This is a genomic window from Mycobacterium sp. 1164985.4, from assembly GCF_001668575.1.
In the GTDB taxonomy this organism is placed as follows: Bacteria; Actinomycetota; Actinomycetes; order Mycobacteriales; family Mycobacteriaceae; genus Mycobacterium.
The window spans coordinates 1-57,114 of record NZ_LZMD01000079.1; the positions used below are offsets into that span (position 1 = coordinate 1).

Annotated in this window: 57 protein-coding genes (1 of these 57 only partly in view); 14 read left to right on the plus strand and 43 right to left on the minus strand. The window is 67.5% G+C overall.

Going from position 1 to position 57,114, the window contains the following annotated elements; translation table 11 throughout:
- Window positions 1–25: 25 nt before the first annotated feature.
- From A5650_RS16415 to rplS, 8 genes are all read right to left on the minus strand, one after another.
- Window positions 26–1,453, minus strand: coding sequence for an MCE family protein (locus A5650_RS16415; RefSeq protein WP_067293928.1), 1,428 nt, complete (start codon window positions 1,451–1,453; stop codon window positions 26–28).
- Window positions 1,450–2,550 (minus strand): MCE family protein, encoded by a 1,101-nt coding sequence (locus A5650_RS16420; RefSeq protein WP_067293572.1) that lies wholly within the window; start codon window positions 2,548–2,550, stop codon window positions 1,450–1,452. The genes A5650_RS16415 and A5650_RS16420 overlap by 4 nt, the downstream gene beginning before the upstream one ends.
- Window positions 2,550–3,575, minus strand: coding sequence for an MCE family protein (locus A5650_RS16425; protein WP_067293575.1), 1,026 nt, complete (start codon window positions 3,573–3,575; stop codon window positions 2,550–2,552). Before A5650_RS16425 ends, A5650_RS16420 begins: the two co-directional genes overlap by 1 nt.
- On the minus strand, window positions 3,572–4,765 hold the full coding sequence (locus A5650_RS16430) for an MCE family protein (protein ID WP_067293578.1): 1,194 nt from the start codon (window positions 4,763–4,765) through the stop codon (window positions 3,572–3,574). Before A5650_RS16430 ends, A5650_RS16425 begins: the two co-directional genes overlap by 4 nt.
- A gap of 570 nt (window positions 4,766–5,335) precedes the next feature.
- Window positions 5,336–5,641 carry a DUF2469 domain-containing protein gene (locus A5650_RS16435; protein WP_064398671.1) on the minus strand — a complete coding sequence of 102 codons (306 nt, stop codon included), beginning with the start codon at window positions 5,639–5,641 and terminating at the stop codon, window positions 5,336–5,338.
- 56 nt (window positions 5,642–5,697) lie between these two features.
- Window positions 5,698–6,429: a ribonuclease HII gene (locus A5650_RS16440; protein WP_067293931.1), complete on the minus strand. Its 732-nt coding sequence runs from the start codon at window positions 6,427–6,429 to the stop codon at window positions 5,698–5,700.
- Window positions 6,430–6,468: 39 nt separating this feature from the next.
- On the minus strand, window positions 6,469–7,284 hold the full coding sequence (lepB, locus tag A5650_RS16445) for a signal peptidase I (protein ID WP_067293937.1): 816 nt from the start codon (window positions 7,282–7,284) through the stop codon (window positions 6,469–6,471).
- 86 nt (window positions 7,285–7,370) lie between these two features.
- On the minus strand, window positions 7,371–7,712 hold the full coding sequence (gene rplS, locus A5650_RS16450; protein WP_064351209.1) for a 50S ribosomal protein L19: 342 nt from the start codon (window positions 7,710–7,712) through the stop codon (window positions 7,371–7,373).
- A gap of 304 nt (window positions 7,713–8,016) precedes the next feature.
- Here rplS and A5650_RS16455 point away from each other — a divergent pair, with 304 nt between their 5' ends.
- Window positions 8,017–8,961 carry a serine hydrolase gene (locus A5650_RS16455; protein ID WP_067293581.1) on the plus strand — a complete coding sequence of 315 codons (945 nt, stop codon included), beginning with the start codon at window positions 8,017–8,019 and terminating at the stop codon, window positions 8,959–8,961.
- A 29-nt stretch (window positions 8,962–8,990) separates the two neighbouring features.
- Here the strand turns inward: A5650_RS16455 and trmD are convergent, their stop codons facing one another.
- The 5 genes from trmD to A5650_RS16480 form a co-directional block, all read right to left on the minus strand.
- Window positions 8,991–9,668: a tRNA (guanosine(37)-N1)-methyltransferase TrmD gene (trmD, locus tag A5650_RS26855; RefSeq protein WP_067293586.1), complete on the minus strand. Its 678-nt coding sequence runs from the start codon at window positions 9,666–9,668 to the stop codon at window positions 8,991–8,993.
- A 3-nt stretch (window positions 9,669–9,671) separates the two neighbouring features.
- On the minus strand, window positions 9,672–10,187 hold the full coding sequence (gene rimM, locus A5650_RS26860; RefSeq protein ID WP_067293591.1) for a ribosome maturation factor RimM: 516 nt from the start codon (window positions 10,185–10,187) through the stop codon (window positions 9,672–9,674).
- A gap of 8 nt (window positions 10,188–10,195) precedes the next feature.
- Window positions 10,196–10,438: an RNA-binding protein gene (locus tag A5650_RS16470; RefSeq protein ID WP_003881089.1), complete on the minus strand. Its 243-nt coding sequence runs from the start codon at window positions 10,436–10,438 to the stop codon at window positions 10,196–10,198.
- 8 nt (window positions 10,439–10,446) lie between these two features.
- Complete coding sequence (gene rpsP / locus A5650_RS16475) at window positions 10,447–10,950, minus strand: 30S ribosomal protein S16 (RefSeq protein WP_067293596.1); 504 nt, start codon at window positions 10,948–10,950, stop codon at window positions 10,447–10,449.
- Between the two features lie 229 nt (window positions 10,951–11,179).
- Entirely contained in the window at window positions 11,180–11,608 is a 429-nt protein-coding gene (locus A5650_RS16480) for a nuclear transport factor 2 family protein (RefSeq protein WP_067293600.1), read from the minus strand.
- Window positions 11,609–11,640: 32 nt separating this feature from the next.
- On the opposite strand from A5650_RS16480, the gene A5650_RS16485 reads away from it, so the two are divergent.
- Both A5650_RS16485 and A5650_RS16490 read left to right on the plus strand, forming a co-directional pair.
- On the plus strand, window positions 11,641–12,519 hold the full coding sequence (locus A5650_RS16485) for a D-alanyl-D-alanine carboxypeptidase family protein (protein WP_067293604.1): 879 nt from the start codon (window positions 11,641–11,643) through the stop codon (window positions 12,517–12,519).
- Window positions 12,520–12,592: 73 nt separating this feature from the next.
- Window positions 12,593–13,438: a D-alanyl-D-alanine carboxypeptidase family protein gene (locus A5650_RS16490; protein ID WP_067293607.1), complete on the plus strand. Its 846-nt coding sequence runs from the start codon at window positions 12,593–12,595 to the stop codon at window positions 13,436–13,438.
- A 69-nt stretch (window positions 13,439–13,507) separates the two neighbouring features.
- Here the strand turns inward: A5650_RS16490 and A5650_RS16495 are convergent, their stop codons facing one another.
- From A5650_RS16495 to A5650_RS16590, 20 genes are all read right to left on the minus strand, one after another.
- Complete coding sequence (locus tag A5650_RS16495) at window positions 13,508–14,590, minus strand: amidohydrolase family protein (protein ID WP_067293609.1); 1,083 nt, start codon at window positions 14,588–14,590, stop codon at window positions 13,508–13,510.
- Between the two features lies 1 nt (window position 14,591).
- The gene (gene ffh / locus A5650_RS16500) at window positions 14,592–16,160 is read right to left on the minus strand and encodes a signal recognition particle protein (RefSeq protein WP_067293612.1); all 1,569 of its coding nucleotides are present in this window, start codon (window positions 16,158–16,160) and stop codon (window positions 14,592–14,594) included.
- Window positions 16,161–16,229: 69 nt separating this feature from the next.
- Window positions 16,230–18,773, minus strand: coding sequence for a [protein-PII] uridylyltransferase (locus A5650_RS16505; protein WP_082950795.1), 2,544 nt, complete (start codon window positions 18,771–18,773; stop codon window positions 16,230–16,232).
- A 77-nt stretch (window positions 18,774–18,850) separates the two neighbouring features.
- Window positions 18,851–19,189, minus strand: coding sequence for a P-II family nitrogen regulator (locus A5650_RS16510; RefSeq protein WP_018600748.1), 339 nt, complete (start codon window positions 19,187–19,189; stop codon window positions 18,851–18,853).
- A gap of 33 nt (window positions 19,190–19,222) precedes the next feature.
- Complete coding sequence (locus tag A5650_RS16515; RefSeq protein WP_067293615.1) at window positions 19,223–20,587, minus strand: ammonium transporter; 1,365 nt, start codon at window positions 20,585–20,587, stop codon at window positions 19,223–19,225.
- A gap of 150 nt (window positions 20,588–20,737) precedes the next feature.
- On the minus strand, window positions 20,738–22,084 hold the full coding sequence (gene ftsY, locus A5650_RS16520; RefSeq protein ID WP_197501900.1) for a signal recognition particle-docking protein FtsY: 1,347 nt from the start codon (window positions 22,082–22,084) through the stop codon (window positions 20,738–20,740).
- Between the two features lie 128 nt (window positions 22,085–22,212).
- Entirely contained in the window at window positions 22,213–25,800 is a 3,588-nt protein-coding gene (smc, locus tag A5650_RS16525; RefSeq protein ID WP_197501896.1) for a chromosome segregation protein SMC, read from the minus strand.
- Between the two features lie 26 nt (window positions 25,801–25,826).
- Complete coding sequence (locus A5650_RS16530; RefSeq protein WP_067293628.1) at window positions 25,827–26,111, minus strand: acylphosphatase; 285 nt, start codon at window positions 26,109–26,111, stop codon at window positions 25,827–25,829.
- Window positions 26,095–26,511, minus strand: coding sequence for an OsmC family protein (locus A5650_RS16535; RefSeq protein WP_067293631.1), 417 nt, complete (start codon window positions 26,509–26,511; stop codon window positions 26,095–26,097). The genes A5650_RS16530 and A5650_RS16535 overlap by 17 nt, the downstream gene beginning before the upstream one ends.
- A gap of 237 nt (window positions 26,512–26,748) precedes the next feature.
- Window positions 26,749–27,606 (minus strand): DNA-formamidopyrimidine glycosylase, encoded by an 858-nt coding sequence (mutM, locus tag A5650_RS16540; RefSeq protein WP_067293633.1) that lies wholly within the window; start codon window positions 27,604–27,606, stop codon window positions 26,749–26,751.
- A complete protein-coding gene (gene rnc, locus A5650_RS16545; RefSeq protein ID WP_067293636.1) occupies window positions 27,599–28,300 on the minus strand; it encodes a ribonuclease III in 702 nt (233 codons plus the stop codon). Before rnc ends, mutM begins: the two co-directional genes overlap by 8 nt.
- Complete coding sequence (locus A5650_RS16550) at window positions 28,293–28,895, minus strand: YceD family protein (protein WP_067293640.1); 603 nt, start codon at window positions 28,893–28,895, stop codon at window positions 28,293–28,295. The genes rnc and A5650_RS16550 overlap by 8 nt, the downstream gene beginning before the upstream one ends.
- Before the next feature lie 43 nt (window positions 28,896–28,938).
- Window positions 28,939–29,676, minus strand: a complete 738-nt coding sequence (gene sepIVA / locus A5650_RS16555) for a cell division protein SepIVA (protein WP_067092150.1) — start codon at window positions 29,674–29,676, stop codon at window positions 28,939–28,941.
- Window positions 29,677–29,951: 275 nt separating this feature from the next.
- The gene (locus A5650_RS16560; protein WP_067293643.1) at window positions 29,952–30,518 is read right to left on the minus strand and encodes a hemerythrin domain-containing protein; all 567 of its coding nucleotides are present in this window, start codon (window positions 30,516–30,518) and stop codon (window positions 29,952–29,954) included.
- Between the two features lie 84 nt (window positions 30,519–30,602).
- Complete coding sequence (gene coaD / locus A5650_RS16565; RefSeq protein ID WP_067293644.1) at window positions 30,603–31,082, minus strand: pantetheine-phosphate adenylyltransferase; 480 nt, start codon at window positions 31,080–31,082, stop codon at window positions 30,603–30,605.
- Window positions 31,083–31,093: 11 nt separating this feature from the next.
- Window positions 31,094–31,684, minus strand: coding sequence for a 16S rRNA (guanine(966)-N(2))-methyltransferase RsmD (rsmD, locus tag A5650_RS16570; RefSeq protein WP_067293647.1), 591 nt, complete (start codon window positions 31,682–31,684; stop codon window positions 31,094–31,096).
- Window positions 31,681–35,067, minus strand: a complete 3,387-nt coding sequence (locus A5650_RS16575) for a pyruvate carboxylase (protein ID WP_067293649.1) — start codon at window positions 35,065–35,067, stop codon at window positions 31,681–31,683. Before A5650_RS16575 ends, rsmD begins: the two co-directional genes overlap by 4 nt.
- A gap of 25 nt (window positions 35,068–35,092) precedes the next feature.
- Entirely contained in the window at window positions 35,093–35,725 is a 633-nt protein-coding gene (locus A5650_RS16580; protein WP_067293652.1) for a vitamin K epoxide reductase family protein, read from the minus strand.
- Entirely contained in the window at window positions 35,722–36,498 is a 777-nt protein-coding gene (locus A5650_RS16585; RefSeq protein WP_067293655.1) for a DsbA family protein, read from the minus strand. Before A5650_RS16585 ends, A5650_RS16580 begins: the two co-directional genes overlap by 4 nt.
- 35 nt (window positions 36,499–36,533) lie before the next feature.
- A complete protein-coding gene (locus tag A5650_RS16590; protein WP_082950796.1) occupies window positions 36,534–37,631 on the minus strand; it encodes an alpha/beta hydrolase in 1,098 nt (365 codons plus the stop codon).
- Between A5650_RS16590 and A5650_RS16595 the strand changes: the two genes are divergently transcribed.
- The 4 genes from A5650_RS16595 (at window position 37,630) to A5650_RS16610 (ending at window position 41,362) form a co-directional block, all read left to right on the plus strand.
- On the plus strand, window positions 37,630–38,460 hold the full coding sequence (locus A5650_RS16595; RefSeq protein ID WP_067293658.1) for an aldo/keto reductase: 831 nt from the start codon (window positions 37,630–37,632) through the stop codon (window positions 38,458–38,460). The two genes, A5650_RS16590 and A5650_RS16595, sit on opposite strands and share 2 nt — an antisense overlap.
- A 5-nt stretch (window positions 38,461–38,465) precedes the next feature.
- Window positions 38,466–39,305, plus strand: a complete 840-nt coding sequence (locus tag A5650_RS16600; RefSeq protein WP_067293661.1) for an aldo/keto reductase — start codon at window positions 38,466–38,468, stop codon at window positions 39,303–39,305.
- A 78-nt stretch (window positions 39,306–39,383) separates the two neighbouring features.
- Window positions 39,384–40,445 carry an NAD-dependent epimerase/dehydratase family protein gene (locus A5650_RS16605; protein WP_067293664.1) on the plus strand — a complete coding sequence of 354 codons (1,062 nt, stop codon included), beginning with the start codon at window positions 39,384–39,386 and terminating at the stop codon, window positions 40,443–40,445.
- Window positions 40,442–41,362 (plus strand): TIGR03619 family F420-dependent LLM class oxidoreductase, encoded by a 921-nt coding sequence (locus tag A5650_RS16610; RefSeq protein ID WP_067293667.1) that lies wholly within the window; start codon window positions 40,442–40,444, stop codon window positions 41,360–41,362. Before A5650_RS16605 ends, A5650_RS16610 begins: the two co-directional genes overlap by 4 nt.
- 11 nt (window positions 41,363–41,373) lie before the next feature.
- On the opposite strand, the gene A5650_RS16615 is transcribed toward A5650_RS16610, so the two are convergent.
- The 3 genes from A5650_RS16615 to A5650_RS16625 are packed head-to-tail and all read right to left on the minus strand — an operon-like array spanning window position 41,374 to window position 45,931.
- Complete coding sequence (locus A5650_RS16615; protein ID WP_067293671.1) at window positions 41,374–42,081, minus strand: HNH endonuclease family protein; 708 nt, start codon at window positions 42,079–42,081, stop codon at window positions 41,374–41,376.
- The gene (gene recG, locus A5650_RS16620) at window positions 42,078–44,288 is read right to left on the minus strand and encodes an ATP-dependent DNA helicase RecG (protein WP_067293674.1); all 2,211 of its coding nucleotides are present in this window, start codon (window positions 44,286–44,288) and stop codon (window positions 42,078–42,080) included. Before recG ends, A5650_RS16615 begins: the two co-directional genes overlap by 4 nt.
- Window positions 44,289–44,290: 2 nt before the next feature.
- Window positions 44,291–45,931 carry a DAK2 domain-containing protein gene (locus A5650_RS16625; protein ID WP_067293677.1) on the minus strand — a complete coding sequence of 547 codons (1,641 nt, stop codon included), beginning with the start codon at window positions 45,929–45,931 and terminating at the stop codon, window positions 44,291–44,293.
- A gap of 238 nt (window positions 45,932–46,169) precedes the next feature.
- Between A5650_RS16625 and rpmB the strand changes: the two genes are divergently transcribed.
- Entirely contained in the window at window positions 46,170–46,364 is a 195-nt protein-coding gene (gene rpmB, locus A5650_RS16630; protein WP_067293680.1) for a 50S ribosomal protein L28, read from the plus strand.
- A 45-nt stretch (window positions 46,365–46,409) separates the two neighbouring features.
- Window positions 46,410–46,748 carry a hypothetical protein gene (locus A5650_RS16635; RefSeq protein ID WP_156744164.1) on the plus strand — a complete coding sequence of 113 codons (339 nt, stop codon included), beginning with the start codon at window positions 46,410–46,412 and terminating at the stop codon, window positions 46,746–46,748.
- Window positions 46,749–46,752: 4 nt separating this feature from the next.
- Here the strand turns inward: A5650_RS16635 and A5650_RS16640 are convergent, their stop codons facing one another.
- Genes A5650_RS16640 through A5650_RS16650 form a run of 3 tightly spaced genes read right to left on the minus strand, consistent with a single transcriptional unit; the run spans window position 46,753 to window position 48,692 of the window.
- On the minus strand, window positions 46,753–47,436 hold the full coding sequence (locus tag A5650_RS16640) for a uracil-DNA glycosylase (RefSeq protein ID WP_067293685.1): 684 nt from the start codon (window positions 47,434–47,436) through the stop codon (window positions 46,753–46,755).
- Window positions 47,433–47,723: a DUF1330 domain-containing protein gene (locus A5650_RS16645; protein WP_067293688.1), complete on the minus strand. Its 291-nt coding sequence runs from the start codon at window positions 47,721–47,723 to the stop codon at window positions 47,433–47,435. Before A5650_RS16645 ends, A5650_RS16640 begins: the two co-directional genes overlap by 4 nt.
- 15 nt (window positions 47,724–47,738) lie before the next feature.
- A complete protein-coding gene (locus tag A5650_RS16650; RefSeq protein WP_067293691.1) occupies window positions 47,739–48,692 on the minus strand; it encodes a thiamine-phosphate kinase in 954 nt (317 codons plus the stop codon).
- 114 nt (window positions 48,693–48,806) lie between these two features.
- Here A5650_RS16650 and A5650_RS16655 point away from each other — a divergent pair, with 114 nt between their 5' ends.
- Window positions 48,807–49,049: an Lrp/AsnC ligand binding domain-containing protein gene (locus A5650_RS16655; protein ID WP_067293948.1), complete on the plus strand. Its 243-nt coding sequence runs from the start codon at window positions 48,807–48,809 to the stop codon at window positions 49,047–49,049.
- A gap of 9 nt (window positions 49,050–49,058) precedes the next feature.
- A complete protein-coding gene (locus A5650_RS16660) occupies window positions 49,059–49,625 on the plus strand; it encodes a DUF3515 domain-containing protein (RefSeq protein ID WP_067293694.1) in 567 nt (188 codons plus the stop codon).
- A 72-nt stretch (window positions 49,626–49,697) separates the two neighbouring features.
- Here the strand turns inward: A5650_RS16660 and A5650_RS16665 are convergent, their stop codons facing one another.
- The 3 genes from A5650_RS16665 to A5650_RS16675 all read right to left on the minus strand — a co-directional run bounded on the left by A5650_RS16665 (window position 49,698) and on the right by A5650_RS16675 (window position 52,971).
- A complete protein-coding gene (locus A5650_RS16665; RefSeq protein ID WP_067293696.1) occupies window positions 49,698–50,822 on the minus strand; it encodes a D-alanine--D-alanine ligase family protein in 1,125 nt (374 codons plus the stop codon).
- Between the two features lie 61 nt (window positions 50,823–50,883).
- On the minus strand, window positions 50,884–51,987 hold the full coding sequence (locus A5650_RS16670; RefSeq protein WP_067293700.1) for a cystathionine gamma-lyase: 1,104 nt from the start codon (window positions 51,985–51,987) through the stop codon (window positions 50,884–50,886).
- A 3-nt stretch (window positions 51,988–51,990) separates the two neighbouring features.
- Window positions 51,991–52,971, minus strand: coding sequence for an NAD(P)H-dependent glycerol-3-phosphate dehydrogenase (locus tag A5650_RS16675; protein ID WP_156744176.1), 981 nt, complete (start codon window positions 52,969–52,971; stop codon window positions 51,991–51,993).
- A gap of 62 nt (window positions 52,972–53,033) precedes the next feature.
- Here A5650_RS16675 and cofC point away from each other — a divergent pair, with 62 nt between their 5' ends.
- From cofC to mutT1, 3 genes are all read left to right on the plus strand, one after another.
- A complete protein-coding gene (gene cofC / locus A5650_RS16680; RefSeq protein WP_067293706.1) occupies window positions 53,034–53,678 on the plus strand; it encodes a 2-phospho-L-lactate guanylyltransferase in 645 nt (214 codons plus the stop codon).
- Window positions 53,679–53,731: 53 nt separating this feature from the next.
- On the plus strand, window positions 53,732–55,921 hold the full coding sequence (locus A5650_RS16685; protein WP_067293709.1) for an RNA degradosome polyphosphate kinase: 2,190 nt from the start codon (window positions 53,732–53,734) through the stop codon (window positions 55,919–55,921).
- Between the two features lie 69 nt (window positions 55,922–55,990).
- A complete protein-coding gene (mutT1, locus tag A5650_RS16690; protein WP_067293713.1) occupies window positions 55,991–56,914 on the plus strand; it encodes an 8-oxo-(d)GTP phosphatase MutT1 in 924 nt (307 codons plus the stop codon).
- Window positions 56,915–57,041: 127 nt separating this feature from the next.
- Here the strand turns inward: mutT1 and A5650_RS16695 are convergent, their stop codons facing one another.
- Window positions 57,042–57,114, minus strand: partial view of an HU family DNA-binding protein gene (locus tag A5650_RS16695; RefSeq protein ID WP_067293717.1) — the end only. 557 nt of this gene lie beyond the right edge of the window; the window shows 73 of its 630 coding nt (coding positions 558–630); its start codon lies off the right edge, out of view — the gene reads right to left on this strand; its stop codon occupies window positions 57,042–57,044.

Here is a 57,114-nt window from a genome sequence, read left to right on the forward strand (position 1 = left end):
CCGGTCGCGACGAGTCGGCGGCCGATCATGAGGGTCCTCCGCCATGCGGGATCGGGGGCGCCGGCGGCGCCGGCGGGTTGGGCTGCTCGGCGGGTAGCAGCATGTCCCGCAGTGTCGGCGGACCCGGTGCTGCCGGTGCCGCGACTGATGCGGGCGCCGCGAGTGGTGCGGGCGGCATGCCCGGCGGCGCCGGCGGCGCGCCCCAGCCGGGGGGCGGCGGTACGTCTCCGATTCCCGTGTAGGCCGACACCGCGGGCGGCGGCTCGGGCTGATCGTCGGGCGGTCCACCCGCACCGGGCATCAGCTCCGGTTCGGAATACCGCAGCATGTACGACGGCGGATTCGACGTGAGGAAGAGGCTGAACGGAAACGGAACATTGTTGATGCTCGCGGTGCGCAGCCCGGGCCCGAGGTACTGCGCGCACAGCTTGCCGGTGGTCGGCGACGTCACGTTCTGCAGGGCGCCGATCATGCCGCAGAAGGCCCATACGGGATTCGACAAGTTGTTGAGCACGAACACGCCGCTGGCGGCGCCCGTGCGCGGGTCGAACATGTTGACGGCGTTGGCGATCGAGTGCGGCGCGATGTGCAGGACGTTCTCCAACGCCATGCGGTTGTCGACGAGGTTCTGCGTGACGTTGGCCAGTCGTTGGATCTGCTCGGCGGTCTGATTGCGAGTGCCCCGGATGAACCGCGTCGTCTCCCCAACGACATCCGACAGATTCTTCAGCGCGGCGTCGAGATCGGTGCGGCTGTCGTTCACCACACTCGCCAACGTCGCGAACCTGTCCTGGAACTGCACGATCTGCTCGTTGCTGTCCCGCAGCGCGGTGACGAACGTCTGCAGGTGGTTGATGGTGTCAACGATGTTGCCGCTGCCTTCGGCGAGGATGCGACCGACGCCGGACAGCTGCGCCAGCGTTTGACGCAGTTTGTCGCCGTTGCCGTCAAGCGCGTTGGCCGCGCTGTCGATGAACCGCCCGACCGACCCGGTCGACATCCCCGCTGCGGGCCCGAGGTCGGTCGCCAGCCGCATCAGCTGTTCTTTGACTTCGTTCCACTCGACGGGAACGGCTGTGCGCTCCAACGGGATGACCGCCCCGTCTTGCATCACCGGCCCGGACTCATAAGCGGGTGTCAGCTGCACGTACCGCGCAGACACCAGGTTCTGGGCGACGATCACCGCCTTCGCGTCGGCTGGAATCTTGATGCCGTGGTCAACGGCCAACCTCATCTCCGCCTGGGTGCCGACCGGTTTGATCGATTCGATCGAGCCGACCTTGACGCCGGCGATGCGAACCTCGTCGCCGGGATAGATCGCGGTGGCAGTGGTGAAGTGGGCGGTGATCGTCGTGGGTCGGAACACGGTCTGCCGGATCAGAACCACGAGCCCGCCGACGAGCGCCACGACCAATGCGACCGCGAGTGCGCGCTTGACCCAGATGTTGTTCATCGCCCCGGCCCCCACTGCTCATTGGGCATCGGAATTCCGTTGTACGGGAACGGAAGCTCGGCGCGCGGCCCGGCGTTGTCGGGCGGCTGGCCGGCGTTGACCCCGCGCCGGAACCCGAACGCGTAGTCAAAGAACGGTTGGAAGATCTGGGCGAAGAAGATATTGGGTATGTAGGCCTGGTAGTACGGCCCGTTCCCAATCGTCTCGCCCAATGTGATCTGGAACTTCGCCAGCCCCGGAAGCGCCTTGGCGATATTGTCGCGATTCTTCTCCAGGATCGCGGTGACCCCGTTCAGCTTCTCCAGCGTGGGAGCGAGCTCCTCCTCGTTGTCGGCTATGAGACCGGAAAGCTGTTGCGACAACGCCGATGTGTGGGCGAGCAGTTCGACGATGGCGTAGCGACGTGCCGACAGCACCGATACCAAGTCGTTGGCATTGAGGATCAGCGTGTTCACCTTCTGGCTGCGGTCCGACAGGATCTCGGTGACGTCGGCACCGTTTTCGAGCAGGTCCCCCAGCGTTTCGTCGCGGTCGTTGATCGCCTTCGACAGCCGGGTCAGCCCGTCGAACGCGGGCCCCAGCTGCGGCGCCACCTGGTCCAGGGTCGCCGACAACGTGTCCAACGACTGGTTCAGCGACGCGGTGTCGGTGCCCGCGGTGTTGCTCGTCAGCTCGCTGACCGCCTCGGTCAGCGAGTACGGGGACCCGGTGCGCGACACGGGAATCACATCCATCGGGTGTAGCGATCCCTCGCCCTTGGACTCCAGGGTCACGACGCGCTCGCCCAGCAGCGTTCCGGTGCGGATGTGTGCGGTCGTGGCCGATCCCAACGACACCGAACCATCGACCACCAGCGTCACCGACGCGTTGCGTCCCTGCAGGGCGACGTCGGAGACGGTGCCCACCTTGATACCCGAGATCACCACGTCGTTGCCCGGCGCCAGCCCGCCCGCGTCGCTGAACAACGCCTGATACCGCACCGCCGTCGCCCAGGACACCAGCCGTTCCGGAGCGAGCCCGACCGCGATGACGAGGACGATCAGTACCACGCCGAGGAAACCGGCGCGGATCAGTTGTCTTCCACGGTATTTCAGCATCAGGGTTCGGCACACCTCCCGTTTTCCTGTTTCAGCCAGGGGAAGACGGCGGTGCGGCCCTGCAGGTCGGTCACCCGCCACTTGAGTTCGCAAATGTAGTAATTGAAGAAGCTGCCGTACGCCCCGGTGCGGACCAGCTTGCGATAGTTCTCCGGCGCCTTCTGCAGCGAAGTGTCGAGTCGGTCCTTCTGGAAGTCGAGGTTGGGCGCCAACCGGGCGAGCTGATCGACGGTGCCCGCCAGCGGTGCGCGCGCCTCGCTGAGGAGATCGGCCACCGAGGCCGATCCGTTGTTCAGCGATTCGATCGCTGTGCCGATCGGGTCGCGTTCCGCCGCAAGCTCCGTGACGAGCTTCTCCAAGCGGTCGACCGTGCCCGAGAACTTGTCCCCCTCGCGATTCAGGGTGGCGAGCAGGGTGTGCAGGTTTTCGATCAGCGCCTGAATCGTCTGGTTGTGCTCGGCGAGAGCCGCGGTGAAGCCGGAAGTGTTGTTCAGCAGCGACTGCAAGGTGCCGCCCTGTCCTTGGAAGATCTGGATCAACGATGCCGACAGCGCGTTCACATCCTCCGGATTGAGTCCCCGGATAACGGGTTTGAGGCCGCCGAGAAGCAGATCGAGGTCGAGCGCGCCCTGGGTCTGCTCCAACGGGATCTGAGACCCGGGTGACATCGACGTTCCGTCGGGGCCCTCGATCAGTTCGAGGTACCGGTCGCCGACGAGGTTGAGATAGCGCACCGCTGCCCGCGTGCCCGTTGTCATGCGCACGTTCGGATCGGCGTCGAATTTAACCAAGACCGTTTTGTCGGGCTGCAGTTTGACGCTGTTGACCGTGCCGACCCGCATCCCTGCCACCCGCACGGACTGCCCGGCCTTCAGCCGGGAGGCATCGGCGAACACCGCGGTGTAGTCCTTCGTGCTGCCTGTTTGGTACTGGCCGAAGATGAAGAACAGCGATGCGGTCAGCATCGCCATCACCAGGGCGAAGAGCCCGAACTTGACCAGAGTCGGCCGCAGCGAACGCCTCATCCGGGCATTCCGATCTGTGCCGTATTTCGGGGCGGCCCAGCGGTTTCGGTGTCGGGGAACATGATCTGCTTGATCAGGTCGGAGTTGAGGACGATGCCCGGGTAGGTGCGTCGCCACGGGTTGGTCCCGGTGTCGGCCACGACGTACGGTGGCACACCCTCGAACGGCATGTTCGGCGTCCCGGTGCACTGCGGACCGCCCTCGGCGCCGGCCTTGGGCAGATCATCGGGATAGCGGTACCGCTCCTGGGCCCACAGGAAACCGGCCAGGACCTCGACGCCCGGCGATTTGAACGGTGGCCGGTGTGACAACTCGATCATGCCCGCCAGCGCACACCACAGCGCCTGGTTGTACTCGTTGGTCAACGCGGTGGTCGGCACCAGCAGCCGCACGACCTCCGCGAGCGACTGGCTGTTCTGCCCGATCACCTCGTTGCCGACGTCGGCCAATCCGGTGACGCTGACCAGTGCCGCGTCCAGATCGTTTTGTTTGTCGACGATGGAGTCGCTGATGGTCGCCGCGTTGTCGGCGATCGAGACGAAATCCCCCGCCGCATCGGCGTATGAGCGCAGCACGCCCGGAGCGAGTTCCAGGTCGCGGTTCAGCGCGGGCAGGCTTGGTTCGAGCGTCGCGAGATAGGAGTCCAGATCGGAGAGCATCTTCCCGAACTTGTTGCCCCGGCCGGACACCGCCTGCGCGATGGCACCGAGCGTGGCATTCAGTTTCGCCGGTTCGATCGTCGACAGCACCGAGGTCAGCTGTTCGAAGACGGTGTTGACCTCGACCATCACGTGTTGGGCCTCAATCACCTGACCGGCGCGCAGCGATTGCGGTGACGGGTCGTCGGGGAAGACGAATTGCACTTGCTTGGCGCCGAAGACGGTCGGCGAGGCGATGTCGACCAGCGCGTTGGCCGGAATCGCGTCGAGGCGAGAGGGATCCATCGCGAGATGCAGTGCCGCCTCACCGCTGGGAAGATCTTCGATCGATGCGACCCGTCCGACCTGAACACCTCGGACCTGTACCTTCGCATCGGGGTTCATCACGAGACCGGCGCGCTGCGAAATGACCGTTACCGGAACGGTATCGGAGAAGTCGCCCCGAAACAGGCTCGCCGCCACGACGAAGACCGCGACGATCGCGACGATCGACACCAAGCCGACGAGGGGCCGAAGTACCGCGCGCTTCACCGAGCGTCTCCGTCCACGTACTCGAGATGTCCCGCACCGCACCCGATTGGTCGGTATGACAAGCCTGTGTTCCCCCCAGCATGCGATCGAGGACGGTGCAGGACTTTACGCCGGAACATATCTTTGGGTCAATCGCTCCCGGTTAGCTACTGGAAATTCGAGGTCGCGGATACTCTTTCGTGCGGACAGAGACAGGAAAGGCGTTTGCTGCGCAAGCATGTCACACAGTTCCAAGCTGTTCAACCGGTAAAAATGGGACAGATACCTGTTATCTGTCTCGCCTTCGCGACGTAGGTGGCCAGCGTGTCAGCGTCGTCGCCAAGCAGGCAAAATGGAACAATGATTAGGCCCAACATGGGCATCGCCCAGCGCAACCGTAAGGCGTCCGATTCAAACATGGGCGTCTTCGGCGAGTCTCAATGATGCCGTGTCGCCGATCCCCGAGGGCTTGAATGGCAATCTTTATGAGAATAGAGACGGACGGTCTCAAAAAGGCCCTGCGGCAACCACATCGGTCCGCCATCCGTCGTGAACATTAACTGTCGGCGGCGTCAACCGACGCTGCCGCGACTATTCCGGAAGCCGTAATTCGGGCTTTTCGACCTCTTCGATATTGACGTCTTTGAAGGTGATCACTCGCACCTGCTTGACGAAGCGGGCGGGCCGGTACATGTCCCAGACCCAGGCGTCGGCCAGACGCAGCTCGAAATAGACCTCTCCATCGGAGTTGCGCGGCACGAGTTCAACGCTGTTGGCGAGGTAGAACCTGCGCTCGGTTTCCACCACGTAACTGAACTGGCCGACGATGTCCTTGTATTCGCGGTAAAGCGAGAGCTCCATCTCGGTTTCGTACTTCTCGAGATCTTCGGCACTCATCGGCTCAGCTGTCCTTCATGTTGGTCGCTGCCCCCCTTGTTGGCTCCCATTGTCCCCTACCCCGCTTCGTCGCGTTGATGCGGTGGACCCACCTGGTCGGCGTCGACCAGTTCGGTCACCACCTTGATCCCTCCGGCCGTGGCCACCCGGCGGACGTTGATGAACGAGTACCGGTGCTGACTACAGGGCCCCAGCTCGGCCAGCGCGGCGCTGTGCGCCGGGGTGCTGTAGCCCTTGTGATCCGCGAAACCATAGCCGGGATGTTCGGCCTCCATCTTCACCATCAACCGGTCGCGGCTGACCTTGGCCAGCACGCTGGCCGCGGCGATACACGCCGCCGCCGCGTCACCTCCCACCACCGGAAGCGACGGTACCGCCAGCCCGGGCACGCGGAAGCCGTCGGAGAGTACGTAGCCGGGGCGTACCGGAAGGCCGGCCACCGCCCGGCGCATGCCTTCGATGTTGGCCACGTGCACGCCGCGGCGGTCCACCTCCACCGAGGGGATGAACACCACGTGATAGGCCAGCGCGTAGCGCCGGATCAGCGGGAAGAGGCGCTCGCGCTCCTTTTCGTTCAGCTTCTTCGAGTCGTCGAGGGCCGAGAGGCTCTCCAGCCGGTTCGGGCCGAGGACGCAGGCGGCGACGACGAGAGGTCCCGCGCACGCACCCCGCCCGACCTCGTCGACGCCGGCGACCGGTCCGAGGCCGCTGCGATACAGCGCAGACTCCAACGTGCGCAGCCCCGAGGATTTCCGGATCACAGTGCGCGGTGGCCATGTCGCCGGCAAGAACACCCTCTCCTCTTGCGTCCTGGTGCGTCGTGGCGGTTATGTTTGCGGGTTCACGCTGCTCACGCCACCCCAACGGGAGGGAGGCCATGCGATGAACCGCGCCTTACCGATGACATTGTCCACCGGGACGGTGCCGGCCATCGGGTCACCCGTGCACAGCAGACCCTTCTGGGCGTCGGCAGGGGTATTGGTGCAGTGCGCGCGGGAGTCCGCGGAGTGGGTGCGATTGTCCCCCATCACCCACAGCCGCCCTTCGGGCACCGTCACGGGCCCGAACTCGTTGCCCAGGCAGGGGTAAACCGCGGGGTCGGCGCGCATGGTGTTGGGGTCCAGATACGGTTCGTCGAGCCGCTTTCCGTCCACGGTCAATCCGGTCGCCGCTCGACATTCGACGGTCTGGCCACCGACGGCGACGATTCGCTTGACGAGATCGTTCTCATCGGGCGGGACGAACCCCACGACCGAAAGCGCATTCTGGACCCACCGGATCGCGGTGTTGTCCGAGCGGATCGACCGGTAGTTGATGTTCCAGTTGGGCGGGCCCTTGAACACGACGACGTCGCCGGGTTGCGGGGAGGCGAACCGGTAGGACAGTTTGTCCACCATGATCCGGTCACCGGTGCAGCCGGGGCAGCCGTGCAGCGTCGGTTCCATCGACTCGGACGGAATCAGGTAGGGCCGGGCGACGAACGTCAGCATGACGTAGTACAGAATCAATGCGATCGAGATCAGGATCGCGAATTCCCGTAGCGCGCCGCCCTTTTTCTTGGGCTTCTCCGCCGCGTCGTCCGGCGAAGTGTCTTCGGGCGGGCGCTCGGTCGATGCCTCGTCGGACTCTGCGGAACCGGTCACCGCATCAGAGTAGCCAGCGCCGTGCTCAACCTCGCGCTGCTCGCGCTCCAAGGATCAGGTCCCGGCGCCGACGGCCGACCCGGAGGTCAGCGCTTCTCCTTGATCTTCGCCTTTTTGCCGCGAAGCTCGCGCAGGTAGTAAAGCTTGGCGCGGCGCACGTCACCGCGCGTCACGACGTCGATGTGATCGATGTTGGGCGAATGCACCGGGAAGGTCCGCTCGACGCCGACGCCGTAGCTTTCCTTGCGCACCGTGAAGGTCTCGCGGACACCGCCGCCCTGGCGGCGCAGGACCACACCCTTGAAGACCTGGATGCGCTCCTTGGAGCCCTCGATGACCTTGACGTGCACGTTGACGGTGTCGCCGGGACCGAAGTCCGGGATGTCGTCGCGCAGCGATGTCTGATCGACGAAGTCCAGCGTGTTCATCGGTGACACTTCCTTGCGGTTGGCGGCTGCGGGCGCTTGGACATAAGCCTGCCGAGCCGAACTGATCGGGCGAATCGGGGTGTATCTCGCAGCGGGCGGAACTGGCCGTTCCCGGGTCCTGCACAGACAACTGCTCAATTGTGCCAGATGGCGGCCCTCCGGCGAAATCGTGCCGGTTCGCCCCGCCGATCCTTCGTAAGGTTAGCTAAGCAGGCGGCGGTGGTACCCAACCATTAGGCTTGATACCAGGGGCTTGAGCGATGCGGCGGGGCCCGACTTCCGATCCAGTCATTCGAGGAGGGTCATGCGACGGCGGCCGTCGATGCTGGTCAGGATGATCGCACTGATCGCCGTTGCGGTCTTGACCGCCGCCGGGTGCGAGGCGAAGGTGCACGGCACGCCACCTCACCCCGCGGGTCCGCAGCTGACCGTCGTCGCGCCGCAGGGCAACATGGCCCCACTGCCCGAGACTCCGCCCGACGAACCCGCCGCCTCCTTCGGCGGCCTGGACGCTCGCGCTGCGAAAGCCACCACGCAGGCCGCAGAGGCCGGCGCCGACCTCTCGATCGCCGTTCTCGACCGCAACACCGGATACCTGGTGTCCAACGGCAACAACGAGGCGATGCCGATCGCGTCGGTGGTCAAGCTGTTCATCGCCGACGACCTTTTGTTGCAGGAGTCGCAGAACAAGACCGAACTCACGCCCGAGGACCGCAAGGCGTTCGAGGCGATGTTGCGCTCCTCCGACGACAGCGCCGCCGAAGTCTTCTGGAACCGCAGCGGTGGCAGCGAGATCGTCTCGCGCGTCACCGCGAGATACGGTCTGGATGCGACCAGGACGCCGTACAACGGCCGCTGGTTCAACACCTTGAGCACGACACAAGACCTGGTCCGGTACTACTCGGAGATGCTCTCGGGCGGCGGCGGACTACCGCTGGACAAGGCCGACATCATCCTGTCGAACCTGGCGGCGTCGACACCCACGGCCCCCGACGGCACGGTGCCCGGCGGCGTGTACCCGCAGCGGTTCGGCATTCCGGAAGGGCTCTACGACGAGCGGGTGGCGGTCAAGCAGGGGTGGTTCTGCTGTTGGAACGGCGGCAACTGGGTGCACTGGTCCACCGGAGCGATCGGCGCGGACCGTCGCTTCGTCATGGCGATCGCGTCGATGCAACCCGCCGACGACGCCACCGCCCGCAACACGATCACCCAGGCGGTCAAGACCATGTTCCCCGGGGGCCGGATCTAGCGGCGTAGAGGTCGTCACCTGACGCGCGGTCAGTCGAGCAGGTCGGGGCGACGCTCGCGGGTGCGCTCGAGCCCCTGCTCGCGACGCCAGGCGGCGATCCTGGCGTGGTCGCCGGACAACAGGATCTCGGGCACGTCGAGGCCCCGCCAGCTGGGCGGCCGGGTGTAGCTGGGGCTCTCGAGAATGCCCGCGGAATGCGAATCCTGTTGGTGCGACGCGGGATTCCCGAGCACACCGGGCAACAACCGCACGACGGCCTCGATCATCACCAGTGTGGCCGACTCGCCGCCGGGCAGCACGTAGTCACCGATCGACACCTCCTCGACGCGCATTCGGCGCGAAGCGTCCTCGACGACTCGCTGGTCGATTCCCTCGTAGCGTCCGCAAGCGAACACCAGGTGTTTCTCGTCGGCCCACGCCGCGGCGTCGGCCTGGCGGAACAGCCGCCCCGCGGGGGTCGGCACCACGAGAAGCGTTTCGTCCGAACAGATCTCGTCGAGCGCCTCACCCCACACCGGCGCCTTCATCACCATGCCCGGTCCCCCACCGTAGGGAGCGTCGTCGACCGAGCGGTGCACATCGTGCGTCCAGCGCCGCAGATCGTGAACGGCCAGCTCGACGATGCCGGACTCGATGGCCTTGCCGGGCAACGACTGTCGCAACGGCTCGAGGTATGCCGGGAAGATCGTCAGGACGTCTATGCGCATGGCTCAGATCTCCAGCAGACCTTCCGGCGGGTCGATCTCGACCAGCTGATCGGCCAAGGACACCGACGTCACGATCGCGCTGACGAACGGCACCAGCACCTCGCGGTCGTCGCCGCGGACCGCGAGCAACTCCCCGGCCGCCGTGTGCAACACCTCGGTGACGGTGCCGACATCGACGCCGTCGGTGGTGCGTACCCGCAGCCCCTCGAGTTGATGGTCGTAGTACTCGTCGGGGTCTTCGATCGGCGGAAGCTGCTGCGAGTCGACGAGGAACACGATGCCGCGCAACGCGTCGGCGGCGTTGCGGTCTTCGATGCCGTCCAACCGGATCAGCAACCGGCCGCCGTGTTCGCGCACCGACGTGATCGTGTACCCGCGCTCGGCGCCACCCTTGGCGGGGCGACCGCGCAACGACACCCCCGGCGCGAACCGCGCGTCGGGATCGTCGGTGCGCACGTCCACCACCACTTCACCGGTGATGCCGTGCGCTTTGACGACGCGCCCGACAACGAGGTCCATGCGCGGAGCTACTGGTCGGTGTCCACCACGTCCACGCGGATACCGCGGCCACCGATGCCGGCGACCAGCGTGCGCAGCGCGGTCGCGGTGCGGCCACCCCGCCCGATCACCTTGCCCAGGTCATCGGGATGGACGTGAACCTCGACGGTGCGGCCACGACGGCTGGTCACCATGTCGACGCGGACATCGTCCGGGTTGTCGACGATCCCGCGCACCAGGTGTTCGACCGCGTCGACGACGACAGAACTCACGGCCGGGCTCAGCTTTCAGTGGCGCCGGAGACCGTGGCGTCCTCGCCCTCAGCGGGGGGCTCGGACTGGTCCTTGGTGGGCGCCGGATCGGCCTGCGCCTCGGTCTCGGCGGCCTTTTTGGCGGGCGCCTTCTTCTTCTTGGGCTGCGTGGCCTCGGTGCTCGGACCGCCCTCGGCCTCCGCGAGCGCGGCGTTGAACAGCTCCAGCTTGCTGGGCTTGGGCTCCTTGACCTTCAGCGTGCCCTCGGCACCCGGCAGGCCCTTGAACTTCTGCCAGTCGCCGGTGATCTTCAGCAGCGCGAGCACGGGCTCGGTCGGCTGGGCGCCAACGCCGAGCCAGTACTGGGCCCGCTCCGAGTCGATCTCGATGAGGCTCGGGTCTTCCTTCGGGTGGTACCGGCCGATGACCTCGATGGCCCGGCCCTGGCGGCGGGTGCGCGCGTCGGCGACGGCGATGCGGTACTGGGGGTTGCGGATCTTGCCGAGCCGCGTGAGCTTGATCTTTACAGCCATGGTTGTGCGTCTTCTCCTGTGATTGCCACGCTGGCAATTCAGCGATCGAGGCGGAGTGCCCCGGCCCGGTTTTGCCCTTGCGCGTGTGACCGCCGCAGGGTCGTAATCCCGCGGTAGACAGCCGCCCATTGTGCCAGAACAGCCCCGACCGGGAGAAATCCGCTCGGTCAGCCGCGGCCCTTGAGGGTTGATTCCACGCTCCCGGGGGCCGATCAACCCGTCAGCGCGATCAGAGGAGCTTGTCGAAGCATTTCTCCTCGACCCGCTTGCTCATCCGCCAGCCCTCGGCCGTGCGCACGAACTCGTCGACGTACCAGATCCCGACGAAGTAGATCTGGCGCTCGTCTTGGGTGACGCCGCCCATCACCATCGGGTTGAAGCAGATCGCGCGGGACGACCCGGTGTCGCCCGTGATGCGGATGTCGACGTTGCCCAGCATGTGGTAGTACGCCGGGAAGTTCGGCAGCACGTCCTTGAGCCACGCCTTCACCTCCGGAAAATGGCCGTCGATGCCGCCGGTGACGCGGTAGTCGATGTAGGCGTCCGGCGTGAAAACCCGGTCGAGGTCGTCGAATCGCTTCCCATCGATGGCGGTCGAGTAGTCGATCAGCAATTGCTGGATCTCGAAGCGGGCCGAAATCTCTTCCAGGCTCAACATGCGTCGATTGAACACGACTAGGCTGCCTGCCCATGCGCAAGCTGATGATCTGCGTCATGACCGTGCTGTGCGTGACGCTCTGGGGGACCTCGAACGCCGCCGCCGCTCCCGTCGGCGTCAGCCAACCGTCGGGTTCGGTTCCGGTTCCCGACGGTCCGGCCCACGCCTGGGTGCTCGCCGATATGGATACCGGCGCAGTACTGGCGGCGCGTGACGAATACGCGCAGTACGCGCCGGCCAGCACGATCAAGGTGCTGCTGGCGTTGACGGTGCTCGATGAGCTGCCGCTGGACGCCACCGTGGTCGCCAACGAGGCCGACACCGAGGTCGAGTGCAACTGCGCGGGCGTCACGCCCGGCATGGTGTACACAACCCGCCAGTTGCTCGAGGGGCTGCTGCTGGTGTCGGGCAACGACGCGGCCAACACCCTGGCGACCATGCTCGGCGGTTACGACGTCGGCGTGGCGAAGATGAACGCCAAGGCCGCACAGCTCGGCGCTAACGGTACCCACGCGGCATCGCCTTCGGGTCTCGACGGGCCCGGCATCGACATGTGGTCGTCGCCGCGCGATCTCGCGGTCATCTTCCGCGCCGCGATGGCCAACCCGGTGTTCGCGTCGATCACCGCACAGCCGACGGCGGTCTTCCCCACCGAGGCCGGCGACAAGGTGCTGGTCAACCAGGACGAACTGCTCAAGCGGTATCCGGGCATGCTCGGCGGCAAGACCGGATTCACCGACCGCGCCCAGAAGACCTTCGTCGGCGCGGCGCAGCGCGACGGCCGCCGGTTGGTCGTCGCGTTGATGTACGGCATGGACAAGCCCGGCCAGCCCACCTATTGGGACCAGGCCATGGGCCTGTTCGACTGGGGCTTTGCGCTGGGCCCGGGAGTCGGAATCGGCGCGCTGTGATCACCCGCTGAGTTGCTGAATCGCAACGCATCCGAGACCGGGACTCCGAACGGCGTCGATACGCTCGGCGTCCATGCGAAGCATGTTGGCCGCGTTGGCCATCGCGCTGTCTTGCGCAATGGCGGCGACCATCGGCGTCGCCCCGCCCGCCCCGGCCCAGCCGCGGGGTGAACCGTCCGGCGCTGTCGCACTGCCGGACGGACCGGCACAGGCGTGGGTGCTCGCCGACCTCGACTCGGGGCGAATCCTCGCTTCGCGCAATCCGTTTGAACCCCATGCCCCGGCCAGCACCATCAAGGCGCTGCTGGCGATGGTGGTCCTCGACCAACTGCCGCTCAACGCGGTGATTGCCGCGAGGCCCGAAGCCGCCGACGTCGAATGCTCCTGTGCCGGAGTGAAAGCCGGACGCGCCTACGCGGTGCGACAACTGCTCGACGGCCTGATGTTGGTGTCGGGCAACGACGCCGCCAACGTTCTGGCGGACGGTCTCGGCGGATACCGGGTCGCGGTGGCCAAGATGAATGCCAAGGCGCAGGCGCTGGGGGCACGCAGCACGCGTGCATCGTCGCCCTCGGGGCTCGACGGTCCGGGCATGGAGTCGTTCACCACCGCGAGCGATCTCGCGGTGATCTATCGCCAAGCGCTGCGCTATCCCGTGTTCGCCGCGATCGTGCGTCAGCCGTCGTCGTTGTTCCCGACCGACAACGGGCCGAAGACGATCACCAACCAGAACAAGTTGCTCGAGCGCTATCCGGGCACGCTCGTCGGCAAGACCGGCTACACCAACCTGGCCCGCGACACCTTCGCCGCCGCGGCGCAGCGCGGCAATCGGCGACTTGTGGTCGCGCAGTTGTACGGCAACGGCGATCTCTACGGGCAGGCGATCCAACTGTTCGACTGGGGTTTCAGCCAGCCTTAGACATTGCGCGAGCGACCGTGTTTGCACACGACACGCCGCCATTTCGCGGCATCTTGCGGTCGCTCGCCCTCAGGGGAAGGTGCGTCCGCGCAGAATCACCAGGTCCGGCTGGTTGACGACGCCCGGGCCGTTACGCGGATCGTCGGAATAGCAGACAAGATCGGCAGATGCATCGTGCTCCATAGCCGGGCGGCCAAGCCACTCGCGGGCAGTCCAGCAGGCGGCGCCCAATGCCTCGGTCGGGGCCATCCCGATGTGTGTGAGCGCCTCGATCTCGTCCGCGATCCGGCCGTGCGCCACCATGCTGCCCGCGTCCGTGCCCGCGTAGATCGGGATGCCGGCCTCGCGAGCGGCGGCGATGCGCGGATAGCACTTCTCGTGCAGGTCCCGCATGTGCTTGGCATACGCCGGGTATTTCGACGCGCCGTCGGCGATGCCCGGGAAGTTGGCGATGTTGATCAGCGTCGGCACCAGCGCCGTACCGTGCTCGACCATCAGATCGATGGTGTCGTCGGTGAGGCCGGTTCCGTGTTCGATGCAGTCGATACCCGCCTTGATCAGCCCCGGCAGCGCGTCCTCGCTGAAGACGTGCGCCGTCACGCGGGCACCGTTGGCGTGGGCGGCGTCGATCGCGACCTTGAGCACGTCCTCAGACCACAGCGGCGCCAGGTCGCCGACCTCGCGGTCGATCCAGTCGCCGACGAGCTTGACCCACCCGTCGCCGAAGCGCGCCTGCTCGGCCACCGCCTCGGGCAGCGCGGATTCGTCGTCCAGCTCAATCGCGAAGCCGCGCTGATAGCGCTTGGGTTTGGCCAGGTGGCGGCCCGCGCGGATGATCTCCGGCAGATCGTCGCGGTCGGCGAGGCTGCGGGTGTCGATCGGAGAGCCGGCGTCGCGCAGCAGCAGCGCGCCGACGTCGCGTTCGACCTCGGCCTGGGTGATGCAGTCGTCGAGGTTGTCGAGCGGGCCGTGGTCGCCGAGACCGACGTGGCAGTGAGCGTCGACGAGCCCAGGCAGGATCCACCCGCCGTCAAACACCGTCTCCGCGCCACTGACCGGTTCCGCGCTCAGCACGCCGCGGTCGATCCACCACTCCACCGGCTGCTCGTCGGGCAGTCCGACGCCGCGGACATGAAGAACGGGGAGCTTCACGCTAGTTCTGACCCGGGAACTTCAACTTCGAGAGGTCGATGTCGGCCAGGCCGGGCGGCAGCTCGTCGAGGCCCTTGGGCATATCGGACAGATCCGGAAAACTCCCGGGCATACCGGGCATCCCGGCGCCGAGCGGATTGCGCACCTTCGGTTGCGTCGGCCCCCGGCCTCCCTTCTTGCCCTTGCCGCCCTTCTTCTTGTTCTTGGAAGCCTTGCGAGAGTTCTTGCGGCCGAATGGCATACCCATCTGCCCGGCCATCTGCGACATCATCTTGCGGGCCTCGAAGAATCGCTCGACGAGCTGGTTGACCTCGCCGACGGTAACGCCCGATCCGTTGGCGATGCGCAGCCGACGAGACCCGTTGATGATCTTGGGATCGGCGCGCTCCTCGGGCGTCATACCGCGGATGATCGCCTGCAGGCGGTCGAGCTGTTTGTCGTCGACGGCGGCCAGCGCATCCTTCATCTGCCCCGCGCCGGGCAGCATGCCCAGCAGGTTGCCGATCGGACCCATCTTGCGAATCGCCAACATCTGCTCGAGGAAGTCCTCCAGCGTCAGCTCGCCGCTGCCGATCTTGGCGGCGGCCTCTTCGGCCTTCTGGGCGTCGAAGACCTGCTCGGCCTGCTCGATCAGCGACAGCACGTCGCCCATGCCCAGGATTCGGCTGGCCATCCGGTCCGGATGGAAGACGTCGAAGTCCTCGAGCTTCTCGCCGCTGGACGCGAAGAGGATCGGCACACCGGTGATCTCGCGAACCGACAGCGCGGCACCGCCGCGGGCGTCACCGTCGAGCTTGGTCAACACCACGCCGGTGAACCCGACACCCTCGCGGAACGCCTCGGCGGTGGTGACGGCGTCCTGGCCGATCATCGCGTCCAGCACGAAGATCACTTCGTCCGGATCGACGGCCTCCCTGATCGCGGCGGCCTGGCTCATCAGCTCCTCGTCGATGCCGAGGCGGCCAGCGGTGTCGACGATCACCGCGTCGAAGTGCTTGGCCTTGGCCTCGGCCAGGCCCGCGGCCGCGACGGCGACCGGATCGCCGGGTGCCGCATCGGCCGCACCGTCGGCCGACACGCCCGGGTGGGGCGCGAAGACCGCGACGTCAGCGCGCTGGCCGACGATCTGCAGCTGGTTGACCGCGCCCGGCCGCTGCAGGTCGCACGCCACCAGAAGCGGCGTGTGCCCTTGCACGCGAAGCCATCTCGCGAGCTTGCCGGCCAACGTGGTCTTGCCGGAACCTTGCAGACCGGCCAGCATGATGACCGTCGGCGGCGTCTTGGCGAACGCCAGCGGGCGGGTCTCCCCACCGAGGATGCCGATGAGTTCCTCGTTGACGATCTTGACGACCTGCTGGGCCGGGTTGAGCGCGCCGGACACCTCGGCGCCGCGGGCGCGTTCCTTGATGCGGTTGACGAACGCGCGCACGACGGGCAGAGACACGTCGGCTTCGAGCAGTGCCAGCCGGATCTCGCGGGTGGTCGCGTCGATATCGGCGTCGGTCAGCCGCCCCTTGCCGCGCAGCCCCTGCAGGGCGCCGGTCAACCGGTCGGACAGGGATTCAAACACGACGTCCAGCCTAATGGGAGCCGGGAGTGACCCGCCCGAGCAGGGCATGCACGCCGGGAACGCCCGTGATCAGCTCGCTTCGGACACCGGCTTGGGGGGAGGCGGTGCGGGCAGCACCGCGTACAGGTCGCGTTCGACCTCGTCGCGTACGCCCGGGTCGGCGGTGATGCCGAACAGGTCGACCACCGATGACCCCATGGTGGTCACCTTCGCCCAGGCGATGTCGATGCCGTCGCGCTCGAAGACGGCGGTGAGCCGCGCCAGCAGACCGGCGCGGTCGGTGCTGCGAATCTGTACGACGAGCTCACCGGACCGGGCCCCCTCGGACCACAGGATGCGTGGCGGGGCGGCGACGTGGTTTATCGGGACGGCGGCAGGCACCTCACCCGCCCGCGCGGTGCCGTACTGCGCGGCCTCGCGTTCACGGCGATCCAGCGCCTCCTGCACGTCGAGTTCACCGTCGAGCGCGAGGATGAACTGCTGACGCAGCAAACCGGCCGCCGGCGGAGAGCCGAAACGTGGGGAGACGACGAACGTGTTGATCGCCGAACCCTCGTACCCGTTGACGGACGCCGAGTGCACCCGCAGCGAGTTCAGCGCCAGAACGCCTGCCGCCTTCGACAACAGACCCCGCCGATCCGGCGCGATGATCGTGACGTTGTAGATGTGCGGGCTGTCGCCCGGCGACAGCTCGACATGAACTCCGACCTCGGCGGCGAGCGAAAGGTATCGCGGGTCAATGGGATCCGGTTCGGGCAGCGGCTCGCCCGCCATTACCGTCCTGCAGCGGCGGGCCAGGTCGCCGATGAGCGAGGCTTTCCAGTCACCCCAGACGCCCGGGCCGGTCGCCAGCGAGTCGGCTTCGGCGAGCACATGGAGCAGCTCCAGCAGCACGAGGTCGCCGTCAAGGGCGTCGACGACGGCCGCGATCGTGTTGGGGTCCTGCAGGTCGCGACGCGTCGCGGTGTGCGGCAGCAAGAGGTGGTGGCGGACCACCTTCGACAAAAGCTCGACGTCGGACGGCCAGAGCCCCAGCCGGGTGCCGATCTGAGTCGCCAACTCGGCTCCGATGACGCTGTGGTCGCCGCCGCGCCCCTTGCCGATGTCGTGGCACAGGGCGCCGAGCATCAGAAGGTCTGGACGCGACACGCGTGTCGTGAAAGCGCTTGCCCGCGAGACGGTTTCGACCAGATGCCGGTCGACGGTCCAGATATGCACCACGTCGCGGGGCGGAAGGTCGCGCACCGCTCCCCATTCCGGGAACAACCGGCCCCACAGACCGGTGCGGTCCAGCGCCTCGATCGTGGCCACCGCCGACGGGCCTGCGGCGAGCATGACGAGCAGATCCTTGAGGGCCTGGGCGGGCCACGGCGCGCGCAGTTCGGGCGCGGCCTCGGCGAGCCGGGCCAGTGTCGACGCGGCCATCGGCAATCCGGTGGTCGCCGACGCGGCGGCCACCCGCAGGATCAGGCCGGGGTCACGCGCGGGGCGGGCGTCGCGGGCCAGGATCACCTCGCCGGCGAACTCGATGACCCCCTCGTCGAGCGGGCGGCGCGGCGGGCGCCGCAGCGCCGCGAACCCGCGTCGGGGCAGTGCGTTGCCCGCCGTGCGGATTCCGGCGTCGACGTAGAAGCTGATGGTGCGCGCGGCGTCGGAGAGCATGCGCGCCAGATCGAAGCGATCACCGATGTGCAACGCCGCGCCGATCTCGTCGGCATGCTGCGCCAGCAGCAGATCGCGGCCGCGACCGGCAACCCTGTGCAGTTCGGTGCGGACGTTGAGCAGCGCCATGTGGGCCTGACCCAGCGACCCGAGCGGAGACGCCGACGTCTGGTTGGGATACACGTCGGCCAGTTGCGCGATCGCCAACGCGTTGAGCAGCTGGACGTCGCGCAGGCCGCCGCGCCCGCATTTGAGGTCGGGTTCGGCGCGGTGCGCGATCTCACCGCTGCGCTGCCAGCGCGCCCGCGTGTGCTCGACGAGTTCATCGAAGCGCGAGGCGATTCCGGTACGCCACTGCCGACGGGCTCCCCCGATCAACAGTGTCGAGAGGTCGGCATCGCCGACGATGTGGCGCGCCTCGAGCATCGCCAAGCCCGCCGAAATGTCCTCCCCGGCGACCTTCAGAGCCTCGGGCACCGTGCGCACGCTGTGGTCGATGCGAATGTTGGCGTCCCACAACGGGTACCACAACAGCTCCGCCACCTGGCCGACGACATCGGAGGGCATGTTGTCGTGCAACAGCATCAGGTCCAGGTCGGAGTAGGGCACGAACTCCCCCCGGCCCAGCCCACCGGTGGCGACGATCGCGAAGCCGCTGGTGGGCGTGATGCCGATCTCGGTGGCCTTGGTGGTGAGCCAGAATTCGTGCAGGTCCAGCAGCGCGTGGCGCAGGCCGGCCGAATCCAGTTGGCGGGCACCGTCTGTCAGCAGTTGTTTGATCGCGGCCGCGAGGTCGTTGGCCGGTCGAGACGAGGACGCCGCCGGCGCCACCCACTGGGGGGCACCGGTGGCGGTTGAATGCTCCTCGCGCGAGCGCTCGTCGGCGGTTGAATGCTTCTCGCGCGAGCGCTCATCGCGCTCGTTGGCGGGGCCAGGAATCTGCTTTGCCATGTCGCCCTCTCCCGCCCTCTCGATTGCCGCTTGCCGTGTGATCGGTCGGGAGACGAACTCTCAGTTCTGCAAGCGGCTCAAAGGGCGTCGGCTCCCCGCTCTCCGGTGCGTACCCGGACAACGGTGTCGACGGGACTCACCCACACCTTGCCGTCACCGATCTTCCCGGTCCGTGCGGCCTGGACGATGACATCGACCACCTTGTCGACGGCGGAGTCCTCGACGACGACCTCCACTCGCACCTTCGGTACGAAATCCACGGAGTACTCGGCACCGCGGTAGACCTCGGTGTGACCCTTCTGGCGGCCGTAGCCCTGAACCTCGCTGACGGTCATCCCGAGAATACCCGTCTGTTCGAGCCCGGTTTTGACGTCTTCGAGCGTGAACGGCTTGACAATCGCAGTAATCAGCTTCATGTAGTCGATCCCTTCCGAGGAAATTGTTGCCGATCAGACGAGCTCGTAAGCGGTTTCGGCATGTTCGGTTTCATCGATGCCGGTGTCCTCATCCTCCGGGGTGACACGCCAACCCAACGGCTTGACGATAAAGGCAATGATCGTCGTCATGATGCCAGTGAAGATAACCGCGGCCAAAGCGATGACCATCTGAACCACGAGCTGCTGGAAGCCGCCGCCGTAGAACAGTCCGGTCTCCGTGGCCAGGAACCCGATGCCGACGGTGCCCCACAGGCCCGCGACCAGGTGCACGCCGACCACGTCAAGCGAATCGTCGTAACCGAACTTGTACTTCAGCCCGACCGCCACAGCGGACAGCGCACCGGCGATGACACCGAGGATCAGCGACCCGATCGGCGACAACGACCCGCAGGCCGGGGTGATCGCGACGAGGCCGGCGACGACGCCCGAGGCGGCGCCCACGCTGGTGGCGTGGCCGTCGCGGATGCGCTCTACGAGCAACCAGCCGAGCATCGCGGCGGCGGTGGCGGCGGTGGTGTTGATCCAGACCTGACCGGCGAGCATGTCGGCGGCACCCTCGGATCCGACGTTGAAGCCGAACCATCCGAACCACAGAATCGCGGCGCCCAGCATCACGAACGGAATGTTGTGCGGCCGAAAGGCGATCTTGCCGAAGCCGGTCCGCTTGCCGAGCAGGATGGCCAGAACCAATGCGGCCATGCCGGCGTTGATGTGAACGACGGTGCCACCGGCGAAGTCGATGGGCGGAACGTTCGCGGTACCTTCGTCGCTGACGCCGAACAGTTTGGCCGCGATGCCGTCCTCGGCGCCGGACAACAATCCGTTACCCCAAACCATATGGGCGAGCGGGAAATACACCAGCGTCACCCAGATGCCGCCGAACACCAACCAGGTGCCGAACTTCATCCGCTCGGCCACCGCACCGCTGATCAGGGCGACGGTGATCACCGCGAAGGTCAATTGGAAGCCCGCCCACACGATCGCGGGGACGGAGCCGAAGCCACCGGCGACGTAGAGGCTGACGCCGTCCACGTCAAGTGTTTCCAGTAGTGGGCTCAGCCCGAACAACGCGAACGGGTTGTCGAAGACGCCCGCGATGTCGCTGTTGCCGGTGTGCGCCGAGGCGAACGACATCGAGTAGCCCCACAGCACGTAGATGACGCTCACCACGCCGAGGGTGCCGAACGACATCATCATCATGTTCAGCACGGACTTCTGGCGCGATAGCCCACCGTAGAAGAATGCGAGGCCCGGCGTCATGAACAGCACCAGCGCCGCGGCGGTGAGTACCCATGCGGTGTCGCCGGAGCTCAACCCATCAGGGCCGAACGGCGCGAACGCGTCATCGGGGAGAGCAAGGGGTAGGGCTGAAACCACTTTGTGTGAACCTCCTTGGGAAGTGCGCCGATCGGATCGGCCTCCCGAAGAGACTCTTTTGCCGGAGTTTCACCGGTGATTCTGTTCCGTTTCCGTTAAGTGAACGGACACGCCAGAAGCGTTACGCTCATGTTTCCGCGGTCGTGACGACTAGCCGAGCAACGCGTCGACGAACGCCGCAGGCTCGAAAGGCGCGAGATCGTCGGCACCCTCGCCGAGCCCAACCAACTTGACCGGCACGCCCAATTCCTGCTGAACACGGAAAACGATTCCGCCCTTGGCTGTTCCGTCGAGCTTCGTCAGCACCACGCCGGTGATGTCGACGACCTCGGCGAATACCCTGGCCTGCGGCAGGCCGTTTTGGCCGATGGTGGCGTCGAGCACCAGCAGCACCTCGTCGACCTCGGCTCGGCGGCTGACGACGCGTTTGACCTTGCCCAACTCGTCCATCAGCCCGGTCTTGGTGTGCAGGCGCCCGGCCGTGTCGATGACGATGACGTCGGCGCCTTCTTTGATGCCTTCGTCGACGGCGTCGAACGCCACGGACGCGGGATCGGCGCCTTCTGCACCGCGCACCACCTGCGCGCCCACTCTCGACGCCCACGACTGCAGCTGGTCGGCCGCTGCGGCGCGGAAGGTATCGGCCGCCCCGAGCACCACGCGGCGCCCGTCGGCGACCAGGACGCGGGCGAGCTTGCCGACCGTCGTCGTCTTACCGGTGCCGTTCACCCCGACGACCAGCAGCACCGACGGTTTGTCCTCGTGCGGCAGGGCCTTGATGGAGCGGTCGAGGCCGGGCTGCAGTTCGTCGATGAGGACCTCGCGCAGCACGTCGCGGGCGTCGGCCTCGGTGCGCACCCGGCTGCTGGCCATCCGGGCCCGCAGCGCCGAGACCACCGACTCGGTCACGACCGGACCGAGATCGGCGATCAGCAGGGTGTCCTCGACTTCCTCCCACGACTCGTCGTCGAGGTCACCCCCACCGAGCAGTCCGAGCATGCTGCGTCCGAGCGTGTTCTGCGATTTGGCCAGCCGGCCGCGCAGCCGCTCCAGGCGCCCTTCGGTCGGCGCGATCTCATCGAGGATGGGCGCCGATTCAGCGGGTGCGGGCTCGGCAGGCTCCTCGACGACGGGAGCTGGTTCGACGGGCGGCGGTTCTGTAGGTGCGGGTGCGGCGGGCGGCGCGGGTCGCTCCTCCACCGGCAGCTCGGGCAACTGCACGTCGGCGATCGGGCGCTTCGGTGCATCGCGTGGGATCGTGGCGTCATCGCCGACGGCGGGCAGGCCGGTGGTGTCGATGCGTTCGGCGGGCGCGGGGGGCGCAGACTGCGAGAAGGTGATGCCCGAGGAGGCCGTATAGCCGCCGGATCGGTCGATCGGGGTGGCGGTGTCGGTCTTCGACAGCCGGATGCGCCGGCGTCGATACCGGACCAGCCCGATGACGAGCGCGGTGACCAACAAAACGGCGATGACCGCGATCGCGATCCACAAACCCATCGAGCCAGCATCTGTCACGGCGCCATTGTCTCAAGGTGAGTCGCGCCGATGCCTCCGCGCCCCCTCGGGGCCGCGGTTTGTGCACCCCGTGTTGCGCTCAGCGCGCCGAACGGTGCACAGATCGCCGATCAGTTGGCGGCGCCGACCAGTTCCTGCCCGCGCATGCGCTGGCTGATGACCGCGGTGATGCCGTCGTCGCGCATGGTCACGCCGTACAGCGCGTCGGCGACCTCCATCGTCGGCTTCTGGTGGGTGATCACGATCAGCTGCGACCGCTCGCGCAACTGCTCGAAGAGGCTGATCAACCGGCGCAGATTCACGTCGTCGAGCGCCGCCTCGACCTCGTCCATCACGTAGAACGGCGACGGCCTCGCGCGGAAGATCGCCACGAGCATCGCGACGGCGGTCAGCGACTTCTCTCCACCGGAGAGCAGCGAGAGCCGCTTGATCTTCTTGCCGGGCGGCCGTGCCTCGACCTCGATGCCGGTGGTCAGCATGTCGTTGGGGTCGGTCAGCAGCAGCCGGCCCTCGCCGCCGGGGAACAGCGTCGAAAACACTTGGGTGAACTCGCGTTCCACGTCGGCGTAGGCTTCGGTGAACACCTGCAGGATGCGGGCGTCGACGTCCTCGATCACGTCGAGCAGGTCCCTGCGCGCACCCTTGACGTCCTCGAGCTGGGTGGACAGGAAGTTGTACCGCTCCTCGAGCGCGGCGAACTCCTCGAGCGCAAGCGGATTGACCCGGCCCAGCTCGTTGAGCTCACGCTCGGCCTTCTTGGCGCGCCGTTCCTGCGTCGCCCGGTCGAACGGCATCGGGGCGGGCGCGGTGACCTGCTCGCCGCGCTCGCGCGCCTGCTCGAACTCGGCCATCTCCAATTCCGTTGGCGGCAGCGGCACATCGGGTCCGTACTCGGCGATCAGATCTGCGGTCGCCATGCCGAACTGCTCGAGGATCTGCTCCTCGAGCTGTTCGATCCGCATCGCGGCCTGGGCCTTGGCGACCTCGTCCTTGTGCAGCGCCTCGGTGAGGCCGTTGAACTTGCCTGTAAGGTCGTTGACTTCGTCCCGGGCCTTGGCCAGCGCGGCGGCGCGGTGCTGCCGTTCGGCGGCGACCTCGTCGCGGGCTCGCGACGCCACCGCCACGACCGCGCTCAACCGTTGCGCCACAACGCGACCCGACTCTGCGACCGCGGCGGCCACCGCGGCGGCGTGCTGACGCGCCTCGCGGGCACGCTTGGCGCGCAGCCTGGCCTCACGTTCGGCCGCGGCGGCCCGGCGCAGCGAATCCGCCCTGCCGCGAACGGCGTTCGCGCGCTCCTCGGCGGTGCGCACCTCCAGCCGGGCCTCCACCTCGGCGGCGCGGGCCGCCTCCGCCGCGGCCGTCGTCTCCTGGCGGTTGACGGGCTCCGCCTCAAACGTCGGCTCCTGCTGCGCATTGTGCAGTCGCTGCTCGAGCTGTGCGAGTTCCTCGACGGTGCGGGAGCGGTTGGCTTCCAGCTCATTTCGCTGCTGGATCAGCCGTTGCCACTCGTCGTCCGCGGCACGCGCATCCTGACCGAGCCGGCCTAACTGCTCGTAGATCGCCGAGATCGCCGCGTCGGATTCGTTGAGCGCCGCAAGCGCCTGCTCCGCGGCGTCCTGACGGCTCGCTTGTTCGGCCAGCGCTCCGGACAGCGCCGCCGACAGCTCGCCGACCTGCCGCTCGGCCTCGGCGAGCTCGGCGCGGGCCTTCTCGACCTCGGACGCGATCTCGAGCGTGCTCGGTTTGCGATCAGACCCGCCGCTGACCCAACCCGCGCCCACGAGGTCACCGTCGGTGGTGACCGCCCGCAACGTCGGGCGGGCGGCCACCAGATCGAGTGCGGCGGCCAGATCTGACACCACCACGACGTCGGAGAGCATCGCCCGCACCGCACCCTGCAACCGCGACGGCGCTTCGACCATGTCCACCGCACGCACCGCACCCTCGGGCAAGGAGTGCTCCTGTGCCGCTTCGTGATTCGGCCAGTCGCTGAGTACGATCGCAGCGCGGCCGCCGTCGGACTCCTTGAGCGCGGCGACCGCATCGCGTGCGGCGCCGGGGCTTTCGGCGGCCACCGCGTCGGCCGCGGCGCCCAGCACGGCCGCGACCGCCACCTCGTAGCCGCTGCGCACCTTCAGCAGGTTGGCGATCGAACCGAGAAGCCCTGCCCCGCCGCGGTTCTTCTGCAGCCAGGCCGCACCGTCCTTGCGGTCCAGACCGACCGACAGCGCCTCGATACGCGCGCGCAGCGAGGCGACCTGACGTTCGGCGCCGCGCTCGGCGGCCTGCAGTTCGGCGACGCGCTCGTCGGCGAGGCGCAGCGCGGCGACGGTGCGGTCGTGGTGTTCGTCGAGACCGACCTCGCCGGCGTCGAGTTCGCCGACGCGGCTCTGGATGGTCTCGAACTCGGCTTGCGTCTGCTGCGCCCGGGTGGCGGCCTCGTCGATGGTGCCGGTGAGCCGGGCGACGGTCTCGTCGATCGACTCCACGCGGGTGCGCATGGTGTCGACCTGGCCGGCCAACCGGGCCAACCCCTCACGGCGGTCGGCCTCGGCGCGCGCGGCCGCCATGTGCGCGCGTTCGGCCTCGGCGGCGATGCGCTCGCGTTCGGCGAGTTCGGCGCGAGCCGCCTCGAGCTTGCCGCGGGACTCGGTCAGCTCGGCGAGCAGCTGGCGCTCCCGCTCGGCGACCTCATCGGCCTGTGCCTCCAGCGCGTCGGGATCCGGTCCCGTCGACACCTCCGGCTCGGTGTCGAGATGCTGGGCGCGCTCGCTGGCGATGCGTACTGTCGCGCTGACGCGTTCAGCGAGCGCCGACAGCGCGAACCACGTCTGCTGCGCGGCGTCGGCGCGTTCACTCAGGCCGCCGACGGCCGCCTCGTGAGCGGCGAGTTCGGCCGTCTTGGCTTCCAGCCGTGCGGCGATCTCGTCATGTTCACGCCGCAAGGTGGTCTCGGCCTGATTGGTGTTCTCGAACTCGGCGCGGCGGGTGACGAGGTCGTCGGCGGCCAGGCGCAGCCGGGCGTCGCGCAGATCGGCCTGGATGGTCTGTGCACGACGGGCCATCTCGGCCTGGCGCCCGAGCGGTTTGAGTTGACGGCGCAGTTCAGTGGTCAGGTCGGTCAACCGGTTGAGGTTGGCCGACATCGCGTCGAGCTTGCGGACCGCCTTCTCTTTGCGCTTGCGGTGTTTGAGGACGCCGGCGGCCTCCTCGATGAACGCGCGCCTGTCCTCGGGCCGCGATTCGAGGATCTCGGAGAGCTTGCCCTGGCCGACGATGACGTGCATCTCGCGGCCGATACCGGAGTCGGACAGCAGTTCCTGGACGTCCATCAACCGGCAACTGCTGCCGTTGATCTCGTACTCGCTACCGCCGTCGCGGAACATCCGCCGGGTGATCGACACCTCGGAGTATTCGATCGGCAACGAGTTGTCGGAGTTGTCGATCGTCACCGTGACCTCGGCACGACCCAGCGGCGGCCGCGACGATGTGCCCGCGAAGATGACGTCTTCCATCTTGCCGCCGCGCAGCGTCTTGGCGCCCTGCTCGCCCATCACCCAGGTGAGCGCGTCGACCACGTTCGACTTGCCCGAGCCGTTGGGTCCGACCACGCAGGTGATGCCTGGCTCGAAGCGCAGAGTCGTCGGCGAAGCAAACGACTTGAAGCCCTTCAGCGTCAGACTCTTGAGGTGCACGACGTGCCACACTACCGCCGCGACGGCTATCGCTCGGTGAACCCTTGTAGCGAGTCGCGAGGTTCCGTGAAGTCGGCGATAACGTTGTCGACCCGGCCCGGCGTTTCACCGCTTTGCAGCAGGTCAAGTAGCCGCTGGCAGGACTCGCGGGGGCCCTGGGCGACGACCTGAACCCGGCCGTCGGGCTTGTTCGCCGCGAATCCGGTCAGCCCCAGTTCGAGCGCGCGGGCGCGGGTCCACCACCGGAACCCGACGCCCTGCACGTGCCCGTGCACCCACGCGGTCAGTCGTACCTCAGCTAACTCCTGCATCATGTACCTCAAACGTCACTTTGGTCCCGGACTTGAGGGTGCGACCGACCGTGCAAACCTGGTCGATCGCGCGCTCGACCACCGTGAGTACCCGCGCGATCTCCTGTTCCGACAGGCCGGACAGGTCGAGTTCCATGTGCTCCTCGAGCAGCGGGTAGCGCTCCTGCTCGCGGTCGGCCGGCCCGGAGACCCGAATCGTCGTGCGGTAGTCGTCGCCGAGCCGTCGCCGCAGGGGCGCGTCGCTGGCCATCCCGCTACACGCCGCGAGTGCGATCTTCAGCAGCTCGCCCGGTGTGAAGACGCCCTGGACGTCTTCGCTGCCGACGAGCACCTCCGCACCGCGCGAGCTGCGGCCGACATAGCGGCGCTCCCCGGTGCGCTCAACCCACAGATCGGTCATGTCTTCCCTTCCGCGAGAGTCCCCTTGTACCGCGACCGTGCGTGTCTGCACACGACACGCCGCCTTCGGGCACCAGTTTGGGCGCGCTCGCCGCGGCGCGAGCGTGCAGTGTTGCAGTGGCGGCGACGTGCTCACAGTTCTTTGCGCACATTCGTCGAGGCGCGAGTGTGCGGGAAGTGCTGAAATTTCGCGGCGTGTCGGGTGCAGACACGCACGCTCGCGCGGGAAGGAATGCGGTCATGCCCGTCGCACCCTCGGCCGGGGTTGGCATTTCGGGCAGTAGAACGACGAGCGGTTCATGAACTTCTCCCGCCGCACGACCGCCCCGCAGCGCCGGCACGGCTCGCCGTAGCGGCCGTAGGCGTCCAGCGATCGGTCGAAGTAGCCCGACTCACCGTTGACGTTGACATACAACGAGTCGAACGACGTCCCACCCTGATCGAGCGCCTCGCGCATCACCTCGGCGGCCGCGTCGATCAACTCGGCCAGCTTCACCCGCGTCAGCGACGACGCCAGCCGGGCGCCGTTGACCTTGGCCCGCCACAGCGCCTCGTCGGCGTAGATGTTGCCGATGCCCGAGACGACAGTCTGATCAAGCAGCTGGCGTTTGATCTCAGAGTGCTTGCTGCGCAACACCTTCACCACACCGTCGCGGTCGAAGCGCGGGTCGAGCGGATCACGCGCGAGGTGCGCGACGGGCGCCGGGACATCGGTCCCCTCGATGGTGACCATGTCCGTGAGCATCCACCCGCCGAACGTGCGTTGGTCGACGAAGCTCAACGCTGTTCCGTCGTCGAGCAGCGCGGCGATGCGCAGGTGGTTCTCCCGCGGCAGCGGGCCGAGCAGCATCTGTCCGCTCATGCCGAGATGCACCACGAGCGCCGAGCCGTCGTTCAGCGTCAGCCACAGGTACTTACCGCGGCGCCCGGTACCGGTGATGGTGCTGTCGAGCAACCGCGCGGTCAGATCCGCCGGACCCGCCTCGTGCCTGCGCACCGCCCGCGGATGATGCACGCGCACAGCGGTGATGGTCTTGTCGACAACGTGCGCGTGCAACCCACGCCGGACTACCTCGACCTCGGGAAGCTCAGGCATCTACCTCGGTGGCGGACAACGCATTCCAAGCCGCCGCGGCCGCCTTGAGTTCGGCCTCCTTCTTGGTACGCCCGACCCCCGTGCCGTATTCGGTGTCGGTGACGACGACCGTGGCGGTGAATTCCTTGTCGTGGTCGGGCCCCGTCGACGTGACGACGTACGCCGGTGCGCCCAGGCCCCGCGATGCGGTCAGCTCCTGCAGGCTGCTCTTCCAGTCCAGCCCGGCCCCCAGCGTCGGCGCGGTGTCCAACAGCTGGCGGAACAAGCGCAGGATCACCTCGCGGACGACCGCATTGCCGTGCTCCAAATAGACTGCACCCAACAGGGATTCGACCCCGTCGGCGAGGATGCTGGCCTTGTCGGCGCCACCGGAGTTCAACTCGCCCTTACCGAGCAGCAGGTAGGCACCGAGCCCGGCGTCGGTCAAGTGCCGACCGACGTCAGCGAGCGCCTGGGTGTTGACGATGCTGGCGCGCAACTTGGCCAGATCGCCCTCGGACCGCTCCGGATGACGGTGGTAGAGCTCCTCGGTGATGGTCAACCCCAGCACGGCGTCGCCGAGAAACTCCAGTCGCTCGTTGGTCGGCAGGCCGCCGTTCTCGTAGGAGTAACTGCGATGGGTCAGCGCCATGGTGAGCAGTTCGTCGGGCAGGTCGACGCCCAGCGCCGCCAGCAGTGCGGCCCGGTCAGTCACGCGTGTCCTCAGTGGGATTGTCGGCTCCGCCGACTGTGTCGAACATGCCGGCCAGCTTGGCCCAGCGCGGATCGAGCTGCTCGTGGTGATGGCCGGGTTCGGCGGTGGCCAGCGCCACGCCGCAGTCCGGACACAGGCCCGCGCAGTCCGGACCGCACAACGGGGCGAACGGCAGCGCCAATCCCACCGCGTCGATGATCGGCTGCTCGAGGTCGACGGTGTCGTCCACCACGCGCCCGACCTCGTCGGCCTCGGTGGTCTCGTCAGTGGCGCTGTCGGGATAGGCGAACAGCTCGGTGAGGTCGATCTCGACGTCGCCGGTGACTGGGGTCAGGCAGCGGGCACAATCGCCCGACGTCGGCGCCGAAACCGTCCCACTGACGAGCACGCCCTCCGACACCGACTCCACCCGCAGGTCGAGCGCGAGCGGCGCTCCCTCGTCGATGCCGATCAGGTCGAGGCCGATCCGCGTCGGGCTGGGCACCGTCTCGGAGACAGCCATCATCGAGCCGGGTCGTCTACCGAGCCGGGAAATGTTGATCACCAGCGGCGATTGTGACGCGCGATGCGCCGCCGCTTTGGCATGCGTCGCCATAATCACCGATTTTACGGCGAAGCTTTTTGGCGGCGCTCGGCGCTCAGCGGGCCGCGTAGTCGTGCGTGCCCGCGGCGGTCCGAAGCTGGTGGCGACCGCGTCCGACGGAGCGCAGCGTGCCGTTGAGGAAGTCCTCGAATTCGGCGAGCTTGCTGTCGACGTAGATGTCGCATTCGCCGCGCAACCGGTCGGCCTCGGCGTGCGCAGAATCGATCAACCGGGTCGCCTCGGCGGTCGCGGTCTGCACGATCTCGGTCTGCGACACCAGGCGCTGCTGCTCCTTGATGCCCTCCTGCACAGCCTTCTCGTAGGCGAGGTTGCCGCTCTCGATGAGCCGGTCGGCCTCGGTCTTGGCCCGCCCGGTGCTCGCCTCGTACTCGCGCTTGGCGGTGGCGGCGACGCGATTGGCCTCTTCGCGGGCCTCGCCGACCATCCGCTCGCTGTGCTGGCGGGCTTCGGACACCATGCGATCGGCCTGGGCCTTCGCATCGGCGAGCAGCCGATCGGCCTCGGCGCGGGCGTGGTTGAGGACGGAGTCGGCCTCGGCAGTCGCCGTCGACACCATCTGGTCGGAGTGCTCCTTGGCCTCGCGCAACATCCCGTCGCGCGCATCGAGCACGTCCTGGGCGTCATCGAGCTCGCCGGGGATGGCGTCCTTGATGTCATCGATCAGCTCGAGGACATCGCCGCGGGGCACGACGCAGCCTGCCGTCATCGGCACGCCGCGGGCTTCTTCCACGATTGCGCTCAGTTCGTCGAGCGCCTCAAAAACTCGGTACACGGCAACACCCTCCAGGCGAAGTTGACAGTTACTAGTGTGCCTGGTGTTACCCCTGTGACTCAGTTTCCCGCCCGGTGTGTCGCCCCGGACGTCCGAAATTCACGGATTGCTGAGTCTCTCCCCTTCCCAGGCCGCAACTGCTGACTGAATTGCTGTCCGCATTATGTCAACCCCGCGACGCCCTGCCGACACCGACGCCGAACGTGAGGTTGTGTGCGAGAAATCGACGATTCAACGAACACAAGCTCACGTTCGGCGGCAGGAGGGACGAGCGATTACTTCAGCGCGGCGCCGATGAGGTCGCGCGCGCGGTCGAGCATCGACGCGAACGGGCCCAGCGCGAAGTTGGCCTTCGCCGACTCGACGCCGGCATGCGGATGCGTCGGGGCGATCGCCTCGGCGGCTTGCACGGCCCCCGCCATCCGCTTGAGGTCGTCACCGTCGAGGTTCTTCTGAAGGCGGCTGAACTCCTCGCGTTCTTCGTGCTCGGCGTGCTCGACCACGTCGTCGCGGAACTTCATCAGCTCGTCGATGAACTCCTTCGACCCGATGTCCATCTTCTCGAGCTTCGACAGAAACTCCTTGGCCTCGTGCTCCTCCTTGAGGCGCGCATCGACGATCGCCTCACCGTCGGCGACCTCCTTGCGGGCGCGCGGATGGACCACCATCTCCTCGGCGGTCTCGTGCACGGCGAGCAGTTGACGCAGATCGGCGAACGCCTTCTCGCGGGCCTCCGTCTCCGAGGCGCTCAGCACCTCTTCGAACAGGTCCTTGATCAGGTTGTGCTGGTCGGTCAGGAACTTCACGACATCATCGGTGTTCTGGACAAATGTTTCAGCCATGGCAGAAACTCCCTGCATTTTCGGTAGTGGTGGGTGCGCGAATGGGCTGTGCGCTGACCCCTGACTACCCCTGCCGAAAGGGGGCTAACCCTGACGCAGCTTGGCCTGCAGGCGCGTGTTGACCGCGGCGGGCAGCAGGTCGGAGACGTCGCCGCCCATCGACGCGACCTCCTTGGCCAGCGACGACGACACGAACGAATACCTCGGTGTGGTGGCCACGAAAAAGGTGTCAACACCGGCGATGTGCTTGTTCATCTGCGCCATCTGCAGTTCGTATTCGAAGTCGGTGCCGGTGCGAAGGCCCTTGACGATCGCGGTCATGCCGCGCTGTCTGACGAAATCGACCACCAGGCCCTGACCCGACTCGACGCGCAGGTTCGGCAGGTGCGCGGCGGACTCCTCGATCATCGCGATGCGCTCTTCGAGGGTGAACATGCCCTTCTTGTTCGGGTTGACCAGAACCGCGACGATCAGCTCGTCGAACTGCGCGGTGGCGCGCTCGAAGATGTCGACGTGCCCGAGCGTGACCGGGTCGAAGGATCCTGGGCATACCGCGCCGCTCATGAGCGAAGACGCTAGCAGGGCAGCTCGGACGCTTCGGCGAGCTCCAGGCGGGTGTCGCCGTATGTGCGCGACGGCCACTCCCGCCAGGACGGCGGCCACGACAACGGGGGTCCGTTCGCCGCCCGTTCCACCACGACGACGGTTCCCGGTCCGGCCCAACCGCGTTCGGCGAGCAGCCTCAGCACCGACTCGACCTCTTCGGCGGCGACGTCGTACGGCGGATCGGCGAGCACGAGGTCGACCCGGCGCGGGGTGTCCGCGGCCAGCACCGCGGCGACGGCCCCGCGGCGCACGGTCGCCCCGGTGACACCGAGCGCCGCGACATTGTCGGCGATGACGGCAGCGGCGCGCCGGTCGGACTCGACGAACGTCGCTTCCGCCGCACCCCGCGAGAGCGCCTCGAGCCCGAGTGCACCCGATCCCGCATAGAGGTCGAGCACCGCGGCCCCGCTCAGGTCGACGCGTGCGGCCAGCACATTGAACAACGCTTCGCGTACCCGGTCGGTGGTGGGACGGGTTCCTGACCCGGATCGCTGCCCGGATCCGTTCTGGGGCACGGTGATTCGTCGACCACCCAGCGCGCCGGCGATGATGCGGGTCAGCTGACCACCACCAGCAGATCGCCGCCTTCGACCTGTGCGGTCTCGGATACCGCGACCCGACTCACCTTGCCCGCCTTCGGCGCGGTGATGGCGGCCTCCATTTTCATGGCCTCGATCGTGGCCACCGTCTGGCCGGCCGCCACCTCGTCGTCGACGGCGACTCCGACGCTGACCACCCCGGCGAAGGGCGCCGCGATGTGGTCGGGGTTGCCCTTGTCCGCCTTCTCGGCGGTGGGAATGTCGCTGGCGACGTTGCGGTCACGCACCAGAACGGGCCGCAGTTGACCGTTGAGGATGCACATGACCGTGCGCATGCCGCGCTCGTCGGGATCGGAGATGGCCTCGAGCCCGATCAGCAGTTCGACCCCGCGTTCCAGTTTGACCCGGTGCTCTTCGCCGCTGCGCAGCCCGTAGAAGAACTGGTTGGCCGACAGGCTCGACGTGTCGCCGTACTGTTCGCGATGGGCCTCGAGTTCCTTTGTCGGCCCAGGGAACAGCAGCCGGTTCAGCGCGGCCTGTCGCTTCGGGCCGGCCTGCGCGAGCAGCGCTTCGTCCTCTTCGCCGAGTTCCTCCTGCGATTTGGCCGGGGCGCGGCCGGCGAGCGCCTTGGTGCGAAGCGGTTCGGGCCATCCGCCCGGCGGATCGCCGAGCTCGCCGCGTAGGAACCCGATCACCGAATCGGGAATGTCGAAACGCGCCGGGTCCGAGGCGAACTCGTCGGCGCTGATGCCGGCGCCGACGAGCGCGAGCGCGAGGTCGCCCACCACCTTCGACGACGGGGTCACCTTCACCAGCCGACCCAGGACCCGGTCTGCGGCGGCATAGTTGGCCTCGATCTCCTCGAAGCGGTCACCGAACCCCAGCGCGATGGCCTGCTGGCGCAGGTTCGACAGCTGACCACCGGGGATCTCGTGGTGATACACCCGCCCCGTCGGAGCCGGAAGACCAGACTCGAATGGCGCGTACACCTTTCGCAGCGCCTCCCAGTACGGTTCGAGGTCGCAGACCGCCTGCAGCGACAGCCCGGTGTCGTACTCGGTGTGCGCGGTCGCGGCGACGATCGAACTCAGCGCCGGCTGGCTGGTGGTGCCGGCCAGCGGCGCCGCCGCGCCGTCGACCGCGCTCGCACCCGCCTGCCACGCCGCCAGGTACGTCGCCAACTGTCCGCCGGGTGTGTCGTGAGTGTGGACGTGCACGGGCAAGTCGAAGCGGCTGCGCAGCGCGCCGATCAGCGCGTGCGCGGCCTGCGGGCGAAGCAACCCGGCCATGTCCTTGATCGCCAGCACGTGCGCGCCGGCGTCGACGATCTGCTCGGCGAGCTTGAGGTAGTAGTCCAGCGTGTAGAGGTTCTCCCCCGGGTCCGACAGATCGCCGGTGTAGCTCATCGCGACTTCGGCCACCGCCGTACCGGTTTCGCGCACCGCGTCGATCGCGGGACGCATCGACTCCACGTTGTTCAGCGCATCGAAGATGCGGAAGATGTCGATCCCCGTCGCCGTCGCCTCGGCGATGAACGCATGGGTGACGATCTCCGGATACGGCGTGTAGCCGACGGTGTTGCGCCCACGCAGCAGCATCTGCAGGCAGATGTTGGGTACGGTCTCGCGCAGTGCGGCCAGCCGCTCCCACGGGTCTTCCTTCAGGAACCGAAGCGCCACATCGTAAGTCGCACCACCCCAGCATTCGAGCGAGAGCAGCTGCGGCGTCATGCGGGCGATGTAGGGCGCGACCATCAGCAGCCCGTTGGTCCGCACCCGGGTGGCCAGCAGCGACTGATGGGCGTCGCGGAACGTCGTGTCGGTGACACCCAACGGTTTCGAGTCGCGCAGCCAACGGGCGAACCCTTCGGGACCAAGCTCGGTCAGCCGCTGCTTGCTGCCGTCGGGCGCCGGGGCGTCGAGGTCGATGCCGGGCAGTTTGTCGTGCGGGTACACCGACGCGGTTCGCGGGCCGTGCGGCTGGTTGACCGTGACGTCGGCCAGGTAGTTGAGGATCTTGGTGCCACGGTCGGCGGGCGTTCGGGCGGTGAGCAGATACGGGCGCTCGTCGATGAACGACGTGCTGATCCGTCCGGCGCGGAAATCCGCGTCGTTCACCACGGCCTGGAGGAACGGGATGTTCGTCGACACCCCGCGAATCCGGAACTCCGCCAACGCGCGTCGCGCCCGCGCCACCGCGGCCCCGAAGTCGCGGCCACGGCACGTCAATTTCACCAGCATCGAGTCGAAGTGCGCGCTGATCTCCGCGCCCAGATGCGTACCACCGTCCAGCCGTATGCCCGCCCCGCCTGGCGTGCGGTACCCGGTGATGCGGCCGGTGTCGGGGCGGAACCCGTTGGCGGGGTCCTCGGTGGTGATCCGGCACTGCATCGCGAAACCCCGCGGGGCGGGCAACGCATCCTGGCTCAATCCGAGGCTTTCGAGGGTCTCGCCGTCGGCGATACGTAACTGGCTCGACACCAGATCGACGTCCGTGATCTCCTCGGTGACGGTGTGCTCGACCTGGATGCGCGGATTGCACTCGATGAACACGTAGTGACCGCGCTCGTCGAGCAGGAACTCGACGGTGCCGGCGAAGGTGTAGTCGATCTCCTTGGCGAACGCCACCGCATCGGCGCAGATCCGTTGCCGCAGTTCGTCGGACAGGTTCGGCGCAGGGGCCAGCTCGATGACCTTCTGGTGCCTGCGCTGCACACTGCAATCGCGTTCGAACAGGTGCATCATGTTGCCGTGGGTGTCGGCGAGTATCTGCACCTCGATGTGGCGGGGGTTGATCACCGCCTGCTCGAGGTACAGCGTCGGATCGCCGAACGCGGACTCGGCCTCGCGCGCCGCGGCGTCGATCGCATCGGGTAACGCGTCGATGTCGGTTACCCGTCGCATCCCCCGACCGCCGCCGCCGGACACGGCCTTGACGAACAACGGGAACTCCAGGTTCTCCGCGGCGGCCGACAGCTCCTCGGCCGACGCCGAAGGAGGCGACGAGTTCAGCACCGGAAGCCCCGCCGCGCGGGCGGCCTCGATCGCGCGGGACTTGTTGCCCGTCAACTCGAGCACTTCCGCGCTGGGCCCCACGAACGTGATGCCGGCCTCCGCGCACGCCGCCGCCAACGCCGGATTCTCCGACAGGAAGCCATATCCCGGATACACCGCGTCGGCGCCGGCATGCCGGGCCACCCGGATGATCTCGTCGACCGACAGGTACGCCCGGACGGGATGACCGGTCTCGCCGATCTGGTAGGACTCGTCGGCCTTCAGCCGGTGCACGCTGTTGCGGTCCTCGTAGGGGTACACCGCGACGGTGTCGATCCCCATCTCGTACGCGGCGCGGAAAGCGCGGATCGCGATCTCGCCGCGATTGGCGACCAGGACCTTAGAAATCACGGGCTACCTTAACTCTGGGGCCGGATCAGACCAGCGTGGACCAGTAGCTCCAGAAGCGCACGAGGATCAGCAGGATCAGGCCGGTGAACCACAACGCGACAAGCGACCACCGCCAGGTGTGCACCACCCGCGCGACGACGTTGCCGTGCTGGGGCGCCAGCGCGATGACCGCGACGACCACCAGCAGCGGGATCGTCACCGCCCACACGACCATGCAGTACGGGCACAGCGCACCGATGCGGTAGAGGCTCTGGAAGATCAGCCAGTGCACGAACGCTGCGCCCAGCAGCGTGCCGGTGGCCAGACCCGCCCAATACCAGCGCGGCAGTTCCACCCGCGCGAGCGCCAGCACTCCGGTCACCACGACAATCGTGAACGAGACGATGCCGATCAGGGAGTTCGGGAAACCGAACGCCGACGCCTGCGGTGTGACCATCACCGAACCGCAGGACAGCACGGGGTTCAGGCTGCACGACGGCACGTACTCCGGATCGATCAGCAGCTCGATCTTCTCGACCGTGAGCGCCATCGCGGCGGCCAGTCCCAGCACACCGGCGATGAGGATCCAGACCGCGCTCGGCCGACCCACCGGCACCCCCGTCGGCGGCTCGGCCGCGGGATCGGTCGGCGAGACGGCGCCGGGCGCGGCGACCGTCACGGCCTCGGCGGCGTGGTCGGGTCGGCGTTGGGCGGCGGCGCCCCGGCATCCAGCCCGGGCACATCGCCGACGATCTTCTTGATCTCAGCGATCAGCGCGTCCGGTGTCGACGGCGAGTAGTCGTTGCCGTTGATCCGGATCGTCGGCGTCGAGTTCACGCCGCTCGCCTTCGCCAGCCCCTTGACCATGTCGTTGAACCGGCCGCCGTTGATGCAGTTCGGGACATCACCCGTGACCCCCGCCTGGCGGGCGACCTCGATGAGCCGGGCGTTGTCGGGGAACGGGCCGACGCCCTCTTCGGGCTGCTGGGCGAACAGCGCGGCGTGGAAGCGCCGGAAGGCGTCAGTGTCGGCCTCGGCCACGCAGTAGCCGGCGTTCGCCGCGCGGGTCGAATACCCCTGTCCCGCGCGGTCCAGGATCGAGACCATGTTGTAGTCGGCGGCCACCGCACCGGTGTCGATCAGCTTGTTGACCGTGGGGCCGAACTGCTTCTCGAAGTTGCCGCACGCGGGGCACAGGAAGTCCTCGTACAGCGACAGCACCGCCTTGGGCTCGGATGTGCCCTCTTTGGTGATCAGGTTGCTCGACGCCACACGAACCGCCCGGGTCTCGCCCTCGCCGGGTTTGTCCTCTTTGGTCATCACGATGTAGAGCACCAGCGCGACGGCGAAGATGACGACGACGGACGTCAGCCCGATCTGCACCGCCCGGTTGCGTCTGCGGTCGGCCGCCTTCAGGTCATAGCGCGGGGTCTTCTTGGGTTTCGAGGCCACGCCGGTAAGAGTACCGGCGCGATTTCTCCGCCCCGTCAGCCGCGGGCGAGATGCGCCCGCAATGCGGAAATCACCTCCGCCATGGCGGTGGCGCTGTCGCCGCCGAACGGGAAGAAGTTCGCGAAGCCGTGGATCAACGAGCCGAACTCCCGGTGGTCAACACGCACCCCGGCCGCCCGCAGGGCGTCGGCGTATTGCCTGCCTTCGTCGCGCAGTGGGTCGAAACCGGCGGTCACGATCAGCGTCGGCGCCAAGCCCGACAGGTCGTCGGCGAGCAGCGGCGACACCCGCGGGTCGCCAGGATCGATCCCGCCGCTGAGGTACTTGGCGCGACACCAGCGCAGGTCGTTCCGGGAGAGGAAGAACCCCTCGTCGAACAATGTCTGCGACCGGGTTTCGTCGCGGTAGTTGACCACCGGATACAGCAGGAACTGCAGCGCGGGCTGCGGTCCCTCGGCGCGGGCGCGGTGCGCGACCAGCGTGGCCTGGTTGCCGCCCGCACTATCGCCGCCGACGGCGACGCGGTCGGGGTCTGCGCCCAGTTCGGCGGCGTGCTCGCATGCCCATCCGAACGCGGCGAATGCATCCTCGTTGCCCGCCGGCGCCGGGTGTTCGGGCGCCAACCGATAATCGACCGACAGCACGTGCATGCGGCCCTGGCGGCAGATCAGCCGACACAAATCGTCGTGCGTGTCGAGGTCGCCGACGACTTGTCCGCCGCCGTGATAGAAGACCAGCAGCGGTTCTCCGTCGCCCTCGGAGGGGCGGTAGTGACGCGCGGGGATTCGGCCGTCGGGACCCGGGATCGTCAGGCTCGTCACCGACGCGACCGGGATGTTCTGTTTGAAGGCCGCCGCCAGCATCCCCAGCAGCGCCCGCGCCTCGGCGTCGTCGGGACTCAGCATCAGCCCGCCGATGCCGACCGTCTTCTGGCCGGCGAGCATCAGCTGCATGGTCGTGTCGAGGGTGTTGCCGTCGATGACAACGGAACGACGGCCCAGCAGCAGCCGCTTCACCGCGTCCGGTATCCGCGGAAACGCCCGCGATGTCACGCCGCCGGCCTTGACCATCGAAACCTTCGCGCGCTTCGGCGGTACGACGGGTTCCGCCTCGCCTGGCAGACTCGAAGTCATGGCATCTCCCTCGATCACGTTGAACGACGGTAATTCGATACCTCAGGTTGGGCTCGGTGTTTGGCAGACCCCGCCCGAGGACACCGAACGCGCGGTCGCGACCGCCTTCGAGGCCGGCTACCGGCACATCGACACCGCCGCCGCGTACCAGAACGAGCGCGAGGTGGGTCAGGCGCTCGAGAAGTCGGGCGTACCGCGCGACGACGTGTTCATCACCACCAAGCTGTGGAACGCCGACCATGGGTACGACAGCACGCTCACCGCCTTCGACAAGAGCATGAAGCGGCTCGGGCTCGATTACCTGGACCTCTACCTCATCCACTGGCCGATGCCGGCCAAGGGCGCGTTCGTCGAGACGTTCAAGGCGTTCGCGCACCTGCGCGAGCAGGGTCGCATCCGGTCGATCGGGGTGAGCAACTTCGAGCCCGAACACCTGCGCGAACTCGTCGACGCGACGGGAATCGTGCCCACGGTCAACCAGATCGAACTGCATCCGCTGCTGCAGCAGGAGGAGCTGCGCGAGGTGCACGCCCAGATGGGCATCGCCACCGAGGCGTGGAGCCCGCTGGGCCAGGGGTCACTGCTGAAGAACGACACCGTCGTCTCGGTCGCCGACAAACACGGCAAGACGCCGGCCCAGGTGTTGATTAGGTGGCATATGCAGCTCGGCAATATAGTCATCCCGAAGTCGGTGACCCCCGAGAGAATCGTGAGCAATTTCGACGTGTTCGATTTCGAACTGAGCGAACAGGACATGGCGTCCGTGTCCGAGCTCGGCGACGGCACTCGGTTGGGCCCCGATCCACGGACCTTCGAATTCACGGGATAGGTGAAATGACCGAATCGGGTGCGGTTCCGACAGTCACGCTCAACGACGATCACACGATGCCGGTGTTCGGTCTCGGCGTCGGCGAGCTGTCGGAGTCCGAGACCGAGGAGGCGGTGCTGGCGGCGCTGTCGGCCGGGTACCGGCTGATCGACACCGCCGCGGCCTACGGCAACGAGGAAGCCGTCGGTCGAGCCATCAAGTCGTCCGGGGTCCCACGCGACGAGATCTTCGTCACCACCAAGCTGGCCACCTCCGACCTCGGTTTCCAGTCGTCACAGGACGCGCTCAAGGCCAGCCTGGGAAGGCTCGGCCTGGACTACGTCGACCTGTACCTGATCCACTGGCCCGCCGGCGAACAGGGCAAGTACGTCGACAGCTGGGGCGGGTTGATGAAGCGCAAGGAGGTCGGCGACACCAAGTCGATCGGCGTCGCCAACTTCCACGCCGAGCACCTCTCCGACGTCATCGACCTGTCGTTCTTCACCCCGGCGGTCAACCAGCTCGAGCTGCATCCCCTGCTCAACCAGGCCGAGCTGCGCGAGGTCAACGCCGGCTACGGCATCGTCACCCAGGCCTACGGACCATTGGGCGTCGGGCACCTGCTCGAGAACGAGGCGGTCACGTCGGTGGCGCAGGCACACGGCAAGACTCCCGCGCAGGTGTTGATCCGGTGGAGCCTGCAGCTCGGCAACGCGGTCATCGCCCGGTCGTCGAAGCCGGAGCGGATCGCCTCGAATCTCGAGGTGTTCGACTTCGAGCTCACCGACGACGAGATGGGCTCGCTCAACGGGCTCGATGAGGGCAAGCGGTTCCGCCCGGACCCGGAAACCTACACCGGCACCTGAATGACCTACGCCATCGTGGCCGACTGAGGTAGTCGACTACGCTGTCGCGCGCCGGGGTCCCGCCGAAACGATCAAGCGGTGGAGGTCTTCTGCACCGGCGCGACCGGATTCGTCGGCGCTCACACTGTCACGGCGCTGCTCGACGCCGGCCATGAATTGCGGTTGCTGGTGCGCGACGAACGTGCGGCGCGACGCTGGTTTGAGTCCCGCGGCGGACGCATCGCTCGGTACGTCACCGCCGACATCCGCGACCCGGTCGCCGTCGAACGTGCAATGGTGGGTTGTGATGCCGTCTTTCACGCCGCGGCGACGGTTTCGCTGGATCCGCGCCGGGCGCGCGAGACTTATGACAACAACGTCGGTGCGACCAAGACGGTCCTCGATACGGCACGAGCACTCGACATCGGCAATGTGCTCCACGTTTCGAGCGTCACCGCGTTGTTCCACCCCGGCGCCGCCTTCATCGACGAATCGACGCCCCTAGCCAACGCCGTGATGGCCTACTCGCGCTCAAAACGCGATAGCGACGAGTATGTCCGGGGCCTGCAAAACGACGGGATGCCGGTACAGATCGTCTATCCGACGGGAGTCATCGGTCCCGACGATCCAAAGCTCAGCGCACTGAACTACGCGTTGAAAAACTTCGTGTGTCAGGTACTGCCACGAACCACATCGGGTCTCCAGTGCGTCGATGTGCGTGACCTCGCCCGGGCTCACCTGTGGATGCTGCACCATCCCGTCGAGTCCGGTTCCACGGACGCACGCTACATCGTCGGTGGCCACTACTATCCATGGGACGAACTGCGTCGACTTCTGGAATTCGTCTTAGGACGAAAGCTTTTCAGCCCTCGCGTCGCCCCCGGCGTCATGCGCGCGATGGGCGCAGCGGTGGATCTGCTACGCGTCGCCGCGCCGATCGAGTCGCAGATCTCGGCTGAATCCATGGCGATCAACACGCTGTGGCCTCCGGCGGACTCAACCCGATTCACGGCGAAATCCGGACTGGTGTTCCGGTCGGGTGAAGAAAGCTTCGGCGACACGATCCGCTGGATGGTTGAAACGGGGCACATACCGGCGAGAAGAGCGGGCAGCTTGGCTGTGCGCCGAGGATCAGCAGAAACCCGAGGAGTGATGAAATGAGATTCGCTCTGACCATGCCGAACACCGCACGGGTGAAGGCGTTGTCCCAACCGTTCGAAGTTGGCGTGACCGGCGAAGACCAGGCGATGGTGGCTAGACGCGCCGAGGAGCTCGGCTACGACATGATCCCGATTCCCGAACACTTCGTCGTACCTACCTCGCACGTCGAATTGTCTGGACCGCACTACCTGCACTCCACCGTCGCGCAGGCATTCATCGCAGGCGCCACAAACCGGATCCGAGTGCTCTCCTCCGTGACGCTGTTGCCACTACAACATCCCGTCGTCCTGGCGAAAGCACTGTCCACGGCCGACTGGATGAGCAATGGCCGCATCACAGTCACATTCGGTGTCGGTTGGGATGCCGAGGAATTCGAGGTCATCGGTGTGCCGTTCCACAGAAGAGGGCGAATCGCTGATGAATACCTCCGCGCAATAATCGAGCTCTGGACAAGCGATGAACCCGCCTTCGATGGCGCGTACGTCAGCTTTCGTGATGTGGTCTTCGAGCCCAAGCCAGTTCAGAAGCCCCACCCTCCGATCTGGTTCGGCGGCGACGCGGACGCCATGCTCAAACGCGTGGCGCGGTATGGATCTGGGTGGTTCCCGTGGCTCACCAAGCCAGAAGACATTCCGGCGAAAATCGACTTCATCAAATCCCAGCCGACATACGATGGTCGGCCACTCGAGGTGCTATACGGGATCGGCACCTCGCGAATCGGCGAAGGACATCAGGTCGTCGACGACCCGACCCAACTGCCCGGAATGAGCGCGGACGCGATCATCGACGAACTCTGCTGGTACGCCGAACTCGGCGTGACCATTTCCGGGGTCCCCATACCTCCGGTGCCCAGCGTCGACGCTTACCTCGATTACGCACAGTGGGTGATGGAAGAGATCAAACCGAAGGTTCCTTGAATGCCAGGCGGTCAGCCCGTCGGGCAGGTGGCCGCGGCGTTGTGCAGCACGCCGGCCGACGGCGCATCGATCGGCAGCCCGTATCCGCGCAGCACCGCGATGAACTGGATCGCGTACTGGCAGTGGAACGCCGCGTTGGGCGGCATCCAGTTCGCGGGCTCGTGATCTCCCTTGTCCTGGTTAGCGTTTCCCGCGACCGCAATCAGATTGGCGGGGTCGTTGGCGAACCGGACCCGCAGGTCCTCGGGCCAGCCGCGCGCGCCCAGGTCCCACGCGAGCGCCAGCGGGACGATGTGGTCGATCTGCACCGCCGCCCCGGTTTTCTCGCCACGGGTGAAGGCGATGACGGCGTTGGTGTACGGGTCGTGCAGGACTCCCGTCGCGACGGCGTTGGGACAGCGCTTGATCGACACGAACGTCTTGTCGTCGAGGTCGCGGTTGAGGATGTCGTTGCGGGTGTCGCAGCCGTTACGCCCTCCCGGTGCCGAATTGTCGTCGGTCCAGCTGTCGCCGAAAGCCGCTCTGCGGTAGTCGTATCCGCGGATCCGCAACGGAATGACGGGCACCCCGGCGAGGACGTCGACGCCCGGCGCGACGGTCGGAATGTCGGCCCGCGCGATGAAGTGTGCGCGCTCCCCCGCCGAGTTGACCGCCTGTGCGGCGACGATCACCGCGAGCGCGACGATCGCGGTCAGCCACCACAGATGCTTGCGGTTCATGCCTTGTCCAGGAACTCCACGCGGTCGGTCTCGACGAACGGTCCGGCCAGCGCGGCCATCCCCGGATTCGCGGGATCTCGCTCGTACAACCGCGCGCAGAAGTCGCGGGCGGTCTCGATGATGTCGAGGTGCTCCTGCAGAGACAGGAAGCGCAGCGTGATCGCGCGGCCGGACTGGTTGTAGCCCAGCACATCTCCCTCCTGGCGCTCGCGCAGGTCCAGGTCGGCGAGCGCGAACCCGTCCAACGTCGACGCGACGGCCGAAAGCCGGGCGCCGGCCTTGCTCCCCTGCGGCAGCTTGGTGACCAGCAGGCACAAGCTGGGGTGCGCTCCGCGACCGATGCGTCCGCGCAACTGGTGCAGCTGGCTGATACCGAAACGGTCAGCATCCATCACGACCATCACCGTCGCATTGGGCACGTCCACACCGACCTCGATGACCGTCGTGCACACCAGCACGTCGATCTCTGCGGAGCGGAACGCGGCCATCACGGCGTCCTTCTCGTCGGCGGGCAGCCGCCCGTGCATGAGCCCGAGCCGCAGACCCGAGAGCGGACCGCTGCGCAGCCGGTCGAACAGCTCGACGACGGTGATGGGTGGCGGGCCGCCCTCTTTGTCGTTGGCGGTCTTGTCGTTCTCGTCGATGCGCGAGGCCACCACGTACGCCTGCCGACCCTCGCGCACCTCTTCGGTGATGCGTTGCCAGACTCGGTCCAGCCAGCGCGGGTGCTCGCTGAGAAAGACGGTGTTGGTGGTGATCGGCTGCCTGCCCCGCGGCAGCTCGCGCAGCGTCGAGGTCTCCAGATCGCCGTAGTAGGTCAGCGCGACGGTGCGGGGAATCGGGGTGGCCGTCATCACCAGCAGATGTGGCGTGATGCCCTCGGGGGCCTTGCCGCGCAGGCGATCCCGCTGCTCCACCCCGAAGCGGTGCTGTTCGTCGACGACGACCATGCCGAGGCGGTGGAACTCGACGGCATCCTGCAGCAGCGCGTGCGTGCCGATGACGATGCCCGCCTCGCCGCCTGCGACTTCGTCGCGCACCGCGCGCTTCTGTTGCGCCGACATCGATCCGGTCAACAACGCGATGCGCGTGGCGTTCTCCACCCCGCCGAGTTGGCCCGCCATCGCCAATGGACCGAGCACGGCGCGGATGGACCGGGCATGCTGTGCGGCAAGGACTTCCGTCGGGGCGAGCAGCGCACACTGATAGCCGGCGTCGACCATCTGCAGCATCGCCAGCACCGAGACGATCGTCTTACCCGAACCGACCTCGCCCTGCAGCATGCGGTTCATCGGCCGGATTCCCGAGAGTTCACCCGAGATCACGCCGAGCACATCCTTCTGGCCGCCGGTCAGCTCGAACGGCATCTGGCGGTGCATGGCGGCGACGAGCCCGTCGTCGCGGCGCGGGGCGGCCGGACCGGATTCGCTGAGCTCGCCGTGGCGGCGGCCGACCAGTGCCCACTGCAGCCCGATGGCCTCGTCGTATGTCAGGCGGGCGACGGCGGCATCGCGGTCGGCGGACCTCTCGGCGGTGTGGACGGCCCGCAGCGCCTGGTCCTCGGTTATCAGATTGTGTTGTCGCAGAAAGGATTCCGGGAGAGGTTCGGGGACAGAGTCCAGAACGTCGAGCACCTGACGCACGCAGGCGTAGATCTCCCAGGTCTGCACCTTCTTGTTGGCCGGATAGATCGGGAAGAAGTCGCGTTCGAACGCCGCCAGCAGGTCCTCACCGGTCGCCCCGGACGCCTCAGCGATGGCGCGCAGCGACTTGGACCCGCGCACGTTGCCGCTCTCGTGCAGCACAAGAAACGCCGGATGGGTCAGCTGCATCGTGCCCTTGAAGTAGCCGACCTCACCCGAGAGCATCACCTTCGCGCCCTCGACCAACTGCTTCTTGAGAAACTTGACGTTGAAGAACGTCGCGGTCACCTTCGGCCTGCGGTTCCCGAGCGTGACGACCAGATACTCGCGCCGCGGATGCCGGTTCGTGTACCGCACTTCGGCTTTGGTGATCTTGTCGACGAATGTGACGTGGACGCCTTCCTCGAGATCCTCGCCGTCGTTGACGGTCGTCATCTCGTCGCTGTACTTGCGGGGGTAGTGGCGCAGCAGGTCATTGACGGTGTGGAAGCCGAAGTACTCGGCGAGCGGGTCCGCGGCCTTCTTGCCGAGCACGAAGTCGAGGCGGTCGTGCAGCGTTGCCACGGTTACTCCACCCCGATCAGCAGCGCGTCGCCGCGGTGGCCGGTGTGGTAGGTGACCAGTTCGGCGCCGAGGTGGCGTTCGTGCACGTGCTGGCCGAGTGCGGCGGCGACGCCGCCGTCGACGCCGGCGCCGGTGAGGACGGTCACGAGTTCGCCGCCTGCGGACAGCAGCAGATCGATCAGGCCCGCTCCCGCGGCGACGAGGTCGTCACCCACGACCAGTACCTCGTCGCCGGAGATGCCGAGGCCGTTGCCCGGCTTGCACATGCCCGCCCAGGTGAGCGCCTCCTCGGTGGCGACACGCACCGACCCGTGGCGGGCACCGGCGGCCGCCCGGGCCATGGTGTAGCCGTCGTCGACGGCCTGCCTCGACTCGTCGTGGACCGCCAGCGCCGCCAACCCCTGCACCATCGATGCCGCGGGCACCGGCACGACGTCGATGCCCCAGCCCATCGCCGCCGTGCACCCGGCGACCAGTTCTTCGGCGGCGACGTAGCCGTTCGGCAGGATCATCGCTTGCCCGGCGTCGGCGTTGACGAGCGCGTGCAGCAGCTGTTTGGCGCTGACCGGTGCCTCCCCTTCGATCCGCAGCACGTGCGCGCCTTCACCGGCGAACAACTCCTCGGCGCCCTGACCGTCCACGACGGCAAGCACCGTGCGGCCTCGCGACCATCCGCCCGCGGGACGCGCACCGACGGTGCCGGTGAGCGCCGTGATCTGGATGCGGCTGGGCGCCCCCACGGCGAGGGCGGCCTCGACGGCGGCGCCCGCGTCGTCGGCGTGTACGTGCACGGAGTAGTGGCCGCCCCCCTCCGACGCGGCAGCGATCGCCACCGAGTCACCGAGGGTGTCCAGGTCGGCGCGGAGTCGCTCCACTCCCGCCGGATCACATCCGCTCAGCAGGTACATCACCTCGAACTGCGGTGCCTTGACGACGTGCACCCCGCCGGCATCGGCATGCGGCGATGGCGCAGGGACGTACGCAGCCCTGCGCACTGCGCGGCCCGTCAGCGTCGTGCTCATCGCGTCCAGCAGTACCAGCAACCCGCGGCCCCCGGCGTCCACCACGCCCGCGCGGGCCAGCACGTCGAGTTGGCCGGTGGTCCGGTCCAGCGACTGCGCGGCCGCATCGGCCGCCCTGAACACGACGTCGGGCAGCCCGGCGCGCTCGGCGGAGGCCCGCTCGGCGGCGTCGGCCGCGTCCTGGAGCACCGTGACGATGGTGCCGGGCACGGCCTCTCCCATCGAGCCGATGACCAGCACCACGGCGTGGCGAAGCGCGGCGGCGAACAGCGGCCCGTCTACCGCGGTCAGCCCGGCGCCGGGGTCCGAAACCGCCTCCGCGGTGACCTCGGCGACCGCCCGCAGGATCTGAGACAGGATCACGCCGGAATTGCCCCGCGCCCCGTGCAACGCCCCGCGCGCCAATGCTCCCGCGACCTCGGCGACGTCGTCGGTGTCGGGCAACGCGTGGGCCTGCGCCCATGCCGAACGCATGGTGAACAGCATGTTCGTGCCGGTGTCGGCATCGGCGACCGGGAAAACGTTGAGCCGATTGATCTCGTCGGTGTGGGTGATGAGATCACCGACCGCGGCGTGTGACCACTTCCGCAGCGTGGAGGCATCGAGCAGTCGAGCCGACATGCCTTACCTCCACCGAATGTGACGCCCCGCCGTGCGGGTCAGCCTAGCGATTGGAGCTGACAGCAACGGCAGGAAGTTGCGGCCGGTCGGTAGCCTGATCGTGGTCCGCGCGCCGCGCGGCGACGGCATTTTGGTGATCGTTGCGGCTGCCGGTATCCTGGTCGGGTTGTCGGGTCGAGCCGCGCCCGCCGCGGTGCAGCGGCCCGGACCCCCACGTACTGATCTGAGGAGTTCTGCAATGGCTGCCGTGTGCGATATCTGCGGGAAGGGACCCGGCTTCGGCAAGTCGGTCTCGCACTCCCATCGCCGGACCAGCCGTCGCTGGGATCCCAACATCCAGACCGTGCGCGCCGTCACCCGTCCCGGGGGCAACAAGCAGCGCATGAAGGTGTGCACGTCGTGCATCAAGGGCGGGAAGGTCTCGCGCGGCTGACGCAGGCGCGATTGCGGCGGCCACCCACCGGGTAGCCCCCGATGCATGACCTCTCGTGCAGCTGCAAGACCCATCCTGATCGCGCTGTCTGGATGTGCTCTGGCCCTATTGACCGCGTGCGGCGGCGGCGATTCCGCCGGTGACGAGCCGACGACCACGACGTCGACGACATCCGCCACCACGTCGGTCGAAGTGACCGTAAAGACCAGCGCGCCCGAGACCACCACAGCGGCGCCCGGAGTTCCGGCCACCACCACCGAGGGGAACGGCACCGCTGAGGTTCCGGTGCCCGACGTCCCGTCGCCGCCGGCGATCCCGGCCCCGCCGGAGATTCCCTCGCCTCCGCCGATCCCCTCACCGCCGCCGATTCCAGGCGTCGGATAGCCCTTTAGGGCAGCCGCCAGTCGATCGGCTCGGCGCCCATCTTCTCGAGCAGTTCGTTCGCGCGGCTGAACGGCCGCGACCCGAAGAACCCGCGCGACGCGGACAGCGGTGACGGGTGCGGCGATTCGATCGCAACACAGTCGGCGCCGTCCAGCATCGGTTTCAGCGTCGAGGCGTCGCGGCCCCACAGCACCGCGACCAACGGTTGCCTGCGCGCGGCGAGCGCGCGAATCGCGCACTCGGTCACGGCTTCCCATCCCTTCCCCCGGTGTGACGCCGGGTTGCCCGGGCGGACCGTGAGCACCCTGTTGAGCAACATCACGCCGCGCTCGGCCCACGGCGTCAGGTCGCCGGTGGCCGGCGCCGGATGGCCGAGGTCGTCGGCGTACTCCCTGAAGATGTTCTCCAGGCTGCGCGGGAGCGGCCGCACCTCGGGCGCCACCGAGAAGCTCAGACCGACGGCGTGCCCGGGTGTCGGATACGGGTCCTGACCGACGATCAGCACACGCACCCTGTCCATCGGAAAGGTGAACGCCCGCAACACGTTCTGACCGGCGGGCAGGTATCCGTTTCCGGCAGCCAGTTCGGCGCGCAAGAACTCGCCCATTTGCGCGACCTGGTCCGCGACCGGTTCCAGCGCCGCAGCCCAGCCCTGCTCGACGAGTTCGTGCAGCGGTTTGGCGGTCATCCGAGCCCCTCGATCAGCATCACCAACGAGTCGGCGCCGGCGTGGCGGTCCTTCGAGATCTCCTGATACTCGGGCGAGTTCGCCCACGCGCGGAAAGACGCTTCATCGGGGAACGACATCAACACGACCTTCTCGCGGTCCGATTCGCCCTCCAGAATCTGCGGCGACTCGTCGGCCGCGAGCAGCGTTCCCGAGTACCGGGTGAAGACGTCGAGGAAACGGGCTTGATAGCGGTCATACGCCGCACGGTCCGTGAACCTCAGCTGGGCGATGGCGTACACGGTCACGACTCGACACCCTAACTAGTCGAACGACTGCCACCCGGTATTCCCCTGCCACACCGCGCCGTCGACCGACACCCCCTGCGCGCCGTCGTGTGCCCGACCGATCACGCGCCACCCGGGCGGAGGCGCGTCGGCGAACGTCGCGACCAGCGCGTGGTCCTCCCCGCCCCCGAGAATCCACGACCAGGCATCGGCGCCCACCGCTTCTGCCGCGCCGGCAAGTGCGTCATGGTCGCCGGCCAACGCGGCGGTGGACAGGTCGATGCCGACACCGGATGTCTCGGCGATGTGGCCGAGGTCGGCCAGCAACCCGTCCGACACGTCGGTCATCGCGGTGGCACCACTCTCGGCGGCGACGCGACCCTGCCCGTACGGCGGCCGCGGCGCGACGTGACGCCTGCGCAGTTCATCGAATCGTTCGATGCCGTTGCGCCACAACTCGAATCCGGCGGCTGAGCGGCCGAGATCACCGGCGACTGCTACCACGTCACTGGGGCCGGCCCCGCCGCGTCGCACGGGCTCCCGGCCCTCGAGGTCGCCGAGCACGGTCACCGAGATCACCCACTGCGGAGCGCTGACAAGGTCGCCGCCTGCGATGCCCGCGCCCATCGACTCGGCCTCCTGCCACATGCCGTCGGCCAGCGCCAAGACCTGCTCTGCGGGTGTGTCCGACGGTGCGCCGAACGCGACGACGAAGGCGGTCGGCCGCGCACCCATCGCTTCGATGTCGGCCGCGTTCTGCGCGATCGACTTGCGCCCCACGTCGTTCGGCGTCGACCAGTCCAACCGGAAGTGCCGGCCGGCCACCAGCATGTCCGTGGACACGACCGTCCTGCCGTCGGGCGCGAACAGTACGGCGGCGTCGTCACCGGGCCCCACCGCGACGGCGTCCGGCTGGCGACGGCCGGCCAGCAGCCGCGCGATCACCGCGAACTCCCCCACCTGCGCCAGGGTCTCGGCATCGGACGCCATGTCACCTCCTGTCGCGGCCTTGTCCGTTTCGTGCTGGCCTGAACGCCGGGCGCACCTGCGGTACGTTAAGCGCCTGCGGCGTGGAGTCTATGCAGCGATGTGGAGGGACAGCGGGTGGTCGAGGCTTTCATGCTGATTCAGACCGAAGTGGGCCGCGCCGAGGTCGTCGCCAAACAACTCGCCGCGCTTCCCGGGGTGGTGTCCGCCGAGTACGTGACGGGTCCGTACGACGTGGTCGTACGCGTCGCTGCGGACACCCTGGTCGATCTCAAAGCCACCGTGGTCCCCAACGTCCAACAGGTCGCCGGTATCACCAGGACGCTGACCTGTCCGATCGCCAACGGAGCGCATCACTAGAGTTGGCCCGTGGATTCGGAGACCGGTGACGGGCCGCCTCGCGCGCTGCTGGTCACCGCCCTGGTGGTGGCGGTGGCGGGAATCGTGGCGGTCCTGACGATCGCCGTGATGCGCCAGGAATCGGCGCCGCAACGACCGGTTCCCGTGGCCGCCGTGCCCGCACCCGCGGCCACGAGTTCGCAGTGCGCCGACCTGCTCGCGGACCTCCCGGACGAGCTGGGCGATCAGGCCCGCGCGCCGCTGGCCGATCCGGCGCCCCCGGGCGCGGCGGCGTGGCGCGCCGAGGGCGGAGGCGAGCCGATCGTCCTGCGCTGCGGGGTGGAGCGGCCCGCCGAGTTTGTCGCGGGCGCACCGGTGCAGGTGGTCGACGATGTGCAGTGGTTCCGGGTGAGCGAGCCCGGCGCCGAGGCGACGGAGGTCGACCAGGCACGCAGCACGTGGTTCGCCGTCGACCGTGGGGTGTATGTCGCGTTGACGTTGCCCCAGGGTTCCGGCCCGACGCCGATTCAGCTGCTGTCCGCGGCGATCGCCAAGGCGTTACCCGCCAAGCCCGTCGTCCCGGGCCCGCCGCGTTGACTCTGCGGCGAGGGTGCCGATTACCCACCGAACGGCGCCGTGGACGCAGAGTCAACGAGAAGGTGTTGTAGGTCAGCGCAGCCCGGTACCGCGGTTGAGCGCGGTCTGCACCATTGTGGCCAACAGGGTCGGATAGTCGACGCCGCTGGCGGCCCACATTCTCGGGAACATCGAGATGGTGGTGAAACCCGGCATGGTGTTGATCTCGTTGATGACGGGACCGTCGTCGGTGAGGAAGAAGTCGACGCGGGCCAGGCCCTGACAGTCGATGGCGTTGAACGCCTGGATCGAGAGCGCACGCACGGCCTCGGCGACATCGTCGTCGACCTTGGCGGGCACGTCGAGTTCGGCCGCGTCCTCGAGGTATTTCGTCGCGAAGTCGTAGAAGCCGTCCTCGCGGCCGCGCACGCCGGCGACGCGGATCTCGCCGAGCGCGCTGGCCTCGACCCGTCCGTCGGGGAATTCGAGCACGCCGCATTCCAGTTCGCGCCCCGGCACCGCGGCCTCGACGATCACCTTCGGATCGTGCCTGCGGGCCTGGTCGATCGCCTGCGGCAGCTGGTCCCAGGCCGTCACCCGGCTCACGCCGATCGACGAGCCGCCGCGCGCCGGTTTGACGAAGACCGGAAGGCCCAGCCGCTCGCGCGCCTCAAAGGTCAGCGTGTCCTGGCGGGGCCGCAGCACCTCGTGATCGCCGATCGGAAGAGCGGATGCGCCCAGCAGCTTCTTGGTGAACTCCTTGTCCATGCCGACGGCGCTGGCCAGCACACCCGCCCCGACGTAGGGCACACCAGCGAGCTCGAGCAGGCCCTGGATCGTGCCGTCCTCGCCGTACGGGCCGTGCAGAACCGGAAAGACGACGTCGACCGCCGCCAGGATCTCCCCCGCTCCCCGGCCGAGCGACAGCAGCTGCCCGCCGCGGCCCGGATCGGCCGCCAGCGCCAGTTCGGTGCCCGACGCGGCAGTCACCTCAGGCAGGTGGCCGTCGGTGATCGCGAGGGTGTCCGGCCGCGCATCGGTCAACATCCACGCCCCCCGCGGGGTGATGCCGACCGGGACAACGTCGAAGCGCTGCGGATCGAGATTGCGCAGGATGCTGCCTGCGGAGACGCACGAAATCGCGTGTTCGGAACTGCGTCCGCCGTAGACGACGGCAACCCGGACGCGTCCGGTGCCGGGGTCATGGCGGGCAGTCACAACCTGCAGAGGCTACCGTCATCGCCGTCGGCCGGCCCGCCCGCGATGGCCGTCGGCGCTATCAGCCCAGCGCCTGCTCGATATCGGCGATCAGATCGTCGGTGTCCTCGATGCCGAGCGAGATCCGTGCGAACCCGTCGCTGACGTCGTCGCCCCAGCGGGCGCGACGGTCCACCGACGTGTGGATCCCGCCGAAGCTCGTCGAGGCGATCAGCAGCGCGCTGCGCTCGACCAGGGCGTGTACGGCGGCGGCGTCGGCCAACTCGACGGCGATCAGGCCGCCGAACCTCTTCATCTGTGCGCAAGCGATCCGGTGCGACGGGTCGTCGGGCAGGCCGGGGTAACGCACCACCCGCACTGCGGGGTGTGCGTGCAGCGCCACGGCCAGCGCCGCCGCGTTGTGGCACTGCCGCTCGAACCGCAGGCCCGCGGTGCCGAGGCTGCGTAACAGCAGCCACGCCTCGAACGCGCCGAGAACGGCGCCCGAGCGCAGTCGTTCGGTGGCCACCGCGTCCATCAGGTCGGTGTGCGCGCTGGCGACATATCCGGCGAGGAGGTCGCTGTGGCCCGACAGCGCCTTGGTCGCGCTGGCCACCACCACGTCCGCGCCCAACGAAAGTGGCTGCTGCCCGAACGGTGTTGCGGTGGTGTTGTCGATGACCAGCGTCGCGCCGCGGCTGCGACACTGCATCGCGAGCTGGTGCAGATCAACGACATCGAGCCCTGGATTGGTCGGGCTCTCGGCGAGTACCACATGCGCGTCCGCAGAGGCAGCGCACAGCTCGCCCGCGGTCGCGGCAACCACCGTGACACCCTGCGCGGCAAGGTATTCCGATGCATAGTCGCGGACCTGGTAGTACCCGTCGGCAGGTACGACGAGCTTGCCCCCAGGCTTGACCAGCGCGCGCAGGACGGAGGTGATCGCGGCCATCCCCGACCCGAAGGCCAACGCGGCCGGCGCCCCTTCGAGCTGCGCGAGCGCCGCCTCGACGAGGCGCCATGTCGGATTTGACCCGCGCCCGTAGGTGTCCGGCGATTCCGACTCGTCCGGCGACAGGTGGAAGGTGGTTGCCGGAACGGGTGACGGCGCCACCGCCTGACCCGGGATCGCTTCCGAAGCAACCGCTTTCACGCTCCGGGTGGAATCGCCGTAGTGACCGTCCACCGGTCACTCCGGCTTCGTGCTGCGCCCGAGCAACAAGGCGACGGCCTCGTCGACCGACAAACCCCTGTGGCACACCCGGAATACCGCGTCGGTGAGCGGCATCTCGACGTCGTAGCTCTCGGCCAACGCGAGCACCGATTGACACGACGCGACACCCTCGGCGACGTGGCCGCCGGTTGCGCGCATCGCCGATTCCATCGTGCCGCCCCGGCCCAGCCGCATCCCGAACGAGCGGTTGCGCGACTGCGTCGACGTACACGTCGCGACCAGGTCACCAACGCCGGCCAGGCCTGCCAGGGTCGCGGGCTTGGCGCCCAACGCGATTCCCAGCCGCATGATCTCGGCCAGCCCGCGGGTGATGATCGCTGCCGCGGTGTTCTCCCCCAGCCCGACTCCGGCGGCCATGCCGGACGCGAGCGCGATGACGTTCTTGCATGCGCCGCCGACCTCGGCGCCGATGACGTCGGCATTGGTGTACGGGCGGAAGTACGCGGTCGAGAGCGCGCGCTGCAACGCCACGGCCCGTCCGGAGTCACTGCAGGCCACGACCGTGGCCGCCGGTTGCTCGTCGGCGATCTCGCTGGCGAGGTTCGGCCCGGACACCACCGCGACGCGCAATGGGTCGGCGCCGGTCATCTGGATGATCACCTGGCTCATGCGCATGAGCGTGTCGAGTTCGATGCCCTTGGCCAGACTCACCAAGGTGACTTCGTCGTTGATCAGTCCCGACCACTGTTCGAGGTTGGCTCGTAGTGTTTGGGCGGGCACCGCGAACAGCACCGTGCATGCGCCGTCCAGCGCCTCGGCCGCATCGGCGGTGGCCCGGATCGTCTTGGGCAGTTCGGTGTCACCCAGATATCGGGTGTTGCGATGCGTGTCGTTGATCTCGTCGGCGACGTCGGTGTGCCGAGCCCAGATCCTCACCTCGTTGCCCGCGTCGGCGAGCACCTTGGCCAGTGCACTACCCCACGCACCGGCCCCCATCACCGCCGCTTCGACCACGCCTTCAGGGTAACGCGCGCGACAGTGCTGGCAGGATGACGGATATGAGCGGTTCACCGGATGCCGACATCGGGTTGGTGATCGCGGTAAAACGACTCGCAGCGGCCAAGACCCGGTTGGCCCCCGTCTTCTCCGCGAGCACCCGCGAAAGGGTCGTTGTGGCGATGCTGATCGATACGATCACCGCCGCGTCCGCGGTCCCAGCGGTGCGCTCGATCACCGTCGTCACACCGGATGAGGGTGCCGCCGAGGCGGCGGACCGACTCGGGGCCCGAGTGCTCACCGACCCCACCCCCGACGGCCACCGCGATCCGTTGAACAACGCGATCGCCGCGGCCGAAGCCGAGGTTCGGCACGAGACACCGAACGTCCTTGTGTTGCAAGGTGATTTACCCGCCCTGCAGACCCATGAACTGGCGGCGGCCGTCGCCGACGCCCGCCGACACCCACGAAGTTTCGTCGGCGACCGGCACGGCAGCGGCACGTCGGCGTTGTTCTCCTTCGGGGTCGCGCTGAACCCGCAGTTCGGCGCGGACTCCGCGCAACGGCACCGCAGTTCCGGTGCGCTCGAGCTCACCGGCGCATGGCCGGGGCTGCGCTGCGACATCGACACACCCGATGACCTGCTGGTTGCGCGCCAGCTCGGTGTCGGTGCCGCGACTGCAGCGGCCATCGGCGCTTCGGGGTGAACAGTTCGTAGCGCGCTGGCACCAAGGGCGTTGGATGGGGGATCATCTGAGGCATGACCAAAGCCGGGATCGAGGTTCGCGACAACGACAGCGAACCGACCGCTGCGAACATCCGGCCGATGCCGTCGGACTCGCGCGACTCAGCGCCGGAGGCGCCTCCGGCGGCCACGGCGCCCGCGGTCGAGAACGCGCTGCCCGAAGATCGTTACCTGAACCGTGAACTGAGCTGGCTCGACTTCAACGCCCGGGTGCTCGCACTGGCTGCCGATCCGTCGCTGCCGCTGCTCGAACGCGCGAAGTTCCTCGCGATCTTCGCCTCGAATCTCGACGAGTTCTACATGGTCCGCGTCGCCGGGCTGAAGCGGCGCGACGAGATGGGGCTCTCGGTGCGCTCCGCGGACAACCTCTCCCCGCGCGAACAGTTGCGGCGCATCAACGAGCGAACGCAACACCTCGCGGACCGACACGCGCACGTGTTCCTCGATTCGGTGCGCCCCGCGCTGGCCGACGAGGGCATCGTGATCGTCACCTGGGCCGAACTGGACGAAGCTGAACGCGCTCGGCTGTCCACCTATTTCCACGAACAGGTGTTCCCGGTCCTCACGCCGCTCGCAGTCGATCCGGCCCACCCGTTCCCGTTCGTCAGTGGCCTCAGCCTGAACCTCGCGATCACCGTCAAACATCCCGATGACGGCGGGCAGCACTTCGCCCGAGTGAAGGTGCCCGACAACGTCGAACGCTTCGTCGAACTGGCCGTGCGCGAGGGCGATGCGAAGATCGTGCGCTTCCTTCCGATGGAGGAACTGATCGCGGCGTTCCTGCATGTGCTGTTCCCGGGGCTGGAGATCGTCGAGCACCACGCCTTCCGCATCACGCGCAACGCCGATTTCGAGGTCGAAGAGGACCGCGACGAAGACCTGCTGCAGGCCCTCGAGCGCGAACTCGCGCGGCGCCGGTTCGGTTCACCGGTGCGGTTGGAAGTTTCCGACGACATGACCGAGAGCATGCTCGAGTTGCTGCTCCGCGAGCTCGACGTCGCGCCGGGTGACGTCATCGAAGTGCCCGGTCTGCTCGATCTGTCCTCGCTCTGGCAGATCTACGATCTCGATCGCCCCGGGCTCAAGGATCGGCCGTTCGTGCCTGCGACACCGCCGGCGTTCGGCGAGCGGGAGACGCCGAAGAGCATTTTCTCGACGCTGCGCGACGGCGACGTGCTGGTGCACCATCCATATGACTCGTTCTCCACCACCGTGCAGCGGTTCATCGAACAGGCCGCGGCGGATCCGAACGTGCTGGCGATCAAGCAGACGCTGTACCGCACGTCGGGCGACTCCCCAATCGTCAACGCGCTCATCGACGCTGCGGCCGCGGGTAAGCAGGTCGTCGCGCTCGTAGAGATCAAGGCGCGATTCGACGAACAGGCCAATATTCAATGGGCGCGCGCGCTGGAGCGTGCAGGCGTGCACGTGGTGTACGGACTCATCGGGCTCAAGACCCATTGCAAGACGTGTCTGGTGGTGCGCCGGGAGGGTTCACTGATCCGGCGCTACTGCCATATCGGCACCGGGAACTACAACCCGAAAACCGCGCGCTTGTACGAAGACATCGGGTTGATGACGGCCGCACCCGACATCGGCGCGGACCTCACCGACCTGTTCAACTCGTTGACGGGCTACTCGCGCAAGGACTCGTACCGCAACCTTCTGGTGGCGCCCCAGGGTGTCCGCAGGGGCATCATCGACCGCATCGAGCGCGAGATCGCCGCCACCCGCGACGGCGCCGACGGGCGGATCAGGCTGAAAGCCAATGCGTTGGTGGACGAGCAGGTCATCGACGCGCTGTACCGCGCATCACAGGCCGGTGTGCGGGTGGAGGTGGTGGTCCGGGGCATCTGTGCGCTACGCCCCCACGCCCCTGGGTATTCGGACAACATCGTCGTCCGCTCGATCCTCGGCCGGTTCCTCGAACATTCACGGATCATTCATTTCCGCGGCATCGACGAATTCTGGATCGGCAGCGCCGACATGATGCACCGCAATCTCGATCGGCGCGTCGAGGTGATGGCCGAAGTCAAGGATCCGCGACTGAAGGCAGAACTCCATGAGATCTTCGAGTCGGCGATGGACCCAGCGACCCGGTGTTGGGAGTTGGGCATCGACGGTAAGTGGACAGCCTCGCCGCAGGAGGGTCAGACGGTTCGCGATCATCAGGTCTCGTTGATGGAACGCCACCGGCAACCATGACGGAACTCCTCAGCGACCGAATTGCCCGAGAAGGGCCGCGGGTGCCCGGAATGATCTGCAGGAGTTGAGTTGCCGAAGCGGACATCCGAGACCGGCTCAGATGCGAAGACGATCCTGGCCGCGGGCGCGGTGCTGTGGCGTCCGAACGGTCAGCCCGATGCGCCCGAGGTCGCGCTGATCCACCGTCCTCGCTATGACGACTGGTCGCTGCCGAAGGGGAAGGTGGACCCCGGTGAGACCGAACCCGTCGCGGCCGTGCGTGAGGTGTGCGAAGAAACCGGGTACGCCGCGCATCTCGGACGGCGGCTCGCGTCGGTGAGCTATCCCGTCGAGCAGGGTAAGAAGAAGGTGCGCTACTGGGCGGCCCGCCAGATCCGCGGCGAGTTCCGCCCGAACGACGAGGTCGACGAGCTCAAGTGGTTACCCGTTCCGGCGGCCATCAAACAGCTGGACTATCCCCAGGACCGAAAGGTTCTGCGCCGCTTTGCGAAGAATCCGGCCGATACCAAGACGGTGCTGATCGTCCGTCATGCCACTGCGGGCAGCAAGTCGCGGTTCAAGGGTGACGACCGCGAACGGCCGTTGGACAAGAACGGGCGCGCGCAGGCGCAGTCTCTCGTCGGCTTGTTGCTCGCCTTCGGCGCCGACCATCTGTTCGCCGCCGACAGGGTCCGCTGCGTCTCGACATTGGAACCGTTGGCCGACGAGCTCGGCACGACCATTCGTCGCGACGAGTTGTTGACCGAGGAGTCCTACGCCGACAACCGCAAAGCGGCTCGGCAGCGCTTCCTCGAGATCGCCGACACCCCAGGCACACCGGTGATCTGCACCCAGGGGAAGGTGATCCCCGACCTCATCGAGTGGTGGTGCGAGCGCGACGGCATCCGGCCCGACAAGTCGCGCAACCGCAAGGGCAGCACCTGGGTGCTGTCGCTGGCCGACGGTCAACTGATCGCGGCCGACCACATGGGCAGCCCCCTCGCGGCCAAATGACGCGCATCTGTTGAATACAAAATTCGGGCCGGCGCGGGCCCGGAAAGATTGAGCCGTAGATGTTTTGGGCGGCCGAAAACACGAAAACGCCGTGGGTCGCGAGGACCCACGGCGTCTCGGGTTGAAACTACTTGCGGCCGCGCTTGGCCGGCGCCTTGCGGGCCGGAGCCTTCTTCGCGGTCTTCTTGGCTGCCGTCCGC

What these genes read in the sequence shown, in the direction of transcription:
- rplS (WP_064351209.1), bottom strand. Translation starts at nt 7,712, where the DNA reads ATGAACACGCTGGACTTCGTCGATCAGACATCGCTGCGCGACGACATC.
- A5650_RS16595 (WP_067293658.1), top strand. Translation starts at nt 37,630, where the DNA reads ATGGCATCTCCCTCGATCACGTTGAACGACGGTAATTCGATACCTCAG.
- A5650_RS16485 (WP_067293604.1), top strand. Translation starts at nt 11,641, where the DNA reads ATGCGCAAGCTGATGATCTGCGTCATGACCGTGCTGTGCGTGACGCTC.
- A5650_RS16420 (WP_067293572.1), bottom strand. Translation starts at nt 2,550, where the DNA reads ATGCTGAAATACCGTGGAAGACAACTGATCCGCGCCGGTTTCCTCGGC.
- A5650_RS16550 (WP_067293640.1), bottom strand. Translation starts at nt 28,895, where the DNA reads ATGGCGACGCATGCCAAAGCGGCGGCGCATCGCGCGTCACAATCGCCG.
- A5650_RS16505 (WP_082950795.1), bottom strand. Translation starts at nt 18,773, where the DNA reads ATGGCAAAGCAGATTCCTGGCCCCGCCAACGAGCGCGATGAGCGCTCG.
- A5650_RS16490 (WP_067293607.1), top strand. Translation starts at nt 12,593, where the DNA reads ATGCGAAGCATGTTGGCCGCGTTGGCCATCGCGCTGTCTTGCGCAATG.
- cofC (WP_067293706.1), top strand. Translation starts at nt 53,034, where the DNA reads ATGAGCGGTTCACCGGATGCCGACATCGGGTTGGTGATCGCGGTAAAA.
- A5650_RS16535 (WP_067293631.1), bottom strand. Translation starts at nt 26,511, where the DNA reads ATGACCGATCTGTGGGTTGAGCGCACCGGGGAGCGCCGCTATGTCGGC.
- A5650_RS16640 (WP_067293685.1), bottom strand. Translation starts at nt 47,436, where the DNA reads ATGACCGCCAAACCGCTGCACGAACTCGTCGAGCAGGGCTGGGCTGCG.
- A5650_RS16560 (WP_067293643.1), bottom strand. Translation starts at nt 30,518, where the DNA reads ATGGCTGAAACATTTGTCCAGAACACCGATGATGTCGTGAAGTTCCTG.
- A5650_RS16650 (WP_067293691.1), bottom strand. Translation starts at nt 48,692, where the DNA reads ATGGCGTCCGATGCCGAGACCCTGGCGCAGGTGGGGGAGTTCGCGGTG.
- A5650_RS16600 (WP_067293661.1), top strand. Translation starts at nt 38,466, where the DNA reads ATGACCGAATCGGGTGCGGTTCCGACAGTCACGCTCAACGACGATCAC.
- trmD (WP_067293586.1), bottom strand. Translation starts at nt 9,668, where the DNA reads ATGCGCATAGACGTCCTGACGATCTTCCCGGCATACCTCGAGCCGTTG.
- A5650_RS16675 (WP_156744176.1), bottom strand. Translation starts at nt 52,971, where the DNA reads ATGGGGGCCGGTGCGTGGGGTAGTGCACTGGCCAAGGTGCTCGCCGAC.
- A5650_RS16480 (WP_067293600.1), bottom strand. Translation starts at nt 11,608, where the DNA reads ATGTTGAGCCTGGAAGAGATTTCGGCCCGCTTCGAGATCCAGCAATTG.
- A5650_RS16435 (WP_064398671.1), bottom strand. Translation starts at nt 5,641, where the DNA reads ATGAGTGCCGAAGATCTCGAGAAGTACGAAACCGAGATGGAGCTCTCG.
- rimM (WP_067293591.1), bottom strand. Translation starts at nt 10,187, where the DNA reads ATGGACCTCGTTGTCGGGCGCGTCGTCAAAGCGCACGGCATCACCGGT.
- mutM (WP_067293633.1), bottom strand. Translation starts at nt 27,606, where the DNA reads ATGCCTGAGCTTCCCGAGGTCGAGGTAGTCCGGCGTGGGTTGCACGCG.
- coaD (WP_067293644.1), bottom strand. Translation starts at nt 31,082, where the DNA reads ATGAGCGGCGCGGTATGCCCAGGATCCTTCGACCCGGTCACGCTCGGG.
- rpsP (WP_067293596.1), bottom strand. Translation starts at nt 10,950, where the DNA reads ATGGCTGTAAAGATCAAGCTCACGCGGCTCGGCAAGATCCGCAACCCC.
- A5650_RS16590 (WP_082950796.1), bottom strand. Translation starts at nt 37,631, where the DNA reads ATGACTTCGAGTCTGCCAGGCGAGGCGGAACCCGTCGTACCGCCGAAG.
- A5650_RS16615 (WP_067293671.1), bottom strand. Translation starts at nt 42,081, where the DNA reads ATGAACCGCAAGCATCTGTGGTGGCTGACCGCGATCGTCGCGCTCGCG.
- rpmB (WP_067293680.1), top strand. Translation starts at nt 46,170, where the DNA reads ATGGCTGCCGTGTGCGATATCTGCGGGAAGGGACCCGGCTTCGGCAAG.
- ftsY (WP_197501900.1), bottom strand. Translation starts at nt 22,084, where the DNA reads ATGGGTTTGTGGATCGCGATCGCGGTCATCGCCGTTTTGTTGGTCACC.
- A5650_RS16530 (WP_067293628.1), bottom strand. Translation starts at nt 26,111, where the DNA reads ATGCAGGAGTTAGCTGAGGTACGACTGACCGCGTGGGTGCACGGGCAC.
- A5650_RS16415 (WP_067293928.1), bottom strand. Translation starts at nt 1,453, where the DNA reads ATGAACAACATCTGGGTCAAGCGCGCACTCGCGGTCGCATTGGTCGTG.
- A5650_RS16625 (WP_067293677.1), bottom strand. Translation starts at nt 45,931, where the DNA reads ATGTCGGCTCGACTGCTCGATGCCTCCACGCTGCGGAAGTGGTCACAC.
- A5650_RS16510 (WP_018600748.1), bottom strand. Translation starts at nt 19,189, where the DNA reads ATGAAGCTGATTACTGCGATTGTCAAGCCGTTCACGCTCGAAGACGTC.
- A5650_RS16455 (WP_067293581.1), top strand. Translation starts at nt 8,017, where the DNA reads ATGCGACGGCGGCCGTCGATGCTGGTCAGGATGATCGCACTGATCGCC.
- A5650_RS16425 (WP_067293575.1), bottom strand. Translation starts at nt 3,575, where the DNA reads ATGAGGCGTTCGCTGCGGCCGACTCTGGTCAAGTTCGGGCTCTTCGCC.
- A5650_RS16685 (WP_067293709.1), top strand. Translation starts at nt 53,732, where the DNA reads ATGACCAAAGCCGGGATCGAGGTTCGCGACAACGACAGCGAACCGACC.
- A5650_RS16610 (WP_067293667.1), top strand. Translation starts at nt 40,442, where the DNA reads ATGAGATTCGCTCTGACCATGCCGAACACCGCACGGGTGAAGGCGTTG.
- A5650_RS16635 (WP_156744164.1), top strand. Translation starts at nt 46,410, where the DNA reads ATGACCTCTCGTGCAGCTGCAAGACCCATCCTGATCGCGCTGTCTGGA.